The sequence below is a fragment of the Streptococcus infantis genome (genome assembly GCF_047463315.1).
In the GTDB taxonomy this organism is placed as follows: Bacteria; Bacillota; Bacilli; order Lactobacillales; family Streptococcaceae; genus Streptococcus; species Streptococcus infantis_AB.
On the sequence record NZ_JASHEB010000007.1, the window covers coordinates 1 to 55,831 of the forward strand.

General features: G+C 41.3%; 60 protein-coding genes, 17 tRNA genes and 2 other annotated features (1 of these 79 cut by a window edge). Of the genes, 68 read left to right on the forward strand and 9 right to left on the reverse strand.

Translation table 11 applies throughout. From position 1 onward, the window contains the following. The first annotated feature begins 52 nt into the window (after positions 1-52). From QM857_RS07800 to QM857_RS07910, 23 genes are all read left to right on the forward strand, one after another. A tRNA-Val gene (locus tag QM857_RS07800) sits at positions 53-125 on the forward strand. 2 nt (positions 126-127) lie between these two features. Continuing rightward, positions 128-200: transfer RNA gene (locus QM857_RS07805), tRNA-Asp, on the forward strand. Between the two features lie 18 nt (positions 201-218). After that, a tRNA-Lys gene (locus QM857_RS07810) sits at positions 219-291 on the forward strand. Between the two features lie 5 nt (positions 292-296). Next, positions 297-378: transfer RNA gene (locus tag QM857_RS07815), tRNA-Leu, on the forward strand. 12 nt (positions 379-390) lie between these two features. Next, a tRNA-Thr gene (locus QM857_RS07820) sits at positions 391-463 on the forward strand. Between the two features lie 27 nt (positions 464-490). Beyond that, a tRNA-Gly gene (locus QM857_RS07825) sits at positions 491-562 on the forward strand. A gap of 7 nt (positions 563-569) precedes the next feature. Next, positions 570-655 (forward strand) — tRNA-Leu (locus QM857_RS07830). An 11-nt stretch (positions 656-666) separates the two neighbouring features. Then, positions 667-740: transfer RNA gene (locus QM857_RS07835), tRNA-Arg, on the forward strand. 14 nt (positions 741-754) lie between these two features. Next, positions 755-828, forward strand: a tRNA-Pro gene (locus tag QM857_RS07840). Positions 829-833: 5 nt separating this feature from the next. After that, a tRNA-Met gene (locus QM857_RS07845) sits at positions 834-907 on the forward strand. Between the two features lie 13 nt (positions 908-920). Then, positions 921-994, forward strand: a tRNA-Ile gene (locus QM857_RS07850). 10 nt (positions 995-1,004) lie between these two features. Further along, positions 1,005-1,094 (forward strand) — tRNA-Ser (locus tag QM857_RS07855). 14 nt (positions 1,095-1,108) lie between these two features. Then, positions 1,109-1,182, forward strand: a tRNA-Met gene (locus QM857_RS07860). A gap of 4 nt (positions 1,183-1,186) precedes the next feature. After that, a tRNA-Phe gene (locus QM857_RS07865) sits at positions 1,187-1,259 on the forward strand. 20 nt (positions 1,260-1,279) lie between these two features. Beyond that, a tRNA-Gly gene (locus tag QM857_RS07870) sits at positions 1,280-1,350 on the forward strand. 33 nt (positions 1,351-1,383) lie between these two features. After that, positions 1,384-1,457, forward strand: a tRNA-Ile gene (locus tag QM857_RS07875). Positions 1,458-1,463: 6 nt separating this feature from the next. Next, a tRNA-Ser gene (locus tag QM857_RS07880) sits at positions 1,464-1,551 on the forward strand. A 130-nt stretch (positions 1,552-1,681) separates the two neighbouring features. Further along, positions 1,682-2,827, forward strand: a complete 1,146-nt coding sequence (locus QM857_RS07885) for a DUF4767 domain-containing protein (RefSeq protein ID WP_414275589.1) — start codon at positions 1,682-1,684, stop codon at positions 2,825-2,827. A 152-nt stretch (positions 2,828-2,979) separates the two neighbouring features. After that, positions 2,980-3,684, forward strand: a complete 705-nt coding sequence (locus QM857_RS07890; protein WP_414275590.1) for a hypothetical protein — start codon at positions 2,980-2,982, stop codon at positions 3,682-3,684. A 133-nt stretch (positions 3,685-3,817) separates the two neighbouring features. Beyond that, positions 3,818-4,267, forward strand: coding sequence for a MarR family winged helix-turn-helix transcriptional regulator (locus QM857_RS07895; protein WP_414275591.1), 450 nt, complete (start codon positions 3,818-3,820; stop codon positions 4,265-4,267). An 18-nt stretch (positions 4,268-4,285) separates the two neighbouring features. Continuing rightward, positions 4,286-5,140, forward strand: coding sequence for an SDR family oxidoreductase (locus QM857_RS07900; RefSeq protein WP_414275592.1), 855 nt, complete (start codon positions 4,286-4,288; stop codon positions 5,138-5,140). Further along, complete coding sequence (locus tag QM857_RS07905; protein WP_414275593.1) at positions 5,133-5,861, forward strand: ATP-binding cassette domain-containing protein; 729 nt, start codon at positions 5,133-5,135, stop codon at positions 5,859-5,861. Before QM857_RS07900 ends, QM857_RS07905 begins: the two co-directional genes overlap by 8 nt. Then, a complete protein-coding gene (locus tag QM857_RS07910; RefSeq protein ID WP_414275594.1) occupies positions 5,854-7,374 on the forward strand; it encodes an ABC transporter permease/substrate-binding protein in 1,521 nt (506 codons plus the stop codon). The genes QM857_RS07905 and QM857_RS07910 overlap by 8 nt, the downstream gene beginning before the upstream one ends. Before the next feature lie 52 nt (positions 7,375-7,426). Here the strand turns inward: QM857_RS07910 and QM857_RS07915 are convergent, their stop codons facing one another. From QM857_RS07915 to QM857_RS07925, 3 genes are read right to left on the reverse strand one after another with little or no spacing between them, the layout of a single operon-like run. After that, a complete protein-coding gene (locus QM857_RS07915; protein ID WP_414275668.1) occupies positions 7,427-7,762 on the reverse strand; it encodes a glucuronide permease in 336 nt (111 codons plus the stop codon). Positions 7,763-7,806: 44 nt separating this feature from the next. Next, positions 7,807-8,277 (reverse strand): HXXEE domain-containing protein, encoded by a 471-nt coding sequence (locus QM857_RS07920; protein ID WP_414275595.1) that lies wholly within the window; start codon positions 8,275-8,277, stop codon positions 7,807-7,809. A 15-nt stretch (positions 8,278-8,292) separates the two neighbouring features. Then, positions 8,293-8,832: a TetR/AcrR family transcriptional regulator gene (locus QM857_RS07925; RefSeq protein ID WP_414275596.1), complete on the reverse strand. Its 540-nt coding sequence runs from the start codon at positions 8,830-8,832 to the stop codon at positions 8,293-8,295. Between the two features lie 132 nt (positions 8,833-8,964). On the opposite strand from QM857_RS07925, the gene QM857_RS07930 reads away from it, so the two are divergent. Together QM857_RS07930 and QM857_RS07935 are read left to right on the forward strand one after the other, a co-directional pair. Then, on the forward strand, positions 8,965-9,864 hold the full coding sequence (locus QM857_RS07930) for a cation diffusion facilitator family transporter (RefSeq protein WP_414275597.1): 900 nt from the start codon (positions 8,965-8,967) through the stop codon (positions 9,862-9,864). Between the two features lie 76 nt (positions 9,865-9,940). Further along, on the forward strand, positions 9,941-10,978 hold the full coding sequence (locus QM857_RS07935) for a zinc-binding dehydrogenase (protein WP_414275598.1): 1,038 nt from the start codon (positions 9,941-9,943) through the stop codon (positions 10,976-10,978). Between the two features lie 64 nt (positions 10,979-11,042). Here QM857_RS07935 and QM857_RS07940 read toward each other — a convergent pair whose 3' ends face one another. After that, positions 11,043-12,044 (reverse strand): LacI family DNA-binding transcriptional regulator, encoded by a 1,002-nt coding sequence (locus tag QM857_RS07940; protein ID WP_414275599.1) that lies wholly within the window; start codon positions 12,042-12,044, stop codon positions 11,043-11,045. A 168-nt stretch (positions 12,045-12,212) separates the two neighbouring features. Between QM857_RS07940 and QM857_RS07945 the strand changes: the two genes are divergently transcribed. The 3 genes from QM857_RS07945 (at position 12,213) to QM857_RS07955 (ending at position 15,365) form a co-directional block, all read left to right on the forward strand. After that, positions 12,213-13,391, forward strand: a complete 1,179-nt coding sequence (locus QM857_RS07945; protein WP_414275600.1) for a galactokinase — start codon at positions 12,213-12,215, stop codon at positions 13,389-13,391. Between the two features lie 18 nt (positions 13,392-13,409). After that, positions 13,410-14,891: a UDP-glucose--hexose-1-phosphate uridylyltransferase gene (locus tag QM857_RS07950; protein ID WP_414275601.1), complete on the forward strand. Its 1,482-nt coding sequence runs from the start codon at positions 13,410-13,412 to the stop codon at positions 14,889-14,891. Positions 14,892-14,960: 69 nt separating this feature from the next. Further along, positions 14,961-15,365 (forward strand): PaaI family thioesterase, encoded by a 405-nt coding sequence (locus QM857_RS07955; protein WP_045763132.1) that lies wholly within the window; start codon positions 14,961-14,963, stop codon positions 15,363-15,365. A gap of 62 nt (positions 15,366-15,427) precedes the next feature. Here the strand turns inward: QM857_RS07955 and QM857_RS07960 are convergent, their stop codons facing one another. Further along, positions 15,428-15,814 carry a bleomycin resistance protein gene (locus tag QM857_RS07960; RefSeq protein WP_414275602.1) on the reverse strand — a complete coding sequence of 129 codons (387 nt, stop codon included), beginning with the start codon at positions 15,812-15,814 and terminating at the stop codon, positions 15,428-15,430. Between the two features lie 11 nt (positions 15,815-15,825). Continuing rightward, positions 15,826-16,653 (reverse strand): exodeoxyribonuclease III, encoded by an 828-nt coding sequence (locus QM857_RS07965; protein ID WP_414275603.1) that lies wholly within the window; start codon positions 16,651-16,653, stop codon positions 15,826-15,828. 262 nt (positions 16,654-16,915) lie between these two features. Between QM857_RS07965 and QM857_RS07970 the strand changes: the two genes are divergently transcribed. The 12 genes from QM857_RS07970 (at position 16,916) to trpA (ending at position 30,967) form a co-directional block, all read left to right on the forward strand. After that, positions 16,916-18,661 (forward strand): ABC transporter ATP-binding protein, encoded by a 1,746-nt coding sequence (locus QM857_RS07970; RefSeq protein WP_414275604.1) that lies wholly within the window; start codon positions 16,916-16,918, stop codon positions 18,659-18,661. After that, the gene (locus QM857_RS07975; RefSeq protein WP_414275605.1) at positions 18,651-20,393 is read left to right on the forward strand and encodes an ABC transporter ATP-binding protein; all 1,743 of its coding nucleotides are present in this window, start codon (positions 18,651-18,653) and stop codon (positions 20,391-20,393) included. The genes QM857_RS07970 and QM857_RS07975 overlap by 11 nt, the downstream gene beginning before the upstream one ends. A 106-nt stretch (positions 20,394-20,499) precedes the next feature. Then, a complete protein-coding gene (locus QM857_RS07980; RefSeq protein WP_414275606.1) occupies positions 20,500-21,192 on the forward strand; it encodes a sugar transferase in 693 nt (230 codons plus the stop codon). A gap of 39 nt (positions 21,193-21,231) precedes the next feature. Further along, a complete protein-coding gene (locus QM857_RS07985; protein WP_414275607.1) occupies positions 21,232-22,458 on the forward strand; it encodes a DegT/DnrJ/EryC1/StrS family aminotransferase in 1,227 nt (408 codons plus the stop codon). 60 nt (positions 22,459-22,518) lie between these two features. Further along, positions 22,519-22,750, forward strand: a binding site (T-box leader). A gap of 160 nt (positions 22,751-22,910) precedes the next feature. Then, positions 22,911-24,089, forward strand: coding sequence for a tryptophan synthase subunit beta (trpB, locus tag QM857_RS07990; protein ID WP_414275608.1), 1,179 nt, complete (start codon positions 22,911-22,913; stop codon positions 24,087-24,089). Continuing rightward, positions 24,080-24,312: a binding site (T-box leader), on the forward strand. It overlaps the preceding gene by 10 nt. Before the next feature lie 389 nt (positions 24,313-24,701). Continuing rightward, positions 24,702-26,063, forward strand: coding sequence for an anthranilate synthase component I (gene trpE, locus QM857_RS07995; RefSeq protein WP_414275609.1), 1,362 nt, complete (start codon positions 24,702-24,704; stop codon positions 26,061-26,063). After that, positions 26,060-26,626: an aminodeoxychorismate/anthranilate synthase component II gene (locus QM857_RS08000; protein ID WP_414275610.1), complete on the forward strand. Its 567-nt coding sequence runs from the start codon at positions 26,060-26,062 to the stop codon at positions 26,624-26,626. The genes trpE and QM857_RS08000 overlap by 4 nt, the downstream gene beginning before the upstream one ends. A gap of 10 nt (positions 26,627-26,636) precedes the next feature. After that, positions 26,637-27,641 (forward strand): anthranilate phosphoribosyltransferase, encoded by a 1,005-nt coding sequence (gene trpD, locus QM857_RS08005; RefSeq protein ID WP_414275611.1) that lies wholly within the window; start codon positions 26,637-26,639, stop codon positions 27,639-27,641. Continuing rightward, positions 27,638-28,405 (forward strand): indole-3-glycerol phosphate synthase TrpC, encoded by a 768-nt coding sequence (gene trpC / locus QM857_RS08010; protein ID WP_414253954.1) that lies wholly within the window; start codon positions 27,638-27,640, stop codon positions 28,403-28,405. The genes trpD and trpC overlap by 4 nt, the downstream gene beginning before the upstream one ends. Then, positions 28,392-28,991: a phosphoribosylanthranilate isomerase gene (locus QM857_RS08015; RefSeq protein WP_414253953.1), complete on the forward strand. Its 600-nt coding sequence runs from the start codon at positions 28,392-28,394 to the stop codon at positions 28,989-28,991. Before trpC ends, QM857_RS08015 begins: the two co-directional genes overlap by 14 nt. Continuing rightward, positions 28,969-30,192, forward strand: a complete 1,224-nt coding sequence (trpB, locus tag QM857_RS08020; protein WP_414275612.1) for a tryptophan synthase subunit beta — start codon at positions 28,969-28,971, stop codon at positions 30,190-30,192. Before QM857_RS08015 ends, trpB (QM857_RS08020) begins: the two co-directional genes overlap by 23 nt. Next, positions 30,185-30,967, forward strand: a complete 783-nt coding sequence (gene trpA / locus QM857_RS08025; protein WP_414275613.1) for a tryptophan synthase subunit alpha — start codon at positions 30,185-30,187, stop codon at positions 30,965-30,967. The genes trpB (QM857_RS08020) and trpA overlap by 8 nt, the downstream gene beginning before the upstream one ends. Here trpA and QM857_RS08030 read toward each other — a convergent pair. Further along, on the reverse strand, positions 30,936-31,598 hold the full coding sequence (locus QM857_RS08030) for a prepilin peptidase (protein WP_414275614.1): 663 nt from the start codon (positions 31,596-31,598) through the stop codon (positions 30,936-30,938). The genes trpA and QM857_RS08030 overlap by 32 nt on opposite strands. Before the next feature lie 70 nt (positions 31,599-31,668). Here QM857_RS08030 and QM857_RS08035 point away from each other — a divergent pair, with 70 nt between their 5' ends. From QM857_RS08035 to QM857_RS08070, 8 genes are all read left to right on the forward strand, one after another. Next, positions 31,669-32,124 (forward strand): GNAT family N-acetyltransferase, encoded by a 456-nt coding sequence (locus tag QM857_RS08035; protein ID WP_414275669.1) that lies wholly within the window; start codon positions 31,669-31,671, stop codon positions 32,122-32,124. 85 nt (positions 32,125-32,209) lie between these two features. Next, entirely contained in the window at positions 32,210-32,959 is a 750-nt protein-coding gene (truA, locus tag QM857_RS08040; protein ID WP_414275615.1) for a tRNA pseudouridine(38-40) synthase TruA, read from the forward strand. Continuing rightward, positions 32,949-33,722 (forward strand): bifunctional hydroxymethylpyrimidine kinase/phosphomethylpyrimidine kinase, encoded by a 774-nt coding sequence (locus tag QM857_RS08045; protein WP_414275616.1) that lies wholly within the window; start codon positions 32,949-32,951, stop codon positions 33,720-33,722. Before truA ends, QM857_RS08045 begins: the two co-directional genes overlap by 11 nt. Beyond that, the gene (locus tag QM857_RS08050; protein ID WP_414275617.1) at positions 33,700-34,167 is read left to right on the forward strand and encodes an ECF transporter S component; all 468 of its coding nucleotides are present in this window, start codon (positions 33,700-33,702) and stop codon (positions 34,165-34,167) included. The genes QM857_RS08045 and QM857_RS08050 overlap by 23 nt, the downstream gene beginning before the upstream one ends. Positions 34,168-34,218: 51 nt before the next feature. Continuing rightward, positions 34,219-34,443, forward strand: coding sequence for a YqgQ family protein (locus tag QM857_RS08055; RefSeq protein ID WP_024053574.1), 225 nt, complete (start codon positions 34,219-34,221; stop codon positions 34,441-34,443). A 5-nt stretch (positions 34,444-34,448) separates the two neighbouring features. After that, positions 34,449-34,829: a rhodanese-like domain-containing protein gene (locus QM857_RS08060; RefSeq protein WP_414275618.1), complete on the forward strand. Its 381-nt coding sequence runs from the start codon at positions 34,449-34,451 to the stop codon at positions 34,827-34,829. A gap of 85 nt (positions 34,830-34,914) precedes the next feature. Then, entirely contained in the window at positions 34,915-35,142 is a 228-nt protein-coding gene (locus QM857_RS08065; RefSeq protein ID WP_006152754.1) for a hypothetical protein, read from the forward strand. Positions 35,143-35,332: 190 nt separating this feature from the next. Next, positions 35,333-35,578, forward strand: a complete 246-nt coding sequence (locus tag QM857_RS08070) for a hypothetical protein (RefSeq protein ID WP_225750070.1) — start codon at positions 35,333-35,335, stop codon at positions 35,576-35,578. A gap of 34 nt (positions 35,579-35,612) precedes the next feature. Here QM857_RS08070 and QM857_RS08075 read toward each other — a convergent pair whose 3' ends face one another. Continuing rightward, on the reverse strand, positions 35,613-36,338 hold the full coding sequence (locus QM857_RS08075) for a 16S rRNA pseudouridine(516) synthase (protein WP_414275619.1): 726 nt from the start codon (positions 36,336-36,338) through the stop codon (positions 35,613-35,615). Between the two features lie 161 nt (positions 36,339-36,499). On the opposite strand from QM857_RS08075, the gene typA reads away from it, so the two are divergent. Beyond that, entirely contained in the window at positions 36,500-38,341 is a 1,842-nt protein-coding gene (gene typA / locus QM857_RS08080) for a translational GTPase TypA (RefSeq protein WP_214261560.1), read from the forward strand. 19 nt (positions 38,342-38,360) lie between these two features. After that, complete coding sequence (locus QM857_RS08085) at positions 38,361-38,615, forward strand: DUF3165 family protein (protein WP_004251425.1); 255 nt, start codon at positions 38,361-38,363, stop codon at positions 38,613-38,615. Positions 38,616-38,668: 53 nt separating this feature from the next. Here QM857_RS08085 and QM857_RS08090 read toward each other — a convergent pair whose 3' ends face one another. Further along, positions 38,669-39,637 (reverse strand): aromatic acid exporter family protein, encoded by a 969-nt coding sequence (locus tag QM857_RS08090; RefSeq protein WP_414275620.1) that lies wholly within the window; start codon positions 39,635-39,637, stop codon positions 38,669-38,671. A 229-nt stretch (positions 39,638-39,866) separates the two neighbouring features. Here QM857_RS08090 and QM857_RS08095 point away from each other — a divergent pair, with 229 nt between their 5' ends. The 18 genes from QM857_RS08095 to QM857_RS08180 all read left to right on the forward strand — a co-directional run. Continuing rightward, a complete protein-coding gene (locus QM857_RS08095) occupies positions 39,867-40,433 on the forward strand; it encodes a mechanosensitive ion channel family protein (RefSeq protein WP_414275621.1) in 567 nt (188 codons plus the stop codon). Positions 40,434-40,484: 51 nt separating this feature from the next. Continuing rightward, entirely contained in the window at positions 40,485-41,390 is a 906-nt protein-coding gene (locus tag QM857_RS08100) for a magnesium transporter CorA family protein (RefSeq protein ID WP_414275622.1), read from the forward strand. A gap of 16 nt (positions 41,391-41,406) precedes the next feature. After that, on the forward strand, positions 41,407-41,934 hold the full coding sequence (locus QM857_RS08105; protein WP_414275623.1) for a YqeG family HAD IIIA-type phosphatase: 528 nt from the start codon (positions 41,407-41,409) through the stop codon (positions 41,932-41,934). A gap of 2 nt (positions 41,935-41,936) precedes the next feature. Continuing rightward, entirely contained in the window at positions 41,937-43,043 is a 1,107-nt protein-coding gene (yqeH, locus tag QM857_RS08110) for a ribosome biogenesis GTPase YqeH (protein ID WP_414275624.1), read from the forward strand. A gap of 213 nt (positions 43,044-43,256) precedes the next feature. Beyond that, on the forward strand, positions 43,257-43,568 hold the full coding sequence (gene yhbY, locus QM857_RS08115) for a ribosome assembly RNA-binding protein YhbY (RefSeq protein ID WP_000060171.1): 312 nt from the start codon (positions 43,257-43,259) through the stop codon (positions 43,566-43,568). A gap of 48 nt (positions 43,569-43,616) precedes the next feature. Continuing rightward, the gene (locus QM857_RS08120) at positions 43,617-44,246 is read left to right on the forward strand and encodes a nicotinate-nucleotide adenylyltransferase (protein WP_414275625.1); all 630 of its coding nucleotides are present in this window, start codon (positions 43,617-43,619) and stop codon (positions 44,244-44,246) included. Continuing rightward, positions 44,246-44,839, forward strand: coding sequence for a bis(5'-nucleosyl)-tetraphosphatase (symmetrical) YqeK (gene yqeK, locus QM857_RS08125; protein ID WP_414275626.1), 594 nt, complete (start codon positions 44,246-44,248; stop codon positions 44,837-44,839). The genes QM857_RS08120 and yqeK overlap by 1 nt, the downstream gene beginning before the upstream one ends. Beyond that, positions 44,840-45,193 carry a ribosome silencing factor gene (gene rsfS, locus QM857_RS08130; protein WP_414275627.1) on the forward strand — a complete coding sequence of 118 codons (354 nt, stop codon included), beginning with the start codon at positions 44,840-44,842 and terminating at the stop codon, positions 45,191-45,193. 109 nt (positions 45,194-45,302) lie between these two features. Continuing rightward, positions 45,303-46,043, forward strand: coding sequence for a class I SAM-dependent DNA methyltransferase (locus QM857_RS08135; RefSeq protein WP_414275628.1), 741 nt, complete (start codon positions 45,303-45,305; stop codon positions 46,041-46,043). A 9-nt stretch (positions 46,044-46,052) separates the two neighbouring features. After that, entirely contained in the window at positions 46,053-46,607 is a 555-nt protein-coding gene (locus QM857_RS08140; protein ID WP_414275629.1) for a hypothetical protein, read from the forward strand. Positions 46,608-46,788: 181 nt separating this feature from the next. Beyond that, complete coding sequence (locus tag QM857_RS08145; protein ID WP_414275630.1) at positions 46,789-47,886, forward strand: nucleotidyltransferase; 1,098 nt, start codon at positions 46,789-46,791, stop codon at positions 47,884-47,886. A gap of 217 nt (positions 47,887-48,103) precedes the next feature. After that, a complete protein-coding gene (locus QM857_RS08150; RefSeq protein WP_414275631.1) occupies positions 48,104-49,717 on the forward strand; it encodes a ribonuclease Y in 1,614 nt (537 codons plus the stop codon). 136 nt (positions 49,718-49,853) lie between these two features. Next, a complete protein-coding gene (gmk, locus tag QM857_RS08155) occupies positions 49,854-50,480 on the forward strand; it encodes a guanylate kinase (RefSeq protein ID WP_000775049.1) in 627 nt (208 codons plus the stop codon). A 24-nt stretch (positions 50,481-50,504) separates the two neighbouring features. Further along, positions 50,505-50,819 (forward strand): DNA-directed RNA polymerase subunit omega, encoded by a 315-nt coding sequence (rpoZ, locus tag QM857_RS08160; RefSeq protein ID WP_004251389.1) that lies wholly within the window; start codon positions 50,505-50,507, stop codon positions 50,817-50,819. Between the two features lie 90 nt (positions 50,820-50,909). Then, entirely contained in the window at positions 50,910-53,306 is a 2,397-nt protein-coding gene (locus QM857_RS08165) for a primosomal protein N' (protein ID WP_414275670.1), read from the forward strand. Positions 53,307-53,317: 11 nt separating this feature from the next. After that, positions 53,318-54,253 carry a methionyl-tRNA formyltransferase gene (gene fmt, locus QM857_RS08170; protein ID WP_178894682.1) on the forward strand — a complete coding sequence of 312 codons (936 nt, stop codon included), beginning with the start codon at positions 53,318-53,320 and terminating at the stop codon, positions 54,251-54,253. Then, positions 54,246-55,559 (forward strand): 16S rRNA (cytosine(967)-C(5))-methyltransferase RsmB, encoded by a 1,314-nt coding sequence (rsmB, locus tag QM857_RS08175; protein ID WP_414275633.1) that lies wholly within the window; start codon positions 54,246-54,248, stop codon positions 55,557-55,559. Before fmt ends, rsmB begins: the two co-directional genes overlap by 8 nt. A 15-nt stretch (positions 55,560-55,574) precedes the next feature. Next, positions 55,575-55,831: the 5' portion of a Stp1/IreP family PP2C-type Ser/Thr phosphatase gene (locus tag QM857_RS08180; RefSeq protein WP_178894684.1), read on the forward strand. 481 nt of this gene lie beyond the right edge of the window; the window shows 257 of its 738 coding nt (coding positions 1-257); the start codon lies at positions 55,575-55,577; the stop codon falls past the right edge of the window.

The window sequence follows — 55,831 nt, forward strand, 5'->3', positions numbered from 1 at the left end:
CGGAAGTAGTTGGGGGTTGCCCCCTGTGAGATATGGAAGTCGCTTAGCTCGAGGGAGTTTAGCTCAGCTGGGAGAGCATCTGCCTTACAAGCAGAGGGTCAGCGGTTCGATCCCGTTAACTCCCATAGGTCCCGTAGTGTAGCGGTTATCACGTCGCCCTGTCACGGCGAAGATCGCGGGTTCGATTCCCGTCGGGACCGTAATAACGAAAGTTATTTGACTCGTTAGCTCAGTTGGTAGAGCAATTGACTTTTAATCAATGGGTCACTGGTTCGAGCCCAGTACGGGTCATATTTGCGGGTTTGGCGGAATTGGCAGACGCACCAGATTTAGGATCTGGCGCTTAACGGCGTGGGGGTTCAAGTCCCTTAACCCGCATAATAGAAATCAGCCGGCTTAGCTCAGTTGGTAGAGCATCTGATTTGTAATCAGAGGGTCGCGTGTTCAAGTCATGTAGCCGGCATTTTTTTTAATATAAACCAGAGTCGATGCGAACGTAGTTCAGTGGTAGAACACCACCTTGCCAAGGTGGGGGTCGCGGGTTCGAATCCCGTCGTTCGCTTAGAGAGGCCGGGGTGGCGGAACTGGCAGACGCACAGGACTTAAAATCCTGCGATTGGTAACGATCGTACCGGTTCGATTCCGGTCCTCGGCATATATTGAAGAGCACCCTTAGCTCAACTGGATAGAGTACCTGACTACGAATCAGGCGGTTAGAGGTTCGACTCCTCTAGGGTGCATTAAACATTTAACTCGGGAAGTAGCTCAGCTTGGTAGAGTACTTGGTTTGGGACCAAGGTGTCGCAGGTTCGAATCCTGTCTTCCCGATTGATGGCGGTGTAGCTCAGCTGGCTAGAGCGTCCGGTTCATACCCGGGAGGTCGGGGGTTCGATCCCCTTCGCCGCTATAATGATCTTGTTGGACCTTTAGCTCAGCTGGTTAGAGCTCTCGGCTCATAACCGAGTGGTCGTAGGTTCAAGTCCTACAAGGTCCATTGGAATGATGGAGGATTACCCAAGTCCGGCTGAAGGGAACGGTCTTGAAAACCGTCAGGCGTGTAAAAGCGTGCGTGGGTTCGAATCCCACATCCTCCTTTATTTATTATTAACGCGGGATGGAGCAGCTCGGTAGCTCGTCGGGCTCATAACCCGAAGGTCGTAGGTTCAAATCCTGCTCCCGCAATATTGGCTCGGTAGCTCAGTTGGTAGAGCAATGGATTGAAGCTCCATGTGTCGGCGGTTCGATTCCGTCTCGCGCCATTTTTTTAATAAGATACTATGCGGGTGTAGTTTAGTGGTAAAACTACAGCCTTCCAAGCTGTTGTCGCGAGTTCGATTCTCGTCACCCGCTTTGAACTTTGTTCAAATACCAAGTTTTTTACTTGGGCGCGTAGCTCAGGTGGTTAGAGCGCACGCCTGATAAGCGTGAGGTCGGTGGTTCGAGTCCACTCGTGCCCATTAATAGGAGAATTACTCAAGAGGCTGAAGAGGACGGTTTGCTAAATCGTTAGGTCGGGTAACCGGCGCAAGGGTTCGAATCCCTTATTCTCCGTAATTAAAGAGCTTTATAGCTCTTTTTTTATTGCCTTAGTCTTATATTATTCTTTTTATAACTGTTAAACATTTGATATAATGTAAGTGAAAATACTAAAACAAATGGTTGAACTTCAAAGGAGTTTGTTATGGAAGAAAAGGGGATTTTAGGAGTTTTGCTAGTTCTATTCATGAGTCTTTTTATGTTTGGCTGTAGTAATCATAGTTCCGAAAATTCTAATCAGGGGCTTAGTTTATCAACAACTGTTAGTCAATCAAATACTAATGAACAAACTTCTGTAGAGTCTAAGAAAAATTTTAAAGAATTCTACAAGCCAGTTTTTGATAATTATAAAAAAATACTTTCCACACCAAAGGATGTAAATGCAATCGGTGATCTCTATAAGAGTTTACAAGGCACTGAACGCCCTATCAATAGTTGGTCTCTTGAAAATGCGGTTTTTCAATCAGATAAGATGCGTTATGCCTATACGGATCTTAATCAAGATGGTGTAGAGGAATTATTAATAGGCGTCGAGCAATCTAATGGTGATTATTTTATTTCGGGTCTTTATTATCTTGTAAATGAGAAACCGATACTTTTAGCAGAAGGTTTTGTAGCCGGTCATGGTGGAGCTAGAAATTCTATGAATATCTATAAGAGTGGTGATATTCTGGAATTAAGTTGGTCCTCTGGAACAGGAGAAGGTAGAGGAGTACTCTATCATCTTAATTTATACCAGCAAGTTGCAAGTAAACTACAAGAACAGGATATTCGAGTTCCTGGGAATAAAAGTTTGCACTCTGACTTTGGTAAGACAGAAGCAGAATTAATGAACTTCAAGCAACTAGATTGGCAGAAATTTGAAAGCTCTACTAGAACGACCATTTCGGGAGAAAAGCAAAAAGCACCATGGAATCCCAACAAATCTGCCAAACTAGAAGCTTTTATAAAGGGCTGGGGAGAAAGACTAGGACAACCTAATTACAAAAAAGGAATTGCTGGAGGAGATGTCGGTGCAGATAATCTCTATACCTTTGGTGATGGGCCGAGTGAAAAAATAAATGCGGAATACTCGGATAATGGGTTAGGAACTGCTAAGTATCGCATCGTTGAGCGCTATAGTAACTGGGATAAATTTCCAGATGTTCATAGCTATTACTTTGCGATAACCAATACAGGAGATGCGATTGTCTTTCATTCACCGACAACTAATGGTGGGATTATGTACTTGAAACCAACCGAAAACACAGAAATACAAGCAGAGTTCAAACGCTTGGTTGAAGAAGACTAGAAAAATGAAGAATTTGGTCTTGGCTAAGCTCTTTTTATAAAAATCTCTTTTTTCATTTTTATATTCTTTGATTATTTAATTGTATGCTAGTGTTATATAAGAACGTAAAGCATTATTTGACGATGACTCTATAATTCAGGGGAATAGAATATATGACAAAAATTGTGAGGTTTCATAGTATTTACTATAGATTTGTTCTTTTTATAGTCATTTTATATCTTTTGGGTGTTCATCAAATTGTTGGTCGAGGAATTCAAACAGTTAATATTTTTGATTACGCCTTCAGCTTCCATCAGACACAGTTAGGGTATTTCCTTCTTTTATTGCTTTTACTTGGTATCGGCATAAATTTTCTTTTTCCTTGGAAATTTTATATTACACAGGATGGTATTTACCTTAGAAGATTAGCTTTATTTGTTCCTTGGAGTGCTATTAGTGGCGTTTCGCATATTTGGATTAATAAGTCAAGTAATTTTAGTAGTGGGATTAATTTTTATAACAGTAAATGTTTAGTTTTTTATCGTCATGATTACAAGCCAATTTGTATCTATAATATTTCTTTATTGGCTTTATTTGCTGTCAAACTCTTTAATCCTCAGATCAAGACGAATATCTTATCAGCTAGTTTTGCTACGGGCTTTAATATTCTATTGAATACATCAATTGTCTTTTATCTTTACTTTCTTGACTTAATAACTCTTAGTTTTAGTTCTTTTTTACTTTTTTGCTTACTCTATTTTATAAAAATTTTTATCATTCCCTTATGGTTGGTTTATAGTCAAAATTGTAAGTATGGACCTTATCTGGGACATAGTAATTTCTTTAAGAGGAATGCTTCAGATGTGATTCATGTTTAATTTTATAAAAATGATGACTTTCTACTTTTTGGTAGGAAGTTTTTTATTATTTCTATATCGAAATAATTGACAACTGTAATTTAGAGTGTTACAATAGTTAAAAACTTCGATATAGAATAAAAAAGGAGACAAAATGGACAAGATGTTAGGGGGCTACCAAGCTCTACAGATTCGATTGTTGAATGGGCGTATCTTTCAAAAACTCTTGAGCAAGGAACCAGATGCTCAATACAGAAGTGAACAAGGGAAAATTTTAACGATTTTGTGGAAGCAAGAGTTGGGGTGCGCTACTGCGACAGATATCGCTCTTGCGACGGGGCTAGCTAATAATACATTGACCAGTATGGTTAAGAAATTGGAAGAACAAGGTTTGGTCACGATTCAACCTTGCACGCAGGATAAAAGGAAAAAATATATCTCTTTGACAGATCTTGGTTGGGCGCAAAAAGAAATTGGAGACCGTGTTAGTCGGGAACTTGGAGAGATTTTCTACCAAGGCTTTTCGGATCAAGAAATCCGTGAATTTGAAGCCTATCAAGAGCGTATAATCTCAAATCTAAAAGCTAAAGAAAATGAAATCTAGGGAAAGGAAGTAACAGTTATGATCGGAATTACAGGTGTAACAGGAAAATTAGGCTCCTATGTGGCTGATCTTGTCGATAAAAAAGGAATCGCTTCAGTCCATCTAGCAAGAAGCCCGGAGCGTGCAAAAGTCTACGCGTCTGCAGAAATCCGTAAAATAGTGTATGCCAATACTCCAGAGGTGGTCGAGGCCTTAAAGGGTATCGATACTTTGTTGATGGTATCTGCTCGGGAAAATCCAGAGCGTGTCAAGGAGCACAAGGAGTTTTTAGATGCTGCAAAACTAGCAGGGGTGCAGCATATTGTTTATACCTCCTTTTATGGGGCAGATGAGAAGGCAACTTTTACCTTGTCTCGAGATCATGCCCAGACGGAAGCCTATATCAAGGAGTTAGGGTTCACCTACACTTTTTTGAGAGATAATTTTTACTTGGACTTTTTGATTGATATGGCGCTTGAAAATGGAGAGATTCGTGGTCCGGCCGGCAATGGCCTGGTATCAGCTGTTGCCCGTAAGGACACATCTAGGGTTGCAGCAGAAATTCTTTTAAATCCTAAGGAGTGGGAAAATCAAAGCCTGAATTTGACAGGACCAGATGATCTTTCCATGGAAGAAATCGTAGCGCTTCTCTCAAAAGAGACGGGTGACGCCATCATGTATGTGGATGAATCAGTAGAAGAAGCTTATGAGTCACGGAAAAAATGGCCAGCACAAACTTGGGAGTACGATGCCTGGGTCAGCACCTATACAGCTATCAAAGTTGGGGAACAAGCTGGGGTTTCAACAGATATCGAAAAAGTTCTAAGGCATCCAGCAAGCAGCCTTTTGGATATTCTTAGAGATAGAAAACTTATTGAGGAAAAAAATGATTGAATACAAACATGTAGCCTTGCGCTATACAGAAAAGGATATTTTAAAAGATGTCAATCTTCGCATTGAAAATGGAGAATTCATGGTGCTAGTGGGTCCTTCAGGATCTGGAAAGACCACCATGATCAAGATGATTAACCGTCTTTTGGAACCGACAGATGGCAATATCCATATGGATGGGAAACGCATCAAAGACTATGACGAACGGGAGTTACGTCTCAGTACCGGCTATGTCCTTCAAGCCATTGCCCTATTTCCTAACTTGACCGTTGCTGAAAATATAGCTCTCATTCCTGAGATGAAGGGCTGGAGCAAGGAGCAAATCACTTCTAAAACAGAAGAACTCTTGAACAAGGTTGGTCTCCCTGCTGCAGAGTATGCAAATCGCATGTCTAGTGAATTATCTGGTGGGGAGCAACAGCGGATTGGCATTGTGCGAGCTATCATTGGGGAACCAAAAATTCTATTGATGGACGAACCTTTTTCAGCCTTGGATGCCATCTCTCGCAAGCAGTTGCAGGCTCTTACCAAAGATTTACATAAAGAATTCGGTATGACCACCATCTTCGTAACACATGATACGGACGAGGCCTTAAAATTAGGGGATCGAATTGCAGTTTTGCAGGATGGAGAAATTCGCCAGGTGGCAGACCCTGAAACAATTTTACAAGCGCCTGCGACAGACTTTGTAGCAAACTTGTTTGGAGGTAGCCTTCATGTCTAATTTGATTTCAACATTTCAAGAGCGTTTTGGGGAATGGGTAACTGCTCTTGGGGAACACTTACAATTATCTCTTTTGACCTTATTGGTTGCTATTTTTCTGACGATTCCACTGGCGGTTTATCTAAATAGCCACAAAAAAGCGGCGAACTGGGTGCTACAAGTTGCGGGTATCTTCCAGACCATACCCTCAATGGCTTTATTGGGTCTCTTTATTCCTTTCATGGGAATTGGAACCTTACCAGCTCTCACAGCCCTTGTTATTTACGCTATTTTCCCGATTTTAGAAAATACGATTACAGCCTTGAACGGCATTGATCCTAGTCTTGAGGAGGCAGGGATTGCTTTTGGAATGACCAAGTGGGAGCGACTCAAGAAGTTTGAAATTCCGCTTGCCATGCCAGTCATTGTATCGGGGGTTCGTACAGCAACTGTTATGATCATTGGGACAGCAACTTTAGCTGCTCTTGTGGGAGCTGGTGGATTGGGCTCCTTTATCCTTTTGGGAATTGATCGTCGGAATGCTAGTCTCATTTTAATCGGTGCAATCTCATCAGCCATCTTGGCCATTCTCTTTAATGTTGTTCTCAAATGGTTGGAAAAGGCAAAGTTGCGTACGATTGTTGCAGCTTTTGCAGTGATGGTCCTTGGTTTGGGAGCTAGTTATGCTCCAAGCATGATTCCTAGCAAAGAGAAAGAAAATCTGGTTATAGCTGGGAAGTTGGGACCTGAACCTGAGATTCTCATGAATATGTACAAGCTTCTCATTGAGGAAAATACGGATATGACGGTGACGGTCAAGCCTAACTTTGGGAAGACAGATTTCCTTTATCAAGCGCTGAAAAAGGGTGATATCGATATCTATCCAGAATTTTCTGGAACAGTGACAGAGAGTCTCCTCCAACCATCTCCACAAATTGGGCATGACCCAGAAAAGGTTTACGAGGTGGCTCGTGATGGCATTGCCAAACAGGATCAACTAGCCTTTCTTAAACCCATGGCTTATCAAAATACTTATGCTATAGCAGTTCCTAAAAAAATTGCGCAAGAATATGGGCTTAAGACGATTTCAGACTTGAAAAAAGTAGAAGGACAGCTCAAGGCTGGATTCACTCTAGAGTTTAATGACCGTGAGGATGGAAACAAGGGCTTGCAGTCTGTTTATGGATTAAATCTCAATGTAGCCACTATGGAACCAGCTCTTCGCTACCAAGCCATCCAGTCAGGTGACATTCAAATTACAGATGCTTACTCAACAGATGCTGAAATTGCTAGGTATGACTTGATGATTTTAGAAGATGATCAACACCTCTTCCCACCTTATCAAGGGGCTCCACTGATGAAGCAGGAGCTACTTAAGAAGCATCCAGAATTGGAAGCTGTATTAAATCAGTTAGCTGGTAAAATCACCGAGAGCCAGATGAGTCAGATGAACTATCAGGTTGGTGTGGAAGGTAAATCAGCTGAAGAGGTTGCGCATGAGTTTCTCCTTCAAGAAGGAATACTTAAGCAATAATCAAAGGAGTATTAGTTTATGAGTATACAAAAAAGGATCAAAAGATCCTTTTTTATTGTACCAAGGCTAACAAGATGGTAAGCACCAGTGCAATTCCAATTCGAATCAGATGGTGGGCTGGATGGAAGTTTTCTTTTTGTTTGCCATTCCAATAGGCTCCGTAGCAAATTAATCCACAGCCAATCAGCCAAAGAGATAGTGCGATAATCGGCAAAAAGAAGTAGAGGAAGATAGATAAGGTCGCAAGGCTACTTCCGATAAGGAGAAATGTATTTCCTATAGTGTGATTCCCTTTTTTAACTTCAGACAGAGAAGCCAATAAGTGAAGAAGAACAAAAGCAAGGGCTAAGAAGACTGTAAAAAAGCCGAGGAGAATGGAGAAGAACATACGGTTTCCTTTCAAGAAGAAATTTTGGATATGATGATTATATATCAAGGCCTACGACTCATTTTATGAAGTACCACAAATGATACTACAAGATTTAAAATGATAACCAATAAGGTAAAAAGAGAGTAACCATAAAGTATAATTGGAAATTCATTTTTGAGATTGCATAGAGAAAACAAACTCGTTAAAATGCCCGTCAACAATCCAGGCACATATTTTCGTATAACGATTGTTTGAATCAGATGTCCTAATACATGGTAGATATAAGCGATTATGATGCTTGCGTAAATGCTATAGTTGTTAAACCAGTAACTAAGGAAAAGCGAAAGAAGTAGGATCAGAAATTGCTCCAAGACAATGGCATTGAAAGCAAAAGGAGTGTAATAAGATAGGATTCGATTGTTTGGATACTGGATTGATATTTTTTTGACAAAGGATGGCATCCAAACGATTTCTTCGAGTTCGTGAAGCATGAATAGGGCTGGAAAAAGAAAATAAAATTGCACGATGGACATTGAAAACACTCCTTTCTAATTCGAACCCACTTTCAGAATCTCCAAATAAAACTGGACCACTTCTTGTTCCGTGTAGGACTTGCCTTTTTTCAACCACCAGCTGAGGGTTTCGATTAAATGGCTGACGACCAAGTGTTTGAGGTAAGAGTGAGGGAGAGTTGGATGGGACTTGATGAGTTCGTCGGCTACCATGGGGTAAACATGATGTTCTAGCTCTTTCTGTAATTGACGGAGGAAGTAGTCGTTTTTAGAGAAAAGAAGACTGGTGACGTGGTCCTGGTTTTTCTTGAAATGTGAAAAGATATGGGACAAATAAGCTTCTGTAGATATATTTTCCTCGCGTTCAAAAAGATGATGAAAGAGATAACGACAGAGCTCGTCTAGGAGTAATTCTTTACTTTCATAATGGCTATAAAAGGTGGAACGACCGACATCTGCTAGGTCTATTATCTCCTGAACGGTAATCGTTTCAAAGCTTTTTTGATTTAGTAATTGTAAAAAAGCAGTATAGATAGATTTTCGAGTCTTGGTAATGCGACGATCTTGAGCAGTCATATGGACACTTTGAACAAACTGTTCCGTTTCTTACAAAGTAAACAGTTTGCTCCTATCCTTTCTGAAATGAATGTTAGATAATGATAATGAACAAGATGTTCATGAATCTATTATAACAAAGGAATGTTGATTATGAAGACAAAACATACAGTTTGGTTAGCTTTTTTCTTGAATTTAAGTTATGCCATTGTTGAGTTTATCGCAGGAGGGATTTTTGGTTCTAGTGCGGTCCTTGCTGACTCTGTCCATGATCTTGGAGATGCAATCGCAATTGGGATATCAGCCTTTCTTGAAGCAATTTCCAATCGTGAAGAAGATAGTCATTACACCTTGGGTTACAAACGGTTTAGCCTTCTAGGTGCCTTGGTAACAGCTGTGATTCTGATGACAGGGTCTGTTCTGGTTATCTTGGAAAATATAACAAAAATCTTTCATCCACAGCCGGTCAATGATGAGGGAATCCTCTGGTTAGGAATCATAGCGGTCAGTATCAATGTATTGGCAAGTCTAGTAGTTCGTAAAGGAAAAACCAAGAATGAGTCTATTCTGAGTCTTCATTTTCTGGAAGATACTCTGGGTTGGGTGGCTGTTATCCTAATGGCCATTGTTCTGCGATTTACCGACTGGTATATTCTTGATTCGCTCTTATCTCTTGTCATTTCTATCTTTATTCTGTCAAAAGCTATTCCTCGTTTTTGGTCTACACTCAAGATTTTCCTTGATGCTGTGCCAGAAGGTGTAGATATCAAGCAAGTCAAGAGTGATTTGGAGCAATTGGACCATGTAGCTAGTATCAATCAGCTTAATCTCTGGACTATGGATGGTTTGGAGAAAAATGCTATTGTCCATGTTTGTCTAAAAGAAATTGAACAGATGGAGCTTTGCAAGGAATCGATTCGAAGCATACTCAAAGATTGTGGTTTCCAAAATATCACCATTGAAGTTGATGCAGACCTAGAAACTCACCAAGCCCATAAGCGCAAGGTCGAGGAGTTGGAAGTAGATAAAAGTCATGAACATCATCATCATTAATGAGACGTAGTATAAATGAGCGAAAGTTTGCTAAAAAGTGTATACTAAAGGTAGTTAGATACAGAGAGGAAATTTTATGAAATCAGCAGTTTATACTAAGGCAGGTCAGATTGGTATTGAAGAAGTCAAGCGTCCAAGTATTCAAGAAGCGGATGATGTGATTATCCGCGTAGTTCGTGCTTGCGTATGTGGTTCAGACCTATGGAGTTACCGAAATCCAGATATTAAAGCGGGACATAAAAATAGTGGACACGAAGCGATCGGAATCGTTGAAGAAACTGGAGAAGCCATTACAACGGTCAAGCCCGGTGATTTTGTGATTGTGCCATTTACTCATGGTTGTGGGGAATGTGATGCCTGTCGTGCTGGATTTGATGGTTCTTGTGACAATCATATCGGAAATAACCTAGGAGGGAATTTCCAAGCTGAATATCTCCGCTTTCACTATGCCAATTGGGCACTTGTTAAAATCCCTGGACAACCGTCCGATTATACAGAAGGGATGCTTAAATCCCTCTTGACTCTGGCTGATGTCATGCCGACTGGCTATCATGCAGCGCGTGTGGCTAATGTTCAAAAAGGCGACAAGGTTGTGGTAATTGGCGATGGGGCTGTTGGCCAATGTGCTGTCATCGCAGCTAAGATGCGTGGAGCTTCACAAATTATCCTTATGAGTCGTCACGAAGATCGACAACAAATGGCCTTGGAATCAGGAGCGACAGCTATTGTAGCTGAGCGAGGAGAAGAAGGCATTGCCAAGGTGCGTGAAATTCTTGGCGGTGGAGCAGATGCAGCACTTGAGTGTGTTGGTACTGAGGCGGCTGTTGAGCAAGCACTAGGTGTCCTTCATAATGGCGGTCGTATGGGATTTGTAGGAGTTCCACATTACAAGAATCGTGCTCTTGGTTCAACCTTTATGCAAAATATCTCTGTTGCAGGTGGAGCAGCTTCTGCAACAACATACGATAAGCAATTCTTGCTCAAAGCTGTCCTTGATGGTGATATCAATCCAGGTCGTGTCTTTACTTCAAGTTACAAACTAGAAGATATTGACAAAGCATATAAGGCCATGGATGAACGCAAGACCATTAAATCTATGATTGTGATGGATTAAAAAAAGAAAAACCTAATAGGATTTGAGAATCTCTATTGGGTTTTTTTATGTTCAAGTGTTGTGCTTAATGCAAGGTACTTTCTCTTAAAGTCAGTTTGGTTCCTAGCATGGTGAGGCTTGGAATTTTACGGCCGTGAAGGACTTCTCTGTTCAAAATATCCATTCCTGTGCGTCCCATTTCCTCGGTGTAGACTGAGATACTGGAAAGGGGTGGGAACACTTGCTTGGTTAGAATAGTATCATTAAAGGAAATAATGCTCACGCGATCTGGTATGCTGATGCTGGCTTCTTGAAGGGCGCGAAGAGCACCTATTGCCAAACTATCACTAGCTGCAAAAAAGGCTTGTGGAAGTTTATCTCCTAATTTTTCGATAGCCTCTTTCATCAAGTCGTATCCAGATTGGGCAGTAAATAGACCTTGGAAAATGAATTTCTCGTTATAAATTCCTTTTTCTTGTGTATAGGATTTAAAGTAACCTAAGCGTTTGTCTGCGATGACTTCTTCTTGGTCAGTAGTAGTTTCAAGACCGGATAAGATACCAATCTTCTTAATCCCGTGGTCTGTAAAGTAATCGACTACCTGTCTAACAGCATTATTAAAATCTGTAATGACACAGGTGTGTCCCAAGGCTATGGTGTCACTATCTAGAAAAACTAGAGGTTTTTGATATTCTTCAAATGATGCAATCTGTGCTTGGCTAAATTTTCCAATACAAAGAATTCCAATGACTTCTTCGCTAAGCGTGAAAGGTTGATCATTGAAATAGCGTAAGATTTCGTAATCTAATTCTTGTGCTCTATTTTCGATTCCTAGTCGAATCTGGTAGTAGTAGAGGTCTTCCAACTCACCTTGTTCGCTGACCCACTGGATAATAGCAATCTTTTGTTTAAGTTTGTGACTTTCGCCTGTTTTAAGATGTTTGGTATAACCTAGTTCTTCGGCGACAGTTAAAATACGATGTCGGGTTTCTTCTGTGACAGATAGACTCTGATCGCGATTGAGGACACGGGATACAGTTGCGATTGAGACAGAGGCTAACTGAGCAATATCTTTGAGTGTAGCCATAATTCCCCTCCTTTTTAGGTTATTATATCATATTTTTTTATCTTTTTACTCATAGTTTAGTAAAATATCGGTAAAAATGTTGACCAAAGCAAAACCCTTGGGTACAATAGAAGAAAACGATTACAAGGTAAACTTTTTTACCTAACAAATTGTCAAAGGAGAATTCATATGACACAACATCTTACTGCTGATGCACTTCGCAAGGACTTTCTTGATGTTTTTGGTCAAGAAGCAGATCAAACCTTCTTCTCACCAGGCCGTATCAACTTGATTGGGGAACATACTGACTACAACGGTGGCCATGTTTTCCCAGCTGCTATTTCACTAGGAACTTATGGAGCAGCACGCAAGCGTGATGACCAAGTTTTGCGTTTCTACTCCGCAAACTTTGAGGACAAAGGCATTATCGAAGTTCCTCTGGCTGACCTTAAGTTTGAGAAGGAGCACAACTGGACTAACTATCCAAAAGGTGTCCTTCATTTCTTGCAAGAAGCTGGGCATGTGATTGATAAAGGTTTTGATTTCTATGTCTATGGGAATATCCCAAATGGTGCTGGTTTGTCTTCATCTGCATCCTTAGAGCTTTTGACTGGTGTCGTGGCAGAATATCTCTTTGACCTAAAATTGGATCGTCTAGATTTAGTAAAAATCGGGAAATTGACAGAGAATAACTTTATTGGTGTTAACTCTGGTATCATGGACCAATTTGCTATCGGTATGGGGGCAGACCAACGTGCCATTTATCTGGATACAAATAGTTTAGAATATGACTTGGTTCCCCTTGATTTGAAGGACAATGTTGTTGTTATCATGAACACTAACAAACGCCGTGAACTTACAGATTCTAAATACAATGAACGTCGTGCTGAATGTGAAAAAGCAGTAGAAGAACTCCAGGTGGCCTTGGACATTCAAACCTTGGGTGAATTGGACGAGTGGGCTTTTGATGAGTTCAGTTACCTCATCAAAGACGAAAATCGCTTGAAACGTGCGCGCCATGCTGTTCTTGAGAATCAACGTACCCTTAAAGCACAAGCAGCTCTTCAAGCTGGAGATTTGGACAAATTTGGTCGTTTGATGAATGCTTCTCATGTTTCACTTGAGCACGATTACGAAGTAACTGGCTTGGAATTAGATACCCTTGTTCATACAGCTTGGGCTCAAGAAAGTGTTCTCGGTGCTCGTATGACAGGAGCAGGTTTTGGTGGTTGTGCAATCGCCTTGGTTCAAAAGGATGCTGTTGAGTCCTTTAAAGAAGCTGTAGGCAAGCACTATGAAGAAGTAGTTGGCTACGCTCCAAGCTTCTATATCGCTGAAGTGGCAGGTGGAACTCGCATCCTTGAATAGTCAGAAGGAGGTTTTCTAGTGACCTTAGTAGAAAATTTTGTGACCAAAGTCATTGCAGAAAGCACCTTTGAAGAGTTGGATCGGATCTATCTGACCAATCGTGTTTTAGCAATGGTAGATGATGGAGTTATTGAAGTTGAGACTGACCAAAATGATTTGATTGAACTAAAAGATCAGCTTGTTGAGGAAGCCGTTCGATTGGAAACAATTGAAGATAGTCTGGCAGCGCGTGAGATTCTCGGTGCTGACCTCATGGACTTGGTAACCCCTTGTCCAAGTCAGGTTAATCGTGATTTTTGGAATACCTATGCCCAGTCACCAGAGCAGGCAATTGCGGATTTCTACCAACTCAGTCAGAAGAATGACTACATCAAACTGAAGGCTATCGCAAAGAATATTGCTTATCGTGTACCGTCTGACTATGGTGAACTGGAGATTACCATCAATCTCTCTAAGCCTGAAAAGGATCCAAAGGAGATTGCGGCAGCTAAGTTGGTTAAGTCGAGTAACTATCCTCAATGTCAGCTCTGTATGGAAAATGAAGGATACCATGGTCGTGTCAATCATCCAGCTAGAAGCAATCACCGGATTATTCGTTTTGATATTTCTGGGCAGGAGTGGGGCTTCCAGTATTCGCCTTACGCCTACTTTAATGAGCACTGTATTTTCCTAGATAGCCAACATCGTCCTATGGCTATTAGTCGCCAAAGTTTTGAACGTTTGTTAGCAATTGTGGAGCAGTTCCCAGGCTATTTTGTAGGTTCGAATGCTGATTTGCCAATCGTGGGTGGCTCCATCCTGACGCATGATCATTACCAAGGTGGGCGCCATGTATTCCCAATGGAAGTGGCTCCTATTCAGAAAAGCTTTACCTTTGCAGGTTTTAAAACTGTTAAAGCAGGGATTGTTCAATGGCCTATGTCCGTCATTCGACTAACTTCAGATTCTAAAGAGGATTTGACAGAACTAGCGGATAAAATCTTACTGGCTTGGCGCCAGTATTCTGACCAAAGCGTACAGGTTTTGGCAGAAAGTAATGGAACACCGCATCACACTATCACACCGATTGCGCGTAAAAGAGATGGGCAGTTCGAGTTGGATTTGGTCTTGCGGGACAATCAAACATCTCCAGAGCATCCAGATGGTATCTATCATCCCCACAAGGATGTCCAACATATCAAGAAGGAAAATATCGGCTTGATAGAGGTCATGGGCTTGGCAATTTTGCCACCACGCTTGAAGGAAGAAGTGGAGCAAGTAGCAGCTTACCTAGTCGGAGAGGATGTTTCAGTAGCAGATTATCACAAAGAATGGGCGGGTGAATTGAAAGACTCCCATCCTGACTTGACTGACAAAGACCAAGCTCTTAATATCGTCCAAGAATCTGTTGGAAAAATATTTGCACGAGTTTTGGAAGATGCAGGAGTTTACAAGCAAACAGAAGAAGGACAAGCAGCCTTTATGCGATTTGTGGAGCAGGTTGGTATTTTGCCCGAATAAGTGCTTGTCTCTTGCGTAGAGTCTTGAAAAGTAGTATCATAGTGTCGTTTGAAATATCAGGAGGAACGTATGAAAGATTTTCACTTTGACGCTATATCTGCCTTTGAAAATTACGAAATTGAAAAAATGAGAGACGGTCACGTGGTGGTGACAACAAAAGTAGTGGACTCCTCACTCAACTACTATGGAAATGCCCACGGAGGTTATCTATTTACCCTTTGTGACCAAATTAGTGGTCTTGTGGTGATTTCGCTAGGATTAGACGGGGTGACACTCCAGTCTTCCATTAACTACTTGAAAGCTGGAAATCTAGGGGACATTCTCACTATCAAAGGAGAATGTGTCCATCATGGACGCACCACTTGTGTCGTCGATGTTGATATCACCAACCAAGATGGCCGAAATGTCTGCAAAGCAACCTTCACCATGTTTGTCACCGGACAACGATCTGAAGATAGACAGGTGAGGATATAGGAAACAAAAAAGAGGCACCTGCCTCTTTTTTTATTACTTTACCACTCTAATGTTTTATTATTCTATTCACTAAATCTTAAAAAATAGCCATCTGGGTCTAGAACTGCAAATTCATGAGGGTAGATATATTGTTCACCAACTCGAAATTCTCTTTTAGTCAAAGGACGATGAATAGGATAGTTAGACTCGATTACTTTCTGATAGAGTCTGGGGACATCCTTGATACCAAAGGAAATATTGACACCACGACCAAATGGGTAGGTCAGTTTAACTAATTCATCCTTTGTTCCCTCCTCTAACATTAGTTGGCAATCTTCAAGAGATAGGAAGAGAAAGTTTTCTTCTGGTCGCTCGTATTCGATGGTAAAACCCAGCAAGTCGCAGTAGAAGTGACGCGATTTCTCGATATCCGATACGACAAATTCAGGGATGACAGCTTGATAGTCCATTCGTTTTCTCCTTAGAGATCAATCTCCAAGACAATCGGTGTATGGTCTTGGCGTGCTCCTGAATCAATCATGTCTGACTTGGTAACCTTGTCTGCTACACGATTACTTGTGAGCCAGTAGTCGATTCTCCAGCCTGTGTTGTTGATTTTTGAAGTCTTGCTGCGTTGTGCCCACCAAGTATAGCGTTCTGGTACATCGCCATGGATATGGCGGAAGGTATCTGTAAATCCTTTGGCTAAAAGGTTTGTAAATCCTTCACGTTCTTCATCCGTGAAACCTGGTGAACGACGGTTGCTGGCTGGGTTTGCAAGGTCAATTTCCTTGTGGGCAACGTTGTAGTCTCCGGTTGCTAGGACAGGTTTTTGCTTGTCTAGTTGAGCCAAGTACTCTGCATATTTGACATCCCAGACTTGACGTTCTTCCAAGCGTTTGAGGCCATCACCAGCGTTTGGCGTGTAAACTTGAGTCACGAAGAATGTATCAAATTCTAAAGTGATGATGCGTCCTTCTGAGTCCATAGTAGAAGGGGCACCGATTTCTGGGAAGCTGATAGTTGGAGTCAGTTCTTTCTTATAGAGGAACATGGTCCCAGCATAGCCTTTACGAGCAGGCTCTTGAGAGGAACGCCAAGTATTTTCATATCCAGGGAAGAGTTCGTCTAATACCTCGAGATGTTTTTTAGTAGGACCTGTAGCTGAAAGCTTGGTTTCTTGGATGGCGATAATATCAGCGTCTTCGGCTACCAAGGTTTGGAGGACGTCTTGTGACAATTTCGCACGCGCAGAGTCACTCGTGAGTGCAGCGTTTAGGGAATCAATATTCCATGAGATCAATTTCATAATGTTTACCTTTTCATTCAGATTATAGACAATATTATACCAGAAAAAGAAGTATTTCCCCAGCGTATGGTTTGAAAAATCAAGGTCATTCCTATATAATAAAGAATGATTTATGTAAAAGATTGAAAATAAATGAAATGTTACTCCTTTGAGTATCTTTATCGCTGAATATGACAAAGTTTAAGTTAGTGTCATCACCTATGAATAGGAAAAACCTGAGGCAGTCGCCTCAGGTTTCCATTTGTCATTAGAAAGGAATTTTATGTCCATCATCCAAAAACTCTGGTGGTTTTTTAAGTTAGAAAAACGCCGTTACCTAGTTGGAATTGTAGCTCTGGTTTTAGTCTCTGTGCTAAACCTCATCCCACCTATGGTCATGGGGCGCGTAATCGATGCCATTACTTCGGGACGATTAACACAAGATGAGCTCCTGCTTCATCTCTTTTATCTCCTGCTGGCAGCTTTCGGGATGTACTACCTGCGTTATGTTTGGCGCATGTATATCCTAGGGACCTCCTACCGACTTGGACAAATCATGCGTTCAAGACTATTTGAGCATTTTACAAGGATGTCTCCCGCTTTTTATCAGAATTATCGGACTGGGGATTTGATGGCTCACGCAACCAATGATATCAATGCTCTGACTCGTCTAGCAGGTGGTGGTGTCATGTCTGCGGTGGATGCCTCTATCACGGCCTTGGTGACTCTCTTGACTATGCTCTTTAGCATTTCTTGGCAGATGACCTTGGTTGCCATTCTACCTCTGCCATTTATGGCCTATGCGACTAGTCGTCTGGGGAGAAAGACCCATAAGGCTTTCGGAGAATCACAAGCAGCCTTTTCTGAACTCAACAATAAGGTTCAAGAATCTGTATCAGGTATCAAGGTAACCAAGTCCTTTGGCTATCAGTCTGATGAATTGGCATCTTTCCAGGAAGTCAATGATTTGACCTTCCAAAAGAATCTGCAAACCATGAAGTATGATAGTCTCTTTGACCCCATGGTTCTACTCTTTGTTGGTTCTTCCTATGCCTTAACTCTCTTAGTCGGTGCCTTTATGGTGCAAGCAGGACAGGTAACTGTCGGAAACCTTGTCACCTTTATCTCTTACTTGGATATGTTGGTCTGGCCCTTGATGGCGATTGGTTTCCTCTTTAATATTACTCAAAGAGGGAAGGTTTCTTATCAACGTATTGAGAGCCTCTTGTCCCAAGAGTCACCTGTCAAAGATCCAGAAACTCCACTTGACGAGATTGAAAATGGGCGTTTGGACTATGCTATTGATCGTTTTGCCTTTGAAGACGAGGAGACGCTGAAGGATATTCACTTTAGTCTCGAAAAAGGGCAAACCTTGGGCTTGGTTGGACAGACTGGTTCAGGGAAAACAGCTTTGATTAAATTGCTCCTACGTGAGTATGACGTTGACCAAGGGGCCATTTATCTAAATGGTCATGATATTCGTGACTATCGACTAGCTGACTTGCGTAGTTTGATGGGATACGTCCCACAGGACCAATTTCTCTTTGCTAGTTCTATCTTAGAGAATATTTGTTTTGGAAATCCCGACTTACCTTTCTCAGCAGTAGAAGAAGCAACTAAGCTGGCTCAAGTCTATCAAGACATTAAAGCCATGCCCCAGGGATTTGATACGGTTATCGGCGAAAAAGGTGTCAGTCTATCTGGTGGACAAAAACAACGTCTGGCTATGAGTCGGGCTATGATTTTAAATCCTGATATCCTGATTTTAGATGATTCCTTGTCAGCTGTGGATGCCAAGACAGAGTTCGCGATCATCGATAATCTCAAGGAAACTCGTAAGGACAAGACAACCATCATCACTGCCCATCGACTCAGTGCGGTTGTCCATGCGGATTTGATTTTGGTTATGCAAAATGGTCGCATCATTGAACGAGGCACTCATGAAGACTTACTCGCTTTGGATGGTTGGTATGCCCAAACCTACCAGTCTCAACAGTTAGAAATGAAAGGAGAAGAAGATGCGCAATAAACAAGAACAATGGGCTGTATTGAAACGCTTGTTGTCTTATCTTAAGCCCTATGGTCTCCTAACCTTTTTAGCCTTAGCTTTTCTCCTTGCGACGACTGTTATTAAGAGTATTATCCCTCTGGTAGCTTCTCACTTTATCGACCAGTATCTAAACAATCTCAATCAGCTTGCTGTTACAGTTTTGCTTGTTTACTATGGTCTCTACATTGTTCAAACCATTGTCCAATATGTGGGAAATCTCCTTTTTGCGCGCGTGTCCTACAGCATCGTTAGAGATATCCGACGTGATGCCTTTGCCAATATGGAGAAGCTAGGCATGTCTTATTTCGATAAAACTCCTGCAGGTTCTATTGTTTCTCGTTTGACAAATGACACCGAGACTATCAGTGATATGTTTTCGGGAATCTTATCTAGCTTTATCTCGGCAGTCTTTATATTCGTGACGACCCTTTATACCATGTTAGTTTTGGACTATCGTCTGACTGCTTTAGTCTTGCTCTTTCTACCTTTGATTTTCCTTTTGGTTAATCTCTACCGTAAAAAATCGGTCAAGGTCATTGAAAAAACCAGAAGTCTACTGTCAGATATTAACAGTAAGTTGGCAGAAAATATCGAAGGAATTCGTATTATTCAAGCCTTCAACCAAGAAAAACGCCTGCAAGAAGAGTTTGATGAGATAAACCAAGAACACCTAGTCTACGCTAACCGTTCAGTAGCCTTGGATTCTCTCTTTTTACGTCCAGCTATGAGTTTACTGAAGCTGTTGGGATATGCGGTTTTGATGGCCTACTTTGGCTATCGCGGACTTTATCTAGGAATAACGGCAGGAACTATGTATGCCTTTATCCAGTATATCAATCGTCTCTTTGATCCCCTGATCGAGGTAACGCAAAACTTTTCTACTCTTCAGACATCCATGGTGTCAGCAGGTCGTGTCTTTGCACTGATCGATGAATCCAACTATGAACCGGTCCAAGAAAATGGACAAGCCGAGATTCAAGAAGGAAATATCCGCTTTGAACATGTGTCCTTCTCTTATGATGGGCAACACCAAATTCTAGATGATATTTCCTTTACCGTTAATAAAGGTGAAACCATTGCCTTTGTCGGGCATACTGGCTCTGGAAAATCTTCGATCATCAATGTTCTCATGCGCTTTTATGAATTCCAGTCAGGTCGGGTTCTCCTAGATGGTGTGGATATTCGAGAGTATAGTCAAGAGGAGTTGAGAAAAAACATCGGTTTGGTTCTTCAGGACCCCTTCCTCTATCATGGGACCATTAAGTCCAATATCGCCATGTACCAAGATATCAGCGATGACCAAGTCAAAGCTGCAGCAGAATTTGTCGATGCAGATTCCTTCATTCAAGATCTTCCTTTAGGTTATGATGCTCCTGTATCTGAGCGTGGTTCGAGTTTTTCAACTGGTCAACGTCAGCTTCTTGCCTTTGCAAGAACTGTTGCCAGTCAACCTAAAATCCTGATTTTGGATGAAGCAACAGCCAATATCGACTCTGAAACAGAAGCTCTGGTCCAAAATTCCCTAGCTAAGATGAGACAAGGTCGGACAACCATTGCCATCGCCCATCGCCTTTCTACCATTCAAGATGCTAATTGTATCTATGTTCTTGATAAGGGACGTATTATCGAAAGTGGAACCCACGAGAAACTCCTAGCATTGGGTGGAACCTATCACAAGATGTATAGTTTGCAGGCAGGGGCTCTTTCCTAAGGAAGAATTCCTTTAAAACACAGATTTCTTGCACTGCCTCTTTCATTTTGTGGTATAATGTAGAATGTTAATAAAGATTATATATAAAAAACAGAGGAGAATGTGCATGCTGAAATGGGATGAACTACCTCAAGAAATGCAATTGAGCGAGGTAAAACCATACTACCAGCTTGTGTCTAGAAGAAAAGGCTCACTGATTTTCAAGCGTTGTCTAGATTTATTTCTAGCCGTAGTCTTGTTAATCTTGACCTCCCCCTTATTTCTGATTCTAAGCATCTGGATCAAGCTAGATAGCAAGGGTCCAGTTATTTACAAGCAAGTGCGGGTAACCCAGTACAACCGACATTTCAATATTTGGAAATTCCGGACTATGGTAACCGATGCGGACAAGAAAGGAAGTCTGGTAACTTCTGCAAATGACAGTCGTATCACAAAAGTTGGAAATTTCATTCGACGTGTTCGTTTGGATGAATTGCCGCAATTGGTCAATGTCCTAAAAGGTGAGATGTCTTTTGTCGGAACACGCCCAGAAGTACCACGCTATACAGAGCAGTATAGCCCTGAAATGATGGCTACCTTGCTCTTACCTGCAGGGATTACTTCCCTTGCCAGCATTAACTATAAGGATGAGGATGCCATCATCAGTCAAATGACTGCAAAAGGTATGACTGTTGACCAGGCTTATGTGGAAAGAGTCCTTCCAGAGAAAATGCACTTTAACCTAGCCTACCTACGTGATTTTAATTTCTTCGGAGATATCAAAATCATGTTTCAGACTGTAGTTGAAGTTTTAAAATAAAGTAGTCACAAGAGTGAATACAGTAAAAGGAGTAAAACAATGACAAAATATAATATTCCATTTTCACCACCCGATATTACCGAAGCTGAAATTGTTGAAGTAGCCGATACCCTTCGTTCTGGTTGGATCACAACAGGTCCAAAGACAAAAGAACTAGAGCGTCGTCTGTCCGTCTATACTCAAACGCCTAAGACAGTCTGCCTCAACTCTGCAACAGCAGCTCTTGAATTGATCTTGCGCGTGCTTGAAGTGGGGCCTGGTGATGAAGTTATCGTTCCAGCTATGACTTATACAGCATCATGTAGCGTTATCACTCACGTAGGTGCTACACCAGTGATGGTTGATATCCAAGGTGATACCTTTGAAATGGACTATGACAAGCTTGAACAAGCAATTACTGAGAAGACAAAGGTTATCATCCCAGTTGAACTTGCAGGGATTATCTGTGACTATGACCGTTTGTTCCAAGTTGTAGAAAAGAAACGTGACCTATTTACAGCTACTAGCAAGTGGCAAAAAGTCTTTAACCGTATCGTTGTTGTCTCAGATAGCGCCCATGCTTTGGGTTCAACCTACAAAGGGCAACCAGCTGGTTCTATCGCTGACTTCACTTCCTTCTCTTTCCATGCTGTTAAGAACTTTACAACGGCTGAGGGAGGAAGTGCCACTTGGAAAGCCAATCCAGCTATTGATGATGAAGAAATGTACAAGGAATTCCAAATCCTTTCCCTTCATGGTCAAACCAAAGATGCGCTTGCTAAGATGCAGCTAGGCTCATGGGAATACGATATTGTAACACCAGCCTACAAGTGCAACATGACAGACATCATGGCTTCACTTGGTCTAGTTCAGCTAGATCGTTATCCTGGCTTACTACAACGTCGTAAAGATATCGTGAATCGCTATGACCGTGGATTTGCAGGAACTCGTATTCACCCATTGGCTCATAAGACAGATACTGTTGAATCCTGTCGTCACCTCTACATCACCCATGTAGAAGGAGCAAGTCTCGAACAACGTAACCAAATTATTCAAGAATTGGCCAAGGCAGGAATCGCAAGTAACGTTCACTACAAACCGCTTCCGCTTTTGACAGCCTATAAGAATCTTGGTTTCGATATGGCAGATTATCCAAAGGCTTATGCCTTCTTTGTAAACGAAATTACACTGCCACTTCACACGAAATTAACAGACGAAGAAGTAGACTATATCATTGAGACTTTTGTCAGAGTTTCTGAAGAAGTTCTAGGTGCTTCACAAAAATAATTAAAAAAATTAGTAAAAAATGAATGAAAACGATTGACAAAGAAAAAACAATAACATATAATTAACTCAACAAATCAGAAAAGTAGTTATTTTTGATCTTCAGGGAGCCTGTGGTTACTGTGAACAGGTGTTTGAAAGTAGTGAAATTGGGCTGATTTGAAAAAATGAATTTGAAACAATGAAAATTCGGTAGGCACACCTTACAGTGCAACTTGTTGTTAGACAAGGCAGAGATGTAAAGGGGATATTCTCTTTACAATTGAGGTGGTACCGCGTTACGAACGCCCTCACATGGAAATATATTCCGTGTGTGGGCTTTTTCTATCCGTCATTTTGTATATCTTTTATTAGGGCGTTAAGTCGCTTTGATGAACTTGAGTTCTATCTGCAGCTCCTTGCCTACTACTAAAAGCAAACAAAAAGTCGGATTCATACAGAAGGAGGAAAAATTTATGACAACTAAAGGATATTTTGGACAATTTGGTGGTAGTTTTGTACCAGAACCAATTCAGGTTTTACTAGATGAATTGGAAGTGACTTTTGAAAAATACAAGGATGATCCAGAGTTTTTAGCTGAGTTTCGTCATTACTTGAAGGATTATTCAGGTCGCGAAACACCGCTCTATTTTGCAGAAAGTTTGACAGAGCACTTAGGTGGAGCTAAGATTTATCTCAAGCGTGAAGACCTTAATCACCTTGGATCTCACAAACTTAACAATGTTTTAGGACAAATCCTTCTGGCAAAACGCATGGGTAAAAAGCGTGTCATTGCTGAGACAGGAGCTGGCCAGCACGGTGTTGCGACAGCGGCTGCTGCAGCCAAATTTGGTATGGCATGTGATGTCTACATGGGGGCAGAAGATGTGGAGCGTCAACGTCTCAATGTCTTCCGCATGGAGATGATGGGAGCGACTGTTCACTCAGTTGAAACGGGAACTCGTACACTGAAGGATGCGGTTGATGCAGCCTTTGGAGCATGGATGAATGACCTTGATGCTTTCTACGTTTTAGGTTCGGCTGTAGGTCCGCACCCTTACCCAACGATTGTTCATGAATTCCAAAAAGTCATCAGTGAAGAATCACGTCGTCAAATCTTGGAAAAAGAAGGACGTTTGCCAGACTACGTCATTGCCTGTGTGGGTGGTGGTTCTAATGCCATCGGTGCCTTTTCACAGTATGTAGCTGATGAAGAAGTTAAATTGGTTGGGGTAGAAGCTGCTGGTCACGGTTTAGATACCGATAAACACGCGGCAACAATGACCAAGGGTAGTGTAGGAATTGTCGATGGAATGAAGACCTATGCAGTCTTTGGTGAAGATGGAAATGTTGCACCTGTTTACTCTATCTCTGCTGGTTTAGACTATCCAGGGGTTGGACCAGAACACGCCTTCTTTAAAGACTCTGGTCGTGTAGAATATGTTGCAGCGACTGATGAAGAAGCTGTCCACGCCTTGCTTTTACTTAGCAAGACTGAAGGAATTATCCCAGCTATTGAAAGCTCCCATGCTATCGCAGAAGCAGTCAAACGAGCACCAAAACTAAGTAAAGATGAGATTATCATCATCAATGTCTCTGGTCGTGGAGACAAGGACGTAGCTGCTATTGCAGACTACCTTGAAGCTAAAAAATAAAAGATGGAAAAGATACAGAGATTTCTCTCACAGAGAGCTTGTGGTTGCTGAAAACAAGCAGAGAAAGCTGTAAGATTGGGTCCATTTGAAAATGAGAGAAGAAAACATGATTCTCAAGGGAGTGCCCTTTATCGCACAGCCTGTTACAGGAGCTATCTGAGACAGGAATGAGAGATAGGAGAAATCCTATAATTGAGGTGGCACCGCGAATTTCGTCCTCACGCAAGTTATTTTGCGTGGGGATTTTTCTATATTTATCGTAGATATGGCCATCAGTTTTAAATTATGCTTCATCAATAGGTAGATTTCTATAAAATATTTGCGAACGAAGTGAGCATCGAACCGTTATTTCCCGCCATGGTGGTATCCTATAGAAGTAAAGATGCTTCTATAGGACGGAATTTTTGAGAGTAAAATAGTTCGGGGAACTATTTTAGCCTGAGCCTAGAAATGAATGAGCGAGGAGCTCAAAAATTAGGTCTTTCATTTCATGGTTTTCTAAAATCATCCACTGGATAATTTTACCTCCCGTCCGCACTATTTAAGGGAAATAGAAAAAAGATAAATTAAAACTAAAATTCTATAAAGATACGAATCGAAAGGGAAATTATAATGGAACGAATCATTCATGGAGATGTTTTATCACCAATCTTGGCTTATATGCGTTTGAACGGACAACACAAGGTCATACTTGAAAGTATCCCAAGAGAAAAGGAAAATGCTCGTTTTTCTATCTTAGCCTATAACCCAGTTTTTGAAATTAAGTTCGAAAATGGAGTCCTTTATCAAAATGATCAGGTGATTGATCGTGATCCTTTGGATTATCTCTATGAGGTGACACAAAAGAGCCAGCACCATTCAGACCTACCTTTTGGAGGTGGAGCCATCGGATTTGTTGGCTATGATATGATTTCTCTCTATGAAGAAATTGGCCAGCTTCCTGAGGATACGATTGGGACGCCAGATATGCATTTCTTCGTCTATGAAAGTTACATAGTTTTTGACCATAAGAAAGAAAAAATTCATATCATCGAGGATGCTCTTTACAGTGATCGAAGTAATGAAGAACTAGAAGCGGCTTTGGATCAGGTTTTAGAGGAGTTGAAAATCCCTGCTCCAAATGAATTTGAAGATTTGGACGTTTCTCCACTTCAGTTTAGACCACATATTGCACCTCAGAAATTTGAAGAAATGGTAGAAACAGCTCGCAACTTGATTCGTAATGGAGATATGTTCCAATGCGTGCTCAGTCAGCGTTTCTCCGCAGAGGTAACTGGAAATCCTTTTGACTTTTACAGAAATCTTCGAGTGACAAATCCATCAAATTACCTCTACTTTTATGATTTTGGAGATTATCAAATCATCGGTGCCAGTCCTGAGAGTTTGGTTTCTGTCAAAAATGGTATCGTAACTACCAATCCGATTGCAGGGACGCGACCTAGAGGTTCCAATGACGAGGAAGATGCAGCATTAGCTAGTGATCTACTTTCTGATGAAAAGGAAACGGCAGAACATCGAATGTTGGTAGACTTGGGACGAAATGATATCGGTAGAATTGCTGAGACAGCAAGTGTCCAAGTAACCAAGTATATGGAAGTGGAACTTTTCCGTTATGTCATGCATTTGACCAGCGTAGTAAAAGGACGTTTGTTACCAGAACTAACTGCCATGGATGCCTTAAAAGCGACACTTCCAGCAGGAACAGTATCGGGGGCACCAAAGATTCGGGCTATGAAACGCATCTATGAGTTGGAAACAGAGAAGCGAGGCGTTTATGCCGGAGCTATCGGTTACCTATCAGCAACTGGAGATATGGACTTTGCCATTGCAATTCGAACCATGATTCTTAAAAATAAAAAAGCCTACGTACAGGCTGGTGCAGGAATTGTTTATGATTCTATCGCTCAAAACGAATACCAAGAAACGATTAATAAAGCTAAATCTATGACTAGAATGGGAGAACTAAGACCATGATTTTATTGATTGATAATTATGATTCATTTACCTATAACCTAGCCCAATACATCGGGAATTTCGCAGAAGTTCAGGTTTTGAGAAATGATGATCCAAACCTTTATGAAGAAGCTACAAAGGCAGATGGGCTGGTCTTTTCTCCTGGTCCAGGTTGGCCAGCTGATGCTGGGAAAATGGAAGAAATGATTCGTGATTTTGCAGGTAAGAAACCTATTCTAGGTATTTGTTTGGGGCACCAAGCCATTGCAGAAGTCTTTGGTGGCAAGTTAGGCTTGGCTCCTAAAGTTATGCACGGTAAACAAAGCCAGATTCGATTTGAGACTCCGTCAGTTCTCTATCAAGGAATCGAGGACAATCGTCCAGTCATGCGTTACCACAGTATTTTAATTGAAGAGATGCCAGAAGAGTTTGAAGTGACAGCTCGTGCGACAGATGACCAAGCCATTATGGGAATTCAACACAAAATCTTGCCGATTTATGGCTTGCAGTATCATCCAGAAAGTATTGGAACGCCAGATGGCTTATCTTCTATTCAGAATTTTATCGAGAAAGTTGTAAAGTGAGGAACACAAAATGAAAGAAATTATTGAAAAATTAGCCAACTTTGAAGACCTATCAAGTGTTGAAATGACAGATGTTATCGAACGCATCGTGACAGGGCGAGTAACCGAAGCACAAATCGCATCACTCCTTTTAGCACTCAAGATGAAGGGAGAAACACCTGAAGAAAGAACAGCCCTCGCCCAAGTTATGAGAGGACATGCTCAACACATTCCAACAAACATTCAAGATGCTATGGATAACTGTGGTACAGGTGGAGATAAGTCATTTAGCTTTAACATCTCAACAACTGCAGCCTTTGTCTTGGCAGGTGGTGGTATTAACATGGCCAAACATGGCAATCGTTCTATCTCTTCTAAATCTGGTTCAGCAGATGTCTTGCAAGCTTTGGGAATCAATATTGATCTCAAACCATCACAATTGGGTAAGGTATTTGACCAAACAGGAATCGTCTTTCTCTTTGCCAAAAACATGCACCCAGCCATGAAATACATCATGCCAGCTCGTTTGGAGTTGGGAATTCCAACCATCATGAATTTGACAGGACCGCTCATCCATCCAATGGTTTTGGAAACACAGCTTCTAGGAATTAGTCGTCCAGAGCTTCTGGAAAGTACTGCTCAGGTTTTGAAAAACATGGGTCGCAAACGTGCCATTGTAGTAGCTGGTCCAGAAGGGTTGGATGAAGCTGGTTTGAATGGAACTACCAGTATTGCCCTTCTTGAAAATGGTGAAATTACTTTATCAACCTTTACTCCAGAAGATTTGGGAATGGAACGCATTGCCATTGAGGACATTCGTGGCGGAAATGCTCATGAGAATGCAGCCATCCTTGTCAGTGTTCTTAATAACGAACCAAGTCCATTCTTGGAAACAACAGTCTTAAATGCAGGTCTAGGATTCTACGCCAATGGTAAAGCAGACAGTATCAAGGACGGAGTTGAAATGGCACGCCAAGTGATTGCTAGTGGTAAGGCCCTGGAAAAACTCAGACTATTACAGGAGTACCAAAAATGAGTCAGGAATTTTTGTCACGTATCTTAGAGCAGAAGGCGCGTGAAGTTGAAAAGATGGAGCTAGAGGAGCTTCAGCCCTTGCGTGAAAGTTATCGCTTAGCTGAATATTTGAAAAACCATCAGGACCGCTTGCAAATTATTGCAGAGGTCAAGAAGGCGAGTCCAAGTATGGGTGATATCAATCTGGATGTAGATATCGTTCAACAGGCCCAGACTTACGAGGTTAACGGTGCGGTTATGATTTCTGTTCTGACAGATGAAGTTTTCTTCAAAGGTCATTTGGATTACCTTCGTGAGATTTCAAGTCAGGTACAGATTCCGACTTTAAACAAGGATTTTATTATCGATGAAAAGCAAATCATCCGTGCTCGTAATGCGGGTGCGACAGTTATCTTGCTCATCGTAGCGGCTTTATCAGAAGAACGCCTCAAGGAACTGTATGACTATGCGACAGAGCTAGGTCTAGAAGTTTTGGTAGAAACTCATAATCTAGCAGAGCTAGAAGTGGCTCACCGCCTTGGCGCTCAAATTATTGGTGTGAATAATCGTAATTTGACTACCTTTGAAGTTGACTTGCAGACTAGCGTAGACTTGGCCCAATACTTTAAGGATGATTGCTTGTACATTTCTGAATCTGCTATTTTTACAGAAGCGGATGCGGAACGAGTTGCACCCTACTTTAACGGAATTTTGGTAGGAACAGCTCTGATGCAAGCGGAAGATGTAGCCCAGAGAATCAAGGAGTTGCAGATTGACAAAGGTTAAGATTTGTGGACTATCGACCAAAGGAGCGGTAGAAACAGCTGTGTCAGCGGGGGCCGACTACATCGGTTTTGTCTTTGCTCCTAGCAAAAGACAAGTGACCTTGGGACAAGCAGCAGAGCTGGCTGAGATTATTCCTACAAATGTAAAAAAGGTTGGCGTATTTGTTTCACCAAGTCGGGAAGAATTACTAGAAGCGATTGAAAAGGTTGGCTTGGACTTAGTTCAAATTCATGGTCAGGTGGCGGATGATTTGTTTGTGGATTTGCCTTGTGCCAGCATTCAGGCTGTTCAGGTGGATGGAGATGGTCATGTACCCAATTCTCAGGCAGATTATCTACTCTTTGATGCCCCTGTGGCAGGAAGTGGTCAAACCTTTGACTGGGGGCAACTGGATACGACAGAACTATCTCAGTCTTTCTTCATCGCAGGCGGGCTCAATGAGGATAATGTAGAAGAAGCAATTCAACACTTTACTCCCTTTGCAGTAGATGTATCAAGTGGAGTAGAATCAAACGGACAAAAAGATCATGAAAAGATTAGAAGATTTATAGAGAGGGTTAAGCATGGCATATCAAGAACCAAATAAAGATGGATTTTACGGGAAATTCGGTGGACGTTTTGTTCCAGAAACATTGATGACAGCAGTATTGGAATTAGAAGAGGCTTATCGTGAAAGTCAGGAAGATCCAAGTTTCCAAGAGGAGTTAAACCAACTTTTGCGCCAGTATGTAGGACGTGAAACACCTCTTTACTACGCAAAAAACTTGACCCAGCATATTGGTGGAGCCAAGATTTACCTCAAACGTGAAGACCTCAACCATACAGGTGCACACAAGATTAACAATGCCTTGGGACAAGTTCTTCTCGCTAAACGCATGGGCAAAAAGAAAATTATCGCTGAAACTGGTGCCGGTCAGCACGGTGTAGCAACTGCAACTGCTGCAGCCCTTTTCAACATGGAATGTACTATCTATATGGGCGAAGAAGATGTCAAACGCCAAGCCCTCAATGTCTTTCGTATGGAGCTTTTGGGAGCCAAGGTGGAAGCTGTAACAGATGGTTCGCGCGTGCTCAAAGACGCGGTCAATGCAGCCCTTCGTTCTTGGGTGGCAAATATCGATGATACCCACTATATCCTTGGTTCTGCCTTGGGGCCTCATCCTTTTCCAGAAATTGTGCGTGATTTCCAAAGTGTTATCGGTCGAGAAGCTAAACAACAGTACCGTGACTTGACAGGGCAAGATTTGCCAGATGCCCTAGTAGCCTGTGTTGGTGGTGGTTCTAATGCCATCGGGCTTTTCCATCCATTTGTGGAAGATGAATCTGTTGCTATGTATGGAGCTGAAGCGGCAGGACTTGGTGTGGATACAGAGTATCACGCAGCTACCTTGACCAAGGGTCGCCCAGGAGTTCTTCACGGTTCTCTCATGGATGTTCTCCAAGATGCCCATGGACAAATCTTAGAAGCCTTCTCTATCTCAGCAGGTTTGGACTACCCAGGTATCGGTCCAGAACATTCTCACTATCACGATATCAAGCGTGCGACCTATGTTCCTGTGACAGATGAGGAAGCCTTGGAAGGATTCCAACTCTTGTCTCGTGTGGAAGGGATTATCCCAGCTTTGGAGTCTAGTCACGCTATCGCCTTTGCGGTGAAATTGGCCAAAGAACTTGGTCCAGACAAGTCTATGATTGTCTGTCTATCAGGTCGCGGGGACAAAGATGTGGTTCAAGTCAAGGACCGCTTGGAAGCAGACGAAGCAAAGAAGGGAGAAGCCCATGCCTAAGACACTAACAGAAAAATTAAATGCTATTAAAGCGACTGGAAAGGGAATTTTCGTTCCTTATATCATGGCTGGGGACCATGAGAAAGGTTTGGATGGTCTCGGTGAAACAATCCACTTTTTAGAAGATTTGGGTGTGTCTGCCATTGAGGTAGGAGTTCCCTTTTCTGACCCAGTTGCAGATGGTCCTGTTATCGAAGAAGCAGGCTTACGCAGTCTAGCTCGCGGAACCTCTACCCAGGCTTTGGTTGAAACCTTGAAAACCATTGAAACAGAAATTCCGCTTGTCATCATGACTTACTTTAACCCCCTCTTTCAATACGGTGTGGAGAAATTTGTTAAAGATCTTGCTGATACAGCAGTCAAGGGTTTGATTATCCCAGACCTCCCTCATGAGCATGCCAACTTTGTAGAGCCATATTTGGCGGATACAGACATTGCTTTGATTCCTTTAGTCAGCTTGACGACAGGAATTGATCGTCAAAAGGAACTCATTGAAGGGGCAGAAGGCTTTGTCTATGCCGTTGCTATCAATGGGGTGACTGGGAAATCAGGGAATTACCGAGATGACTTGGACAAGCACTTGGCTCAACTGCATCAAGTGGCTGACATTCCAGTTTTAACAGGATTTGGTGTATCCACTCAGACTGATGTGGAACGCTTCAATGCTGTATCAGACGGTGTTATCGTCGGTTCCAAGATTGTTAAGGCTCTGCATGAAGGACAAGTAGCAGAAATCGCTGACTTTATCCGAGAAGCAGTAGCTTTCCAAAAATAATCACGCAAGCAGCAAGTAAGAGGAAAGGCACGAAAGGAAGCCTTTCCTTTTTCTTTAGCAGGAGAAAAGATAAGATGCCGGTTGTAGAAGCAAATTGAATGAGAATCAGCATTTCAGTTAGGCTAAAAATAAGTGCACAAGAAGCCAGAAAGAGAAAATCCCCTGCACCTATGCGGATATCGATAAAGTGAGCCAAAATTCCCAAGATAAGAAAGAAAATCATAACTAGATTCCAACCACAGCAAACCATGAGGATTAGGTGGAAAGTCAGCCAGACTAGTAAGGGATATTCCTGATGGCGAAAGTCATAGATGCCCAAAGTCAAGCCGGCAGTTATCAAGATAACTTGCCCCAAAGTTAAAAATCCTACAGACTCAGCTAGAAAGAGCAGTCCCAAGGACAACTCAAAGAAAGCATACCAGACAGGATAGCTTGACTTGCAATAGCGACAGCGAAAGCGATTGAATACCTGTGAGAGAAATGGAATCAAATCCAGTGGTCTCAAGCGAGTCTGACAAGAATCACAGTGACTAGCAGGGAAAACAATGGATTGCTCAGGGAAACGATCAATAACCAATCCAAGAAAGGAAGCAAAAATAGCTCCAACAAGAAAAAAGTAAAGGTGAATCATACTTATTAATTCGGAAAAAATAAGAGAAAGAGTATAATAGTTGGATAAAGGAGAAATTTTAGGAGCAAATATGAAAATTCACTTTGAAAAAGGACTTCAGATAGAAAATGCCCAACTCATTTGTCGCTGGTCTAATGCTTTGGGAGAAAGTTTTCAGAAGCAATGGATGGGACCCAAAATTTCTTATCCCTTGATTGTCCAATCCTTACAAAAGCTGGAAGGAATTTTTTCTGTTTTTGCTGGAGAAGAGTTTGTAGGCATCATCCAGAAAATCAAACTAGAAGATAAAAATCTTCATATCGGGAGATTTTTTATCAACCCCCAGAAACAGGGGCAGGGCTTAGGTAGCCAGGCTTTAAGGAAATTTGTCAGTTTAGCCTTTGAAAATGAAGACATAGATACTATTTCTCTAAATGTCTATGAGGCAAATCAAATAGCTAGAGACCTCTACCACAAAGAGGGATTTGAAATTATTCAAACCATTGAAGTTCCTGAACGAAAATACAGAATGAAAAAATCTAGGTAAGAACTAAATAACACTAGAAATTGTCCCCTTACAATTTTTAATTCTCAAACTTGTTGCAGAGAAATTTTCTTGATAGAATAGATACATGACTAGATATAAAGCTGTAATTTCCTATGATGGCTACGCTTTTGCTGGTTTTCAGCGGCAACCTCACGCGCGTAGTGTCCAAGAGGAAATTGAAAAAACTTTAACCAAATTAAATAAAGGACAAGCCATTACCATTCATGGCGCTGGGCGAACGGACAGTGGCGTTCATGCTTTAGGTCAGGTCATCCACTTTGACCTTCCCTATCAGATGGATGAGGAAAAGCTTCGCTTTGCTCTCGATACCCAAAGTCCTGAAGATATCGATGTGATTTCGATTGAGATAGTGGCTGATGATTTTCATTGCCGCTATGCTAAGCATAGCAAGACCTACGAGTTTATCGTGGATAGAGGACGTCCTAAAAATCCCATGCGTCGCCATTATGCGACTCATTATCCCTATCCACTCGATGTGGAGCGGATGCAAGAAGCTGTAAAAAAACTAGAGGGAACACATGACTTTACTGGTTTTACGGCATCAGGTACTAGTGTGGAAGACAAGGTAAGAACGATCACGGAAGCCAGTCTTAGGGTTGATGAAACAGGGCAGTTTTTGACCTTTACATTCTCTGGCAATGGTTTCCTCTATAAGCAGATTCGAAATATGGTCGGAACCCTGCTGAAAATTGGTAACAATCGGATGCCGATTGAACAGATTGACCTCATCTTGGAGCAAAAGGATAGACAGTTGGCAGGACCAACTGCAGGGCCTAATGGTTTGTATTTGAAGGAGATTCGTTATGAAGAATAATCGTATTTTAGCACTTTCAGGAAATGATATTTTTAGTGGTGGTGGATTAGCTGCTGACCTTGCCACCTATACTTTGAATGGTCTGCACGGTTTTGTAGCTATGACTTGTTTAACCGCTTTGACAGACAATGGATTTGAAGTCTTTCCGACGGATGAGACTATTTTCCAACAACAGTTGAATAGCCTGAAAAGTGTAGACTTTGGAGGGATTAAGATTGGTCTCTTGCCGACAGTGGGTGTTGCTGAAAAAGCATTGAATTTCATTAAGGAAAGATCAGGAGTTCCTGTCGTCTTGGACCCTGTTCTCGTTTGTAAGGAAACGCACGATGTTGCAGTCAGTGAGCTCTGTCAAGAGTTGATTCGCTTTTTCCCTTATGTGACTGTGATTACACCCAATCTACCTGAGGCAGAATTACTAGCAGATCAAAAGATTAAAACCTTGGATGATATGAAAACTGCAGCTCAAAAATTGCATGACTTAGGAGCGCCAGCAGTCATTATCAAGGGTGGGAATCGCCTTAGTCAGGATAAGGCTGTGGATGTTTTTTATGATGGTCATGACTTTACCATTTTAGAAAATCCAGTCTTAGAAGGTCAAAATGCTGGTGCAGGTTGTACCTTTGCATCGAGCATTGCCAGTCAATTAGTACAAGGAGAGGAGCTCTTACCAGCAGTTGAGAGTTCTAAAGCCTTTGTTTACCGTGCTATCGCACAAGCAGATCAATATGGAGTCAGACAATATGAAGCAAACAAAAACAAGTAAAATCGCCCTATTATCTATACTAACTGCTCTATCAGTAGTTTTAGGTTATATTGTAAAAATCCCAACTCAAACAGGAATCTTAACTCTTTTAGATGCTGGTATCTTTTTCACTGCTTTTTATTATGGAAAACGAGAAGGAGCTATTGTTGGAGGATTAGGAGGATTTCTCATTGACCTGATTTCAGGTTACCCTCACTGGATGGTCTTCAGCTTGCTTTTCCATGGTCTGCAGGGATATTTTGCAGGTTTTAAAGGAAAATGGCAGGGGCTTGGATTAGTTTTGGCAACTTTTCTCATGGTAGCTGGATATGCATGTGCTACTTCTTGGATGAAAGGTTGGGGTGTAGCTCTGACGGATATTCCTCACAATTTGTTGCAGAATTTTGTTGGAATGATTGTCGGGTATCTTCTCTATCAGAGCATCAAGAAAATTAGTAAGCAGTAAAAAGGAAGTCTTCTCTGGGAACTATTGAAAAAAATCTGATTATTTGCTAAAATGAAAGCTATGAAAACACTCTACGATGTGCAACAATTTCTCAAACAGTTCGGTATTCTTGTCTATATGGGCAAACGTCTTTATGACATTGAATTAATGAAGATTGAACTATCTCGAATCTATGATGCTGGTTTGATGGATAAACTGGATTATCTAGAAGCGGAGGCTGTTCTTCGCAGAGAGCACAAACTAGAATTAGACTATTTAGAAAAAAATGGAGATTAGATATTATGGTAACTTGGGTATTATGGGGACTTGTAGTGGCGATGTTGGCATGGATGGGATACAACTATCTTCGTATTCGCCGTGCAGCAAAAATTGTAGACAATGCAGAGTTTGAATCTTTGATTCGTACAGGTCAGCTAATTGACTTGCGTGACCCAACTGACTTCCACAGAAAACATATCCTCGGAGCTCGTAATATTCCTTCAAATCAATTGAAGACAAGTCTTGCAGCTCTTCGCAAGGATAAACCTGTCCTTCTATATGAAAACCAACGTGCGCAACGTGTAACCAATGCAGCGCTTTTCTTGAAAAAACAAGGTTTTTCAGAGATTTATATCCTATCTTACGGGTTGGATTCTTGGACAGGAAAGGTCAAGACTAGCTAATCTTATATAAAAAGCTGTCGAATGATAGATAAAGCTAGCGTATTATGGTATAATTAATTTGTATTAAATTTAAGGAGTTTTTATTATGCAAGAAAAGAAAAAAGCCTCACTTGTTTTAGGTATCCTATCTATCGTCCTTGGTTTGTTATCTCCAATCGTAGGTCTTATTTTGGGTATCATTGGACTTGTTTTGGCTAATTCGCACGAAAAACAATCTGAACTAGTGTATAAAACAGAAAAAATTCTCAATATCGTAGGGATTGTCATTTCTGTACTTAACTGGATTGCAGCCCTCGTAATGATTTTTGGCTAATCAAAAACAAAAAAGCTTTATTTTTAAAGCTTTTTTATTATATCCACTTTTCGTTAAGTGGTTTTTAATGATTTTTAATTCTTTCTGGCTCAGGGACAGGTTTGCATAGTTCTAAAACTTGTTACCTAATAGATAAAGCCGGTTTGTATGGTATAATGAATGCGTAGTAAGTTTAAGGAGATTTTAGAGCATGCAAGAAAAGAAAAAAGCCTCACTTGTTTTGAGTATCCTGTCTATCATATTTGCCTTTGGATTTCCAGTGTTAAGTATTATTTTTGGTATTTTTGGTTTGATCTTGGCTAATTCACATCAAAAAGAGTCTGGACTAGACTATAAGACAGAAAAAATTCTCTCTATTTTAGGGATTGTGTTAGGGATTGTGATTTCTGCACTTATCTGTATCGTACTTATCTCACAACTTTCGGGAATTCATTAAAACAAAAAAGCTTTAGTTTTAAAGCTTTTTTATTTTATCCACTTTTCTCTAAGTAGTTTTTAATAATTTTCAATTCCCCTTGATTCAAGGGTCGGTATTGACCTTCTGCTAGGTCAGGATCTAATAGAAAATCTCCGAACTGAACTCGTTTGAGGGCAGTGACCTTGACACCAACTGAGAGAAACATTTTCTTGACCTGATGAAATTTCCCTTCAGAGATGGTGATGGTGGCTCGGCTGAGACTAGGGCTTGAAGATAGAATCTTAAGCTGAGCAGGTTTACAAATAGTTCTATCAAGAAAGACAATCCCACTTTTGAACTGCTGGATGTGATCTGGTATGAGTAAGTCGTTCACCTCAACTTGATAAGTTTTATCGACATGATATTGAGGGTGGAGAAGTTGAAAACCTAGAGGGCCATTGTTTGTTAAGAGGAGGAGCCCTGTCGTATCTCGATCTAGCCGACCGATAGCATAGAGTTGGTCTGATTGGAGGTGTTGAGGTAGTAAGTCCATAACCGTTGGGAGCTTCTTGTCCTTGCTTGCTGTCACGACACCATTTGGTTTGTGAAGCATGAGATAGGTGTGCTCATATCCTTGGATTTTTCTACCCTGAAAAATCAACTCTTGTAATCCCGTATCAACATTCTGTGCAAGGGAAGTAGCAGGGACTCCATCTACTAAGATTTCTTTTTTTAGGAGAGCCAATTTCATGGTTTTTCGACTGATTTTTTCCTGGGCTAATAAATTATCTAAACGCATACCAGCCTATCTTATCACAAGTCAGGAATTTTGAAAAGAAAAGATAAGCCATGAATTTTCTTTTGAAAACATTTACACTTACTTGAGTTAAGTCATTTGCTTAAAATTGTGGTATAATTGCTCAGTTAGAAAATAAATTTTTGAATATAACAGAGGAAATCATGACAAAATTAAGAGAAGATATCCGTAATATCGCGATTATCGCCCACGTCGACCACGGTAAAACAACCCTCGTTGACGAATTATTAAAACAATCTGAAACTCTTGATGCGCGTACAGAATTAGCTGAGCGTGCAATGGATTCAAACGATATTGAAAAAGAGCGTGGAATTACCATCCTTGCGAAAAATACAGCCGTTGCCTACAACGGAACTCGTATCAACATCATGGATACACCGGGACACGCGGACTTCGGTGGAGAAGTTGAGCGGATCATGAAAATGGTTGACGGTGTTGTTTTGGTCGTAGATGCTTACGAAGGAACAATGCCTCAGACTCGTTTTGTTTTGAAAAAAGCCTTGGAGCAAGATCTTGTTCCGATCGTTGTAGTTAACAAAATCGATAAGCCATCAGCTCGTCCAGCAGAAGTAGTAGATGAAGTTTTGGAACTTTTCATCGAGCTTGGTGCAGATGATGATCAGCTTGACTTCCCAGTAGTCTATGCTTCAGCAATCAACGGAACATCTTCATTGTCAGATGATCCAGCCGACCAAGAAAAGACTATGGCGCCAATCTTTGATACCATTATTGACCACATTCCAGCTCCAATCGATAACTCAGATGAGCCACTTCAATTCCAAGTGTCTCTTCTTGACTACAATGACTTCGTTGGTCGTATCGGTATCGGACGTGTCTTCCGTGGTACTGTTAAGGTCGGAGACCAAGTTACTCTTTCTAAATTGGATGGTACAACCAAGAACTTCCGTGTTACAAAACTCTTTGGTTTCTTTGGTTTGGAACGTCGTGAAATCCAAGAAGCTAAGGCTGGTGACTTGATTGCCGTATCAGGTATGGAAGACATCTTCGTTGGGGAAACAATCACTCCAACAGATGCAGTTGAAGCTCTTCCAGTTCTTCACATCGACGAACCTACTCTTCAAATGACCTTCTTGGTTAACAACTCACCATTTGCTGGTCGCGAAGGTAAATGGGTGACTTCTCGTAAGGTTGAAGAACGCTTGCAAGCAGAATTGCAAACAGACGTATCTCTTCGTGTAGATCCAACAGACTCACCAGATAAATGGACAGTTTCAGGACGTGGGGAATTGCACTTGTCAATCCTCATCGAGACTATGCGTCGTGAAGGTTATGAGCTTCAAGTATCTCGTCCAGAAGTTATCGTCAAAGAAATCGATGGTGTGAAGTGTGAGCCATTTGAGCGCGTGCAAATCGATACTCCAGAAGAATACCAAGGATCTGTTATCCAAAGCCTTTCTGAGCGTAAGGGTGAAATGTTGGATATGATTGCAACAGGTAATGGTCAAACTCGTTTGGTCTTCCTAGTTCCTGCGCGTGGTTTGATTGGATACTCAACTGAGTTCTTGTCAATGACTCGTGGTTACGGGATCATGAACCATACCTTCGACCAATACTTGCCATTGATTCCAGGGGAAATTGGTGGACGTCACCGTGGAGCCCTTGTTTCGATCGATGCTGGTAAGGCTACAACCTACTCTATCATGTCTATCGAAGAACGTGGTACTATCTTTGTCAATCCAGGTACTGAGGTTTACGAAGGAATGATCATCGGTGAAAACTCTCGTGAAAATGACTTGACTGTTAATATCACGAAAGCAAAACAAATGACTAACGTTCGTTCCGCTACTAAAGACCAAACAGCGGTTATTAAGACTCCTCGTATCTTGACTCTTGAAGAATCACTTGAGTTCTTGAACGATGATGAATACATGGAAGTAACGCCTGAATCTATTCGTTTGCGTAAACAAATCCTTAACAAGGCAGAGCGCGAAAAAGCAAACAAAAAGAAAAAATCAGCTGAATAAGAGCTAGAAAGAGATAAAGATGGTCTACTTAATCATAGGGATACTCTTATTACTACTCTATGTATTTGCGACACCTCAAAGTATCAAGGGGACGGTCAATGTTGTAATATTAGTCTTTGGACTTGTTGCCCTCGTAATCTTGTTGCTCTTGTCTGCCCTACAGATTTTCCAACTTCCAGCAGAAATATTTATTACATTGGGAATGCTGGCTCTTACTTACTTTAGTTTGAGAGACATCAGTCTCATGTCGATTCGAAAGAAGCGCGAAAATTAAATCTATTCATAACAAAAAACTTCTATCAGCAACTGAGTTGCCGATAGAAGTTTTTATTTGTTACTGTTTTTGTCAGAATAACGGTTGTAGAAATCTACTTTTATCTGGATAAAATGTTCTAATTCACGAAAGAGTTGTAGAAGCGTAGCCCGTGTCTCAAACTCTTCTCTAGTTTTAGGGAGAGATCGATTGCGAAACACCTCTAGGTAGCTCTCGATATCATTCAATAAGTCGTAGGCTGGATTTGTTTGACTCAATTGATGAGCTGTTTTTGAAAAGAGCTGAGCGACAATCAAACTCTCACTAGCGGCTAGTTGGCATGTGTTAATCTGTTGAGCCATATTTCTTAAAATGCGGGTTTGTCTTTGGCGCATCTCAAAGTAGTGGATATGATAATCTGTCTGGTGAAAGAGATGGTCAGAATGATCGAGGTAAACTAGCTTAAGAGCATCCTCAAGTAGTTGTTCAAGTTCATTTACAAGTTGAGCCTGATTACGGCCATCTCCTCTTTTCAGATAGTAAAAAAGCCGTAGAAGAACATCTTTGAGTTTTTCTTCAACAAGAGTATGATAATGTTGAATTTCTTTTTCACGTGAAGGCATGTAGAGATTGACCAGAAGTGCAAAGCCAGTACCGATTAGGAAGAGTAAGAGCTCATTCACTAAAAGTGCTGGTGCTGTTGATTGTTGGATTAAGAGATGGCTAACCAAGACGCTACTTGGAGTAATTCCAATTTCCCAACCCAGTTTATAGGCTAGAGGAACATAGATTGCTAAGTAAAGTCCAAAGCTCCAGATATGATAACCAGTTAGTTGAAAAGCAATAACACCGATTGTCAGAGCAAGCAAGGTTGAAAAAAGTCTATTGCGGGCTAGTTTGATTGTGCTTCTTCGTGTATCAGAGAGGCTCAAAATAGCAATGATACCAGCTGAAACAGCTGATGACAAATCAAAAAAGTAGGCTAGTAAACAAGCAAAACAGGTTGCCAGGACTAGTTTTAAAGTACGTTGGGTGATAGACATAGAATACTTCCTTGGGATAAGTGATTGAAAGTTTCAGTGGTAGGTAGGAGACAATGAGTTATTTCAATAGACTCATTGAGTAACTAATTGCTTCTTTTTGTAGTGGTTTGATTATAGTATAAATATACTTTGAAATCAAGTGAATCTAATAATAGTATAGGCAGAATGAGTATTTACCAAACTGGTTCAGATATCGTTTTATGGTATAATGTTAGGAAAGGAGCTTACTATGCCAACATTTATTCAAAATTATATCGATAAGTTAAATATCAGCAGTATTCTAGAAGAGTTGTTTTCAAAATTAGTCTCTCTAGTCCTTCTTTTTATTGTCTTTTATATCGTTAAAATAATTCTCCATCAAGTTGTGAAAAGAGTCGTTAAACCATCCTTAAAATTTTCCCAGAAAGATGAGGCGCGCCAAAAGACAATTTCTAGATTGATTGAAAATATTTTGAACTACACCCTCTATTTCTTTTTACTCTACTTTGTTTTATCTACTCTAGGCTTACCTGTATCAAGTCTACTGGCAGGTGCTGGGATTGCTGGGGTGGCAATAGGGATGGGGGCTCAAGGCTTTTTATCGGATGTGGTTAATGGCTTTTTCATCCTCTTTGAACGCCAGTTAGATGTTGGAGATCAAGTTGAGTTTACGAATGGTCCGATTACAATCTCTGGTAAGGTTGTGAGTGTCGGTATTCGTACGACTCAACTGCGCAGTGAGGATGGAGTCCTTCACTTTGTTCCCAATAGAAGTATCACGGTTGTCAGCAATTTTTCAAGGAAAGAAGAGAACTGAAATTTTACCTCTTTTATGGTACAATAGAAAGAGTTTGGTAAAGGAGAAACGATGGTTTTAGATAAACAATTAGGAAATGGTTGTACCTGGATAAATCTTGATATCGAAAAAATTAAAAATCTTGAAGATTTATCTGAAATCTATGGTTTGGATAAGGAAACCATCGAATATGCTCTGGATAGAAATGAAAGAGCCCACATGGATTATAACCGTGAGAATGGGACTGTGACCTTTATTTATAATGTTCTTGACCTAGAAAAAGACAAGGAATACTATGAAGCCATTCCCATGACCTTTATCGTTGAAAACAAACGAATGATTACCATCAGCAACCATAAGAATGCTTATGTCATTGATCAGATGTTAGCTTATCTGGATAGCCATGAAATTATTTCAATTTACAAGTTTCTCTTTGCTGGTTTAGAGATTATCAGTAACGCTTATTATCCTGTCATTGAAGAGATGGATAAAAGTAAGGACGAAATTAGTGCCTTGCTACGTCAAACTACAACAAAGAAAAATCTCTTCGCCCTCTCTGACTTGGAGACTGGTATGGTTTACTTGACAGCAGCGGCAAAACAAAATCGACTCCTCTTGGAACATATCCAGGGCCATGCTCTTTATCGGAGATTTAATGATGTCGAACGAGAGCAGTTTGATGATGCGATGATTGAAGCCCATCAGTTAGTGTCTATGACAGACTTGATTTCTCAAGTCTTGCAACAACTCTCAGCTTCTTACAACAACATCCTAAACAATAACCTGAATGATAGTTTGACAATTTTGACTATTATCTCCGTCTTACTAGCAGTACTTGCGGTTATTACAGGTTTCTTCGGAATGAATGTTCCTCTACCATTTACAGAAGAGCCAAATGCTTGGATTTATATCTTAATGACTAGCTTGATTTTATGGGCGGCCTTATCTCAATGGCTGAAGAAAATTACTAGAAAATAAAAGAAAAGGAGTCAAAATGGCTATTGAAAACTACATGCCAGACTTTGCTGTAGAAGCAGTTTATGATTTGACAGTAGAAAGCCTGCAAAAACAGGGAATAAAAGCTGTTTTGGTGGATTTGGACAACACTCTGATTGCTTGGAATAACCCTGATGGGACTCCAGAAATGAAGCAGTGGTTACATGACCTTCGTGATGCTGGTATTCGTATCATCGTGGTGTCTAACAACTCTAAAAAAAGAGTTCAACGTGCGGTTGAAAAATTTGGGATTGACTATGTTTATTGGGCTTTGAAGCCCTTTACTTTCGGGATTGACCGCGCCATGAAGGAATTCCACTATGCGAAAAACGAAGTGGTTATGGTTGGGGATCAACTCATGACGGATATTCGAGCTGCTCACCGAGCAGGGATTCGTTCGATTTTGGTCAAGCCCTTAGTTCAGCATGACTCAATCAAAACACAGATTAACAGAGCTCGTGAGCGCCGTGTTATGAAACAAATCACTGAAAAGTACGGGCCTATCACATATAAAAAAGGAATCTAACTATGGAAGAAATTCTCTGTATTGGCTGTGGAGCAACCATTCAGACGACAGATAAGACCGGTCTAGGCTTTACGCCTCAGTCAGCACTCGAAAAAGGTTTGGAAACTGGTGAAGTTTATTGCCAACGTTGTTTCCGTCTTCGTCATTACAATGAAATCACAGATGTGCAGTTGACGGATGATGATTTCCTCAAACTCTTGCACGAGGTGGGAGACAGTGATTCCTTGGTAGTCAATGTTATTGATATCTTTGACTTTAATGGCTCTGTTATCCCAGGCTTGCCTCGTTTTGTATCAGGCAATGATGTTCTCTTGGTTGGAAATAAAAAAGATATCCTTCCTAAGTCTGTTAAGCCTGGAAAGATTAGTCAATGGCTCATGGAACGTGCCCATGAAGAAGGTCTACGTCCTGTTGACGTCGTTCTGACTTCAGCCCAAAACAAGCATGCTATCAAGGAAGTCATTGATAAAATTGAGCACTATCGGAAGGGTCGTGACGTCTATGTAGTTGGGGTTACCAATGTTGGGAAATCAACTCTTATCAACGCCATTATCCAGGAAATTACGGGTGACCAGAACGTTATCACAACTTCACGTTTCCCAGGGACAACCTTAGATAAGATTGAGATTCCACTTGATGATGGTTCTTATATCTATGATACACCGGGAATTATTCATCGTCATCAGATGGCCCATTACTTGACGGCCAAAAACCTCAAGTATGTCAGTCCTAAAAAGGAAATCAAACCTAAAACCTACCAGCTCAATCCTGAGCAAACTCTCTTTTTAGGAGGTTTGGGACGCTTTGACTTCATCGCAGGAGAAAAGCAAGGTTTCACAGCCTTCTTTGATAATGAACTCAAACTTCATCGTACCAAGCTTGAAGGAGCGAGTGACTTTTACGATAAGCACCTTGGAACCCTCCTTACACCACCGAATAGCAAGGAAAAAGAAGATTTTCCAAAACTGGTCCAACATGTCTTTGCTATCAAGGATAAGACAGACCTCGTTATCTCAGGACTAGGCTGGATCCGTGTAACAGGAACTGCCAAAGTAGCCGTCTGGGCACCAGAAGGCGTAGCAGTAGTCACACGAAAAGCAATTATTTAAACACAGAAAGGAAAGGGTTGTCTTTATAAAGGCGAGCACAGCGAGCCCATAGAAGATACTTTTCGCCGTGGTGTTAGTTGGTACAAGTGATTGTACCAACTGCGGAAAATTTGAGACCTTAGGCTCAAATTTTAGTCATGAAAGTCCAGAGGACTTTGCTGACGTCCGTCACCACTTCAGAAAAGTATAAAAAGAAACTCTTTTAAATGAATTATGTCATTAACATCGAAACAACGTGCCTTCCTCAACAGCCAGGCACACACCCTCAAACCCATCATCCAAATCGGGAAAAATGGACTCAACGACCAAATCAAAACCAGCGTTCGTCAGGCACTTGATGCCCGCGAATTGATCAAGGTCACACTCTTGCAAAATACAGATGAAAACATCCACGAAGTAGCTGAAATCTTAGAAGAAGAAATCGGTGTGGATACAGTACAAAAAATTGGACGTATCTTGATTTTGTATAAACAATCAAGCAAGAAAGAGAATCGTAAGATTTCTAAAAAAGTTAAAGAAATCTAAAAATATACTCCCAAACTGTTTTTACAGAAGATTAAAGGAGATTAGCCTATGGCAATCGAATTATTAACTCCCTTTACAAAAGTGGAGTTAGAGCCAGAAATCAAGGATAAAAAACGTAAGCAAGTTGGAATATTAGGGGGAAATTTTAACCCTGTTCACAACGCCCATCTTATCGTGGCAGACCAAGTACGCCAACAGTTGGGATTGGATCAAGTTCTGCTCATGCCTGAATATCAACCGCCTCACGTAGACAAAAAGGAAACCATTCCTGAACACCACCGCCTCAAAATGCTTGAATTGGCAATTGATGGAATCGAAGGTATAGCTATTGAAACTCTTGAGCTAGAGCGTAAGGGTATTTCCTACACCTACGACACCATGAAGCTTTTAACAGAGAAGAATCCAGATACAGATTACTATTTCATTATCGGTGCCGATATGGTGGACTATCTGCCTAAATGGTATAGAATTGATGAGTTGGTGGAACTAGTTCAGTTTGTGGGAGTTCAGCGACCACGTTACAAAGCAGGGACTTCTTATCCAGTTATCTGGGTGGATGTGCCCCTCATGGATATTTCATCTAGTATGGTGCGTGACTTTTTCGCTCAAGGACGAACACCCAACTTTCTCTTGCCTAAGCCAGTGCTAGACTATATCGAGAAAGAAGGACTTTACTGATGGCATACCAAGACTATATCAACTGTTCCCGTGAAGAATTGTTGGAAAAGATGGCAGAGCTTCTACCCGAGAAGCGGTTGACCCATTGTCTGGGTGTGGAGCGTGCAGCCATTGAGCTTGCAGAACGATTTGGAGTTGATGCTGAGAAAGCAGGTCTAGCAGGTCTCCTTCATGACTATGCTAAAAAGCTATCAGATCAAGAATTTTTAGACTTGATAGATCGTTATCAACTTGACCCTGATCTTAAAAACTGGGGCAATAATATCTGGCATGGCATGGTCGGTATCTACAAGATTCAGGAAGATTTGGATTTACAAGATTCTGAAATCCTACGAGCTATTGAAATTCATACAGTTGGAGCTGGTCAGATGACGGACCTTGATAAGGTTATCTACGTCGCAGACTACATCGAACATAATCGTGCCTTTCCAGGGGTGGACCAGGCGCGTGAGATTGCAAGTTTGTCACTCAATAAGGCAGTAGCCTATGAAACAGCCCGCACTGTGGAACATTTGGCTCGCCAGGGATTGCCTATCTATCCCCAAACCCTTGAAACCTATAACGCTTATGTGCACTATTTGAAAGAGGACTAAATGAACGAAAAAGAATTATTAGAACTAGTCGTGAAAGCGGCTGATGAGAAACGTGCGGAGGATATCCTCGCACTTGACGTACAAGAATTGACCAGTGTGACAGATTACTTTGTCATCACGAGCTCAATGAATAGCCGTCAATTGGACGCTATCGCTGAAAATATCCGTGAAAAAGTAGCCCAAGCGGGCTTTAAAGGCAGCCATGTTGAAGGTGATGCAGCTGGTGGCTGGGTCTTACTTGACCTTGGTGGTGTCGTAGTGCATATCTTCTCAGAAGAAATGCGTGCCCACTATAACCTAGAAAAACTATGGCATGAGGCGAATTCAGTAGATTTATCTGAAACTTTGGCGTAGGAGATGAACTCAGTTGCAGTCAACTGGGTTTATTTGCTTAATCTAGAAGAAAATCGTTAGAAAGGTGAGAGCGAGTGGTATTTCCAGAGACGCTCTTGGTATCATGATTATGGCAACATACGAAACCTTTGCGGCTGTTTATGATGCAGTCATGGATGATAGTTTATACGATAAATGGACGGATTTTTCTCTACGCCATTTGCCTAGGACTAAGGAGAGAAAGAAACTCTTGGAATTGGCTTGTGGAACAGGTATCCAGTCTGTCCGCTTTTCTCAGGCTGGCTTTGATGTGACGGGACTTGATTTGAGCGCGGACATGTTGAAGATTGCTGAGAAGAGAGCTACTTCAGCCAAGCAAAAGATTGATTTTATGGAAGGTAACATGCTGGATTTGTCCAAGACAGGTAAATATGATTTTGTCACATGTTACTCGGACTCAATCTGCTACATGCAGGATGAGGTGGAAGTCGGGGACGTCTTTAAGGAAGTCTATAATGCCCTTAATGAAGATGGGGTCTTCATCTTTGATGTGCATTCGACCTACCAGACTGATGAGGTCTTTCCTGGCTATTCCTATCATGAAAATGCAGAAGACTTTGCCATGCTCTGGGATACCTACGAGGATGCAGCACCACATTCTATCGTGCATGAGTTGACCTTTTTTATCAAGGAAGCGGATGGTTCCTTTAGTCGTCACGACGAAGTTCATGAGGAGCGTACATACGAGGTCTTGACCTATGATATTTTGCTAGAACAAGCTGGTTTCAAATCCTTCAAGCTTTATGCTGACTTTGAGGATAAGGAGCCTACAGATACCAGTACTCGTTGGTTTTTTGTGGCACAAAAGTAGGAGAAGAGTATGACAAGAGGAGACTTTTGTTTACTAGTATTTGTTTTAATTTATTTTGGATATTACTACATAAAATTTAGAGTGAAATCAACTACGGAAATAAAAGCAAGACTTAAAAACGATATTGATTTTTTACATAAAAACATATCTTTTAATAACTGGAAACAAGGGCTTGCATCGATTTTAGGAGTGATTATCATTGTAGTTTTTTTAATGTTATGGTTAATTCTTTTAATTTTAAAAAAACCTCTATTGTTTTTGAAAAAGATTGTAAATTATGAAATTGATAATAAATTTGAAGTCTTGAAATATCTTATATTTCCTATAATTTTAGCATACTTGTCTATAAAATTTGCTGAGTTTTCACATATAACCAATGGTTCTATAGATATAGTGATCAATTTTAAGGATAGAGTTTTAGATTTAGTTCAGAATGTAATAGTTGTGTTAGCTCCAATGTTCACTATACTTATTTTTCTCTCTCTCTTTATATTAAACTTTCCGAAAAAGATGAAAATATTTTCAATGAATTACAGAAATATTGTCTTATTTGGTCTAAATTAATCGCGTCCTTTGCCATGACTTTTATAGTGATAGTAGCGTATTTCATCACATTAGACAATTCGAAGACACCTAATATTCAGGTTGACGCATATGCTATTATTCCATTATTTATGGCTTCTTGTGTTACTGGATCAAAGGTTTTAATTTCATTAATAAAAATAGTGGGAGATGATGATAAAGTATGACCATTACAGGTATTATAGCGGAGTTCAATCCTTTTCATAATGGCCATAAATACCTGCTAAAACAGGCTAAAGGGTTGAAAATTGTGGCTATGTCTGGGAATTTCATACAACGAGGAGAGCCAGCTATCGTGGACAAGTGGACTCGGGCCCAGATGGCACTGGAGAATGGCGCAGACCTGGTAGTAGAATTGCCCTTTTTAGTCAGTGTACAAGCAGCGGATTTCTTTGGTCAAGGTGCTGTTGAACTCTTGGCTCGTTTGGGCATAGATACCCTTTCCTTTGGGACAGAGGAAGTTCTAGATTACCAGAAAATTGCTAACTTATATGCAGAGCGTGGTCAAGAGATGGAGAATTTTGTGGACAATCTACCTGATTCCCTCTCTTACCCTCAGAAAACGCAAGCTATGTGGAAGGAATTTGCAGGTCTTGATTTTTCAGGTGAAACGCCCAATCATGTTCTTGCTCTAGCCTATGCCAAGGCAGTTGCTGGGAGAGATATCAAACTTCATCCAATCAAGCGTCAGGGGGCAGGGTATCATTCGGTGGACAAGGATGTGGACTTTGCTTCGGCGACAGCCCTCCGTCAGCATCAATCAGACTCAGATTTCTTAGAACGCTTTATGCCTTCTGTTACTATTTTTGAGCAGGCGAGTAAGGTGAGTTGGGATAACTATTTTCCCTTGCTCCGCTATCAAATCTTGTCAAATCCAGATTTAAGTACTATTTATCAGGTCAATCAAGAGATGGCTGTGCGTATTAAGGAAGCCATCAAAATAGCAAAATCTATTGAGGAATTGGTTGAGTTAGTGGCTACCAAACGCTACACCAAGGCGCGTGTGCGACGCCTCTTGACCTATATCTTGGTGCAGGCTAGAGAAAGTGACTTGTCAGAAGGCATTCACGTCCTTGGTTTTACCGAAAAAGGCAGACAACATCTTAAAGATTTGAAAGATCAAGTCCAGCTAGTTAGCCGAATTGGCAAAGAACCTTGGGATGCTATGACTCAAAAGGCAGACCAAATCTATCAACTGGGACACCCTAGTATAGCAGAACAAAATTTTGGTCGAGTGCCAATAAGAATTGAAACAAACTAAGTCTACTTTGAGGTGGGCTTATTTCTTATTTTTTGCAAAAAAATTCTTTTAAAAAATAGTTAGGTTTAAGAAGCTTATTTTACAAAGGAAAATGAAGATAATGCTCCTAAAAATAACTATAACAACTTCCATTTAAGGTTTGTTAAAAATATTTTTTTGTGGTAAAATGTATAAGAATGTATGTCATTCAGATAAACAAATAAATTGAGGTAAAAACATGGAAATTATGGCAATTGTTATAGTTGTTTTTGCCGTCATCATTGGTTTAGTCATTGGATATGTCAGCATCTCAGTCAAGATGAAATCATCACAAGAGGCTGCAGAGTTGATGCTTTTAAATGCTGAACAAGAAGCAACTAATTTACGAGGACAAGCTGAGCGCGAAGCGGATTTATTACTAAATGAAGCCAAGAGCGAAAGCAAATCCCTTAAAAAAGAAGCACTATTGGAGGCTAAAGAAGAAGCCAGAAAATACCGCGAAGAAGTGGACGCTGAATTTAAGTCGGAGCGTCAGGAACTCAAGCAAATCGAAAGTCGTTTGACGGAGAGAGCTACGAGCCTTGACCGTAAAGACGATAATTTGACGAACAAAGAAAAAACACTTGAACAAAAAGAACAAAGTATTTCTGATAGAGCAAAAAACCTTGATGCACGTGAAGAGCAACTAGAGGAAATTGAAAAGCAAAAGCAAGCTGAACTAGAGCGTGTCGGAAGTCTTACACAGTCAGAGGCAAAAGATATTATCTTAGCCCAGACAGAAGAAAACTTGACCAAGGAAATTGCTAGCCGCATTCGTGAGGCTGAGCAAGAAGTCAAAGAACGTTCAGATAAACTTGCTAAGGACATCTTGTCCCAAGCGATGCAGAGAATTGCTGGTGAGTATGTAGCTGAGTCTACCAACTCGACAGTTCATCTGCCTGATGATACCATGAAAGGTCGCATCATTGGTCGTGAAGGCCGTAATATTCGAACCTTTGAAAGTTTGACAGGGGTTGATGTTATCATTGATGATACTCCAGAAGTGGTAACCTTGTCAGGTTTTGATCCTATCCGCCGTGAGATTGCCCGTATGACGATGGAAACCTTGCTCAAGGATGGACGTATTCACCCAGCTCGTATCGAAGAGTTGGTTGAGAAAAACCGTCAAGAAATTGATAACCGTATTCGTGAATATGGTGAAGCTGCAGCCTACGAAATTGGGGCGCCGAACCTTCACCCTGACTTGATGAAGATTATGGGTCGCCTGCAGTTCCGTACGTCATACGGACAAAATGTCTTGCGTCACTCAATCGAAGTGGCTAAGTTAGCTGGTATCATGGCTAGCGAACTTGGTGAAAATGCAGCTCTTGCCCGCCGTGCAGGATTCCTTCACGATATTGGTAAAGCCATTGACCGTGAGGTAGAAGGTAGCCACGTTGAGATTGGTACTGAATTAGCTCGCAAGTACAAAGAGCATCCAGTTGTGATTAACACGATTGCTAGTCACCACGGAGATGTAGAGCCTGAAAGTGTGATTGCAGTTCTCGTTGCTGCAGCGGACGCCTTGAGCGCAGCCCGTCCAGGAGCTCGTAGCGAATCACTTGAAAGCTACATCAAACGTCTCCATGATTTAGAAGAAATCGCTAATAGCTTTGAAGGAGTTCAAAATAGCTTTGCCCTTCAAGCAGGTCGTGAAATCCGAATCATGGTAAATCCAGGTCAAATCAAGGACGACAAGGTCACAATCTTAGCTCATAAAGTTCGTGAGAAAATCGAAAGCAATCTCGATTACCCAGGAAATATCAAGGTAACCGTGATTCGTGAACTTCGTGCAGTTGATTATGCAAAATAAATAAGAAAGAGCAGTTGAAAAATTACTGCTTTTTTGTTACACTAGATAGAAAGATTGTAGTAAGCAGAAATGCCTTCACAAAGAGAATTCTGAATGAATTTCCAAAGCATTTCACAAACTATCCAAAGGAGACATCATGGCAGACCGTGGCTTACTAATCGTTTTTTCAGGTCCTTCAGGAGTTGGAAAAGGAACGGTTAGACGAGAAATTTTTGAGAGTTCTGAAAACCAATTCCAATATTCTGTATCTATGACAACACGGGCTCAACGTCCAGGTGAAGTAGACGGAGTTGACTATTTCTTCCGTACGCGTGAAGAATTTGAAGAATTGATCCGTCAAGGACAGATGTTAGAGTATGCAGAGTATGTAGGCAACTACTACGGAACTCCTCTGACCTATGTCAATGAAACCCTTGATAAGGGGATTGACGTCTTCCTTGAAATTGAAGTGCAGGGAGCTCTTCAGGTCAAGAAAAAAGTTCCAGATGCAGTCTTTATCTTTTTGACACCACCAGATTTGGAAGAATTGCAAGATCGTCTCGTAGGTCGTGGTACAGATAGCGCAGAAGTGATCGCCCAACGTATCGAGAAAGCTAAAGAAGAAATTGCTTTGATGCGTGAGTATGACTATGCTATTGTCAATGATCATGTTCCTCTTGCCGCAGAACGTGTCAAACGTGTGATTGAAGCAGAACATTTCCGCGTCGATCGTGTCATCGGTCACTACCAGGATATGCTACCAAAGTCTCCAACTATTCGATAAACTATAGAAAACAGGTACAAACAAATGATGCTTAAACCCTCTATTGATACCTTGCTTGACAAGGTACCATCAAAATATTCACTCGTAATCTTGGAAGCAAAACGTGCTCACGAATTAGAAGCTGGAGCAACTCCAACACAAGAATTCAAATCTGAAAAATCTACACTTCGTGCCTTGGAAGAAATTGAATCAGGGAATGTAACCATCCACCCAGATCCAGAAGGAAAACGCGAAGCTGTTCGTCGTCGTATCGAAGAAGAAAGACGATTGAGAGAAGAAGAAGAAAAGAAAATCAAAGAGCAAATCGCGAAAGAAAAAGAAGAAGGTGAAAAAATTTAAGGTTGGGGGGACTCAATCTTATTTTTTCTATTGCAAGAATACTCAATCAATTGAAACGATTTAAGAAGAGAAGGAGGTGAGGATATGGCTATTGCTATTGCAAAAATCATTGTGGATGTTCCCTTGATGCAGACGGACCAACCATACAGTTATAAGGTCCCTGAGGAATTTGTAGACATGCTGGAAGTTGGTATGCGGGTTCATGTGCCTTTTGGGAAGGCCAATCGCTTGATTCAGGGAATTGTTCTTGGAATGGAACAAGAATCTGATGTAGATGTGGCAGATGAGGACTTGAAAGAAATTGCTGAGGTGCTGGACTTTTCTCCTGTCTTAACGGAGGAACAACTCTGGCTGGCCGAAGAACTACGTAAGTCAGTTTTTTCATACAAGATTTCTATTCTAAAAGCTATGCTTCCAGGATTTTTGAATTCTAGCTATGATAAAATCCTCTATCCTCTGGAAGGCTTGAGTCAGGAGGACAAGGAGCGTTTATTCGGTTCGCAAGAGTCCTTAGCATTTTCATCTCTAGACTTAGAAAAGCAGGCCGAGATGATGCGATTGACTCGCAAAGGACTTTTGAAGTTAGAGTATCAGGCTATAGACCAGAAGAAGGTCAAAACACAGTCTTGGATTCAAGTGAATCTTGACAAATTAGAAAAGCTAGAAATCTCAAACCGTGCCAAGAAGAAATTGGAACTGCGAGATTATTTAGTAGCACATCCAGAAAGTACTCCTTTGGCTACTTTGTTAGAACATTACTCACGGGAACAAGTTAACTTCTTTGTGGAACAGGGTGCTTTGACGATTCTTCAAAAAGAAGTTCAACGTTCAGCTGCCTACTTTGAAGGAATCGAGTCAAATCAAGCCTTAGAGTTAAACCCAGAGCAAAAACAAGCCTGTGAGGCGGTTGTTGGAGCGATTGGAAAGAAACATCCTCCATTTCTTCTTCAAGGAATTACAGGAAGTGGGAAAACTGAGGTTTACTTGCAGATTATCCAAGGTGCCTTGGATATGGGAAAAACAGCGATTGTTCTAGTTCCAGAGATCTCTCTGACACCTCAAATGACAGAGCGCTTTATTGCTCGGTTTGGTGAGCAAGTTGCCATTCTCCACTCAGGCTTGTCCAACGGTGAAAAGTATGATGAGTGGCGCAAGGTGGAGCGTGGAGATGCTCAGGTAGTTGTTGGGGCCAGGTCTGCTATTTTTGCACCTTTGAAAAATCTAGGTGTTATCATTATCGATGAAGAGCACGAGGCTAGCTACAAGCAAGACAGCAATCCTCGTTATCATGCTAGAGATGTGGCTCTTTTACGTGCCAAGTACAATCAAGCTGCCCTAGTCCTTGGTTCTGCAACACCGAGTCTAGAAAGTCGTGCGCGTGCTGGTAAGGGTGTTTATCAACATCTACGTTTGACTCAACGGGCCAATCCTTTAGCAAGTATTCCTGAGGTTCAACTCATTGACTTCCGTGATTACATCGGGCAGAATGAAACATCAAACTTTACACCACCACTGATTGAGGCCATTCAAGATCGACTGGATAAAAAAGAGCAGGTTGTTCTCATGCTCAATCGTCGTGGTTATTCTAGCTTTGTCATGTGCCGAGAATGTGGGATCGTGGATACTTGTCCCAACTGCGATATTTCCTTGACGCTACACATGGATACTAAAACCATGAACTGCCATTATTGTGGATTTTCTAAGGAAATTCCTCATGTCTGTCCAAACTGTCAGAGTCGTAGCATTCGCTATTATGGAACAGGGACTCAAAAGGCCTATGATGAGCTAGCGGAACTCTTTCCAGAGGTACGTATTCTACGCATGGATGTGGATACAACTCGTAAAAAGGGTAGTCACCAAGCTTTACTTGAGCAGTTTGGCAAAGGGGAGGCAGATATCCTGTTGGGAACCCAGATGATTGCCAAGGGTTTGGATTTTCCTAATGTAACCTTGGTTGGTGTTCTCAATGCAGATACAGCCTTGAATCTGCCTGATTTTCGTTCTTCTGAGAGAACCTTCCAACTCTTGACCCAGGTGGCAGGTCGCGCCGGTCGTGCTGAAAAGGCAGGTCAGGTCTTGATTCAGTCCTATAATCCACAACACTATGCCATTCGATTCGCCAAGGATCAGGATTACGAAGGTTTTTATGCCTATGAAATGGGCATCAGACGTCAGTTGGGTTATCCACCTTATTATTTCACTATTGGAATCACCTTATCTCATAAAAAAGAAGAAGAGGTTCTTAGACGTGCTTATCAAGTCATGGATATTTTGCGGTCAGGTTTATCGGATGCTTGTATCATCCTTGGACCAACACCAAAACCTATCGCTCGCACTCATAACCTCTATCATTACCAAATTTTGATTAAATATCGTTTAGAAGATGAGTTGGCCTCGACCCTTAATCAGGTTTTGGCTCTAACTCAAGAACGTGAAAATAGCGAACTTCGTCTCAGTATTGACCACGAACCGCAACAATTTTTATAGAAGGAGAGAAGATGACAAAACTAATCTTTATGGGAACGCCCGAGTTTTCGGCAACCGTTTTGAAGGGGCTTTTGTCAGATGACCGCTACGAGATTGTAGCTGTTGTAACTCAGCCAGATCGTGCTGTCGGACGTAAAAAAGTCATCCAAGAAACCCCAGTAAAACAAGCAGCTAAAGAAGCAGGGCTTCCTATCTACCAACCAGAAAAATTATCAGGTAGTCCAGAAATGGAAGCTATCATGAACTTGGGTGCTGATGGAATTGTGACTGCAGCTTTTGGACAATTTCTCCCAAGTAAACTCCTTGATAGCATGGATTTTGCGGTCAACGTTCATGCTTCGCTTCTTCCAAAACACCGTGGTGGTGCTCCTATTCATTATGCCTTGATTCAGGGTGATGAAGAGGCAGGAGTAACCATTATGGAAATGGTCAAGGAAATGGATGCAGGAGACATGATTTCTCGTCGTAGCATTCCCATTACCGATGAGGACAATGTTGGAACATTGTTTGAAAAATTGGCCATTGTCGGCCGTGATTTGCTTTTGGATACTCTACCAGCTTATATAGCTGGTGAAATTCAGCCAGAACCACAAAATCCAAGTCAGGTTACATTCTCACCAAATATCAAACCTGAGGAAGAAAAGTTGGATTGGAACAAGACCAACCGTCAACTCTTTAACCAAATCCGTGGGATGAATCCATGGCCTGTTGCTCATACTTTCCTCAAGGGAGATCGTTTTAAGATTTATGAAGCCCTGCCAGTAGAAGGTCAAGGAAATCCGGGTGAAATTCTCTCCATCGGTAAGAAGGAGTTGATCGTTGCAACAGCAGAAGGAGCTCTATCTCTCAAACAGGTTCAACCAGCAGGAAAACCTAAGATGGACATTGCTTCCTTCCTTAACGGTGTGGGACGAACTTTAGCAGTAGGAGAACGATTTGGTGACTAAAGTAGAAACGGCTAGAAGTGTAGCCTTGAATGTACTTGAGGACGTTCTTGTCAATCAAGCATACTCCAATATCGCCTTAAATAAACACCTTAAGGGAAGTCAACTGTCAGTAGCAGATAAGGGGTTGGTGACAGAACTTGTTTATGGAACCGTAGCTCGTAAACTAACTTTAGAATGGTATTTGTCTCACTTTATTGAGGATAGAGACAAGCTAGACAGCTGGCTCTATGTTTTGCTTCTCATGAGCGTCTATCAACTCCAATACTTGGATAAGCTTCCTGATCATGCAGTGGTCAATGAAGCGGTAGAAATTGCAAAACTTCGTAAAAAGGGTAGCGAAAAACTAGTCAATGCTGTTTTGCGCCGTATTTTGCGTGAGGGTTTGCCTGATATTGACAGTATCAAGCGTAAGAACAAGCGTGATTCTATCGCCTACTCTTTGCCAGTTTGGTTGATTTCTAAGCTCAAGGAAGAGTATGGCGAAGAGCGAGCGCAAGCGATTTTTGAAAGTCTTTTACAACGTAACAAAGCCAGTATCCGTGTGACAGATTTGAGTCGCAAAGAGGAAATTAAAACTTTACTTGATGCCAGTGATTCGATTCTGTCAGCTGCTGGTTTGGTCAAGGAGCAAGGGCATTTTGCTAGTCATGATTTGTTTACTGAAGGGGCTATTACTATTCAGGATGAGTCTAGTCAGTTGGTTGCGCCAACACTAGATTTACAAGGAGATGAGCAGGTTTTAGATGCTTGTGCAGCTCCTGGCGGAAAGACAGCCCATATGGCGTCTTATCTAATGACAGGTCAGGTAACGGCTCTGGATCTCTACGACCATAAACTCACTTTGATTCAAGAGAATGCCCAGCGTTTAGGTGTAGAGGACCGTGTTCAAACGCAAAAACTGGACGCTCGAAAAGTGCATGAGTTTTTTGGCAAGGATCAATTTGATAAGATTTTAGTCGATGCCCCGTGCTCAGGGATAGGACTTTTACGTCGAAAACCAGATATCAAATACAACAAAGACACTGCTGATTTCACGTCATTACAGGAAATTCAGTTGGAAATATTAGGTAGTGTTTGTCAAACGCTACGTAAAGGTGGTATAATAACTTATAGTACCTGCACTATTGTCTCTGAAGAGAACTTTCAAGTTGTTCAAGCGTTTTTAGAAAGTCATCCAGAGTTCGAGCAGGTTAAACTAGAACACGAATGCAAGGATATCCTGAAAGATGGCTGCATCCTCATTACTCCAGAGTTGTATGGGAGTGATGGATTCTTTATCAGCCAATTTCGCAAGATATCCGATTAGGAAGGAACTGACACAATGGAGATTTCATTATTAACAGATGTTGGTCAGAAACGTACAAATAATCAAGACTATGTTAATCACTTTGTCAACCGTGCCGGTCACACAATGATTATCTTGGCTGACGGGATGGGAGGACACCGAGCTGGTAATATTGCTAGTGAGATGGCAGTAACAGATTTGGGTGTAGCCTGGGTTGATACTCACATCGATACCGTGAATGAAGTTCGTGAATGGTTTGCTGAACATCTAGAGATTGAAAATCAAAAGATTTA

Coding starts and splice junctions, on each gene's coding strand:
- QM857_RS07885 (WP_414275589.1), top strand. CDS start 1,682: ATGGAAGAAAAGGGGATTTTAGGAGTTTTGCTAGTTCTATTCATGAGT.
- QM857_RS07890 (WP_414275590.1), top strand. CDS start 2,980: ATGACAAAAATTGTGAGGTTTCATAGTATTTACTATAGATTTGTTCTT.
- QM857_RS07895 (WP_414275591.1), top strand. CDS start 3,818: ATGGACAAGATGTTAGGGGGCTACCAAGCTCTACAGATTCGATTGTTG.
- QM857_RS07900 (WP_414275592.1), top strand. CDS start 4,286: ATGATCGGAATTACAGGTGTAACAGGAAAATTAGGCTCCTATGTGGCT.
- QM857_RS07905 (WP_414275593.1), top strand. CDS start 5,133: ATGATTGAATACAAACATGTAGCCTTGCGCTATACAGAAAAGGATATT.
- QM857_RS07910 (WP_414275594.1), top strand. CDS start 5,854: ATGTCTAATTTGATTTCAACATTTCAAGAGCGTTTTGGGGAATGGGTA.
- QM857_RS07915 (WP_414275668.1), bottom strand. CDS start 7,762: ATGTTCTTCTCCATTCTCCTCGGCTTTTTTACAGTCTTCTTAGCCCTT.
- QM857_RS07920 (WP_414275595.1), bottom strand. CDS start 8,277: ATGTCCATCGTGCAATTTTATTTTCTTTTTCCAGCCCTATTCATGCTT.
- QM857_RS07925 (WP_414275596.1), bottom strand. CDS start 8,832: ATGACTGCTCAAGATCGTCGCATTACCAAGACTCGAAAATCTATCTAT.
- QM857_RS07930 (WP_414275597.1), top strand. CDS start 8,965: ATGAAGACAAAACATACAGTTTGGTTAGCTTTTTTCTTGAATTTAAGT.
- QM857_RS07935 (WP_414275598.1), top strand. CDS start 9,941: ATGAAATCAGCAGTTTATACTAAGGCAGGTCAGATTGGTATTGAAGAA.
- QM857_RS07940 (WP_414275599.1), bottom strand. CDS start 12,044: ATGGCTACACTCAAAGATATTGCTCAGTTAGCCTCTGTCTCAATCGCA.
- QM857_RS07945 (WP_414275600.1), top strand. CDS start 12,213: ATGACACAACATCTTACTGCTGATGCACTTCGCAAGGACTTTCTTGAT.
- QM857_RS07955 (WP_045763132.1), top strand. CDS start 14,961: ATGAAAGATTTTCACTTTGACGCTATATCTGCCTTTGAAAATTACGAA.
- QM857_RS07960 (WP_414275602.1), bottom strand. CDS start 15,814: ATGGACTATCAAGCTGTCATCCCTGAATTTGTCGTATCGGATATCGAG.
- QM857_RS07965 (WP_414275603.1), bottom strand. CDS start 16,653: ATGAAATTGATCTCATGGAATATTGATTCCCTAAACGCTGCACTCACG.
- QM857_RS07970 (WP_414275604.1), top strand. CDS start 16,916: ATGTCCATCATCCAAAAACTCTGGTGGTTTTTTAAGTTAGAAAAACGC.
- QM857_RS07975 (WP_414275605.1), top strand. CDS start 18,651: ATGCGCAATAAACAAGAACAATGGGCTGTATTGAAACGCTTGTTGTCT.
- QM857_RS07980 (WP_414275606.1), top strand. CDS start 20,500: ATGCTGAAATGGGATGAACTACCTCAAGAAATGCAATTGAGCGAGGTA.
- QM857_RS07985 (WP_414275607.1), top strand. CDS start 21,232: ATGACAAAATATAATATTCCATTTTCACCACCCGATATTACCGAAGCT.
- trpB (WP_414275608.1), top strand. CDS start 22,911: ATGACAACTAAAGGATATTTTGGACAATTTGGTGGTAGTTTTGTACCA.
- trpE (WP_414275609.1), top strand. CDS start 24,702: ATGGAACGAATCATTCATGGAGATGTTTTATCACCAATCTTGGCTTAT.
- QM857_RS08000 (WP_414275610.1), top strand. CDS start 26,060: ATGATTTTATTGATTGATAATTATGATTCATTTACCTATAACCTAGCC.
- trpD (WP_414275611.1), top strand. CDS start 26,637: ATGAAAGAAATTATTGAAAAATTAGCCAACTTTGAAGACCTATCAAGT.
- trpC (WP_414253954.1), top strand. CDS start 27,638: ATGAGTCAGGAATTTTTGTCACGTATCTTAGAGCAGAAGGCGCGTGAA.
- trpB (WP_414275612.1), top strand. CDS start 28,969: ATGGCATATCAAGAACCAAATAAAGATGGATTTTACGGGAAATTCGGT.
- trpA (WP_414275613.1), top strand. CDS start 30,185: ATGCCTAAGACACTAACAGAAAAATTAAATGCTATTAAAGCGACTGGA.
- QM857_RS08030 (WP_414275614.1), bottom strand. CDS start 31,598: ATGATTCACCTTTACTTTTTTCTTGTTGGAGCTATTTTTGCTTCCTTT.
- QM857_RS08035 (WP_414275669.1), top strand. CDS start 31,669: ATGAAAATTCACTTTGAAAAAGGACTTCAGATAGAAAATGCCCAACTC.
- truA (WP_414275615.1), top strand. CDS start 32,210: ATGACTAGATATAAAGCTGTAATTTCCTATGATGGCTACGCTTTTGCT.
- QM857_RS08045 (WP_414275616.1), top strand. CDS start 32,949: ATGAAGAATAATCGTATTTTAGCACTTTCAGGAAATGATATTTTTAGT.
- QM857_RS08050 (WP_414275617.1), top strand. CDS start 33,700: ATGAAGCAAACAAAAACAAGTAAAATCGCCCTATTATCTATACTAACT.
- QM857_RS08055 (WP_024053574.1), top strand. CDS start 34,219: ATGAAAGCTATGAAAACACTCTACGATGTGCAACAATTTCTCAAACAG.
- QM857_RS08060 (WP_414275618.1), top strand. CDS start 34,449: ATGGTAACTTGGGTATTATGGGGACTTGTAGTGGCGATGTTGGCATGG.
- QM857_RS08065 (WP_006152754.1), top strand. CDS start 34,915: ATGCAAGAAAAGAAAAAAGCCTCACTTGTTTTAGGTATCCTATCTATC.
- QM857_RS08070 (WP_225750070.1), top strand. CDS start 35,333: ATGCAAGAAAAGAAAAAAGCCTCACTTGTTTTGAGTATCCTGTCTATC.
- QM857_RS08075 (WP_414275619.1), bottom strand. CDS start 36,338: ATGCGTTTAGATAATTTATTAGCCCAGGAAAAAATCAGTCGAAAAACC.
- typA (WP_214261560.1), top strand. CDS start 36,500: ATGACAAAATTAAGAGAAGATATCCGTAATATCGCGATTATCGCCCAC.
- QM857_RS08085 (WP_004251425.1), top strand. CDS start 38,361: ATGGTCTACTTAATCATAGGGATACTCTTATTACTACTCTATGTATTT.
- QM857_RS08090 (WP_414275620.1), bottom strand. CDS start 39,637: ATGTCTATCACCCAACGTACTTTAAAACTAGTCCTGGCAACCTGTTTT.
- QM857_RS08095 (WP_414275621.1), top strand. CDS start 39,867: ATGCCAACATTTATTCAAAATTATATCGATAAGTTAAATATCAGCAGT.
- QM857_RS08100 (WP_414275622.1), top strand. CDS start 40,485: ATGGTTTTAGATAAACAATTAGGAAATGGTTGTACCTGGATAAATCTT.
- QM857_RS08105 (WP_414275623.1), top strand. CDS start 41,407: ATGGCTATTGAAAACTACATGCCAGACTTTGCTGTAGAAGCAGTTTAT.
- yqeH (WP_414275624.1), top strand. CDS start 41,937: ATGGAAGAAATTCTCTGTATTGGCTGTGGAGCAACCATTCAGACGACA.
- yhbY (WP_000060171.1), top strand. CDS start 43,257: ATGTCATTAACATCGAAACAACGTGCCTTCCTCAACAGCCAGGCACAC.
- QM857_RS08120 (WP_414275625.1), top strand. CDS start 43,617: ATGGCAATCGAATTATTAACTCCCTTTACAAAAGTGGAGTTAGAGCCA.
- yqeK (WP_414275626.1), top strand. CDS start 44,246: ATGGCATACCAAGACTATATCAACTGTTCCCGTGAAGAATTGTTGGAA.
- rsfS (WP_414275627.1), top strand. CDS start 44,840: ATGAACGAAAAAGAATTATTAGAACTAGTCGTGAAAGCGGCTGATGAG.
- QM857_RS08135 (WP_414275628.1), top strand. CDS start 45,303: ATGGCAACATACGAAACCTTTGCGGCTGTTTATGATGCAGTCATGGAT.
- QM857_RS08140 (WP_414275629.1), top strand. CDS start 46,053: ATGACAAGAGGAGACTTTTGTTTACTAGTATTTGTTTTAATTTATTTT.
- QM857_RS08145 (WP_414275630.1), top strand. CDS start 46,789: ATGACCATTACAGGTATTATAGCGGAGTTCAATCCTTTTCATAATGGC.
- QM857_RS08150 (WP_414275631.1), top strand. CDS start 48,104: ATGGAAATTATGGCAATTGTTATAGTTGTTTTTGCCGTCATCATTGGT.
- gmk (WP_000775049.1), top strand. CDS start 49,854: ATGGCAGACCGTGGCTTACTAATCGTTTTTTCAGGTCCTTCAGGAGTT.
- rpoZ (WP_004251389.1), top strand. CDS start 50,505: ATGATGCTTAAACCCTCTATTGATACCTTGCTTGACAAGGTACCATCA.
- fmt (WP_178894682.1), top strand. CDS start 53,318: ATGACAAAACTAATCTTTATGGGAACGCCCGAGTTTTCGGCAACCGTT.